The 56,083-nt window shown below is 67.5% G+C and carries 56 protein-coding genes (2 of these 56 cut by a window edge); 28 read left to right on the forward strand and 28 right to left on the reverse strand.

The window, feature by feature from the left end; all coding sequences use genetic code 11:
• From A6I89_RS18845 to A6I89_RS18875, 7 genes are all read left to right on the forward strand, one after another.
• Positions 1-2,128, forward strand: partial view of a DNA methyltransferase gene (locus A6I89_RS18845; protein WP_022595050.1) — the 3' portion only. 575 nt of this gene lie to the left of the window's left edge; 2,128 of the gene's 2,703 nt are visible here — the last part of the coding sequence; its start codon lies beyond the left edge, outside the window; its stop codon occupies positions 2,126-2,128.
• Between the two features lie 65 nt (positions 2,129-2,193).
• Positions 2,194-4,095 carry a DEAD/DEAH box helicase gene (locus A6I89_RS18850; RefSeq protein ID WP_232244924.1) on the forward strand — a complete coding sequence of 634 codons (1,902 nt, stop codon included), beginning with the start codon at positions 2,194-2,196 and terminating at the stop codon, positions 4,093-4,095.
• A complete protein-coding gene (locus tag A6I89_RS18855) occupies positions 4,092-5,297 on the forward strand; it encodes a GIY-YIG nuclease family protein (protein ID WP_022595048.1) in 1,206 nt (401 codons plus the stop codon). Before A6I89_RS18850 ends, A6I89_RS18855 begins: the two co-directional genes overlap by 4 nt.
• A gap of 867 nt (positions 5,298-6,164) precedes the next feature.
• A complete protein-coding gene (locus tag A6I89_RS18860) occupies positions 6,165-6,674 on the forward strand; it encodes a TIR domain-containing protein (protein ID WP_022595047.1) in 510 nt (169 codons plus the stop codon).
• Positions 6,671-7,528, forward strand: coding sequence for a macro domain-containing protein (locus A6I89_RS18865; RefSeq protein ID WP_022595046.1), 858 nt, complete (start codon positions 6,671-6,673; stop codon positions 7,526-7,528). Before A6I89_RS18860 ends, A6I89_RS18865 begins: the two co-directional genes overlap by 4 nt.
• Positions 7,525-7,974, forward strand: coding sequence for an HIT domain-containing protein (locus tag A6I89_RS18870; protein WP_022595045.1), 450 nt, complete (start codon positions 7,525-7,527; stop codon positions 7,972-7,974). Before A6I89_RS18865 ends, A6I89_RS18870 begins: the two co-directional genes overlap by 4 nt.
• A 443-nt stretch (positions 7,975-8,417) precedes the next feature.
• Positions 8,418-9,002, forward strand: a complete 585-nt coding sequence (locus A6I89_RS18875; RefSeq protein ID WP_044990786.1) for a T3SS (YopN, CesT) and YbjN peptide-binding chaperone 1 — start codon at positions 8,418-8,420, stop codon at positions 9,000-9,002.
• A gap of 6 nt (positions 9,003-9,008) precedes the next feature.
• Here the strand turns inward: A6I89_RS18875 and A6I89_RS18880 are convergent, their stop codons facing one another.
• Positions 9,009-9,878 carry a slipin family protein gene (locus tag A6I89_RS18880; protein ID WP_232244922.1) on the reverse strand — a complete coding sequence of 290 codons (870 nt, stop codon included), beginning with the start codon at positions 9,876-9,878 and terminating at the stop codon, positions 9,009-9,011.
• The gene (locus A6I89_RS18885; RefSeq protein WP_022595042.1) at positions 9,875-10,342 is read right to left on the reverse strand and encodes an NfeD family protein; all 468 of its coding nucleotides are present in this window, start codon (positions 10,340-10,342) and stop codon (positions 9,875-9,877) included. Before A6I89_RS18885 ends, A6I89_RS18880 begins: the two co-directional genes overlap by 4 nt.
• 263 nt (positions 10,343-10,605) lie before the next feature.
• Between A6I89_RS18885 and A6I89_RS24450 the strand changes: the two genes are divergently transcribed.
• Entirely contained in the window at positions 10,606-11,556 is a 951-nt protein-coding gene (locus A6I89_RS24450; RefSeq protein WP_139811873.1) for a hypothetical protein, read from the forward strand.
• Between the two features lie 146 nt (positions 11,557-11,702).
• The gene (locus A6I89_RS18890) at positions 11,703-12,386 is read left to right on the forward strand and encodes an SIMPL domain-containing protein (protein ID WP_022595041.1); all 684 of its coding nucleotides are present in this window, start codon (positions 11,703-11,705) and stop codon (positions 12,384-12,386) included.
• A gap of 43 nt (positions 12,387-12,429) precedes the next feature.
• Here the strand turns inward: A6I89_RS18890 and A6I89_RS18895 are convergent, their stop codons facing one another.
• Genes A6I89_RS18895 through recC form a run of 4 tightly spaced genes read right to left on the reverse strand, consistent with a single transcriptional unit; the run spans position 12,430 to position 21,824 of the window.
• Positions 12,430-13,365: a hypothetical protein gene (locus tag A6I89_RS18895; RefSeq protein ID WP_139811874.1), complete on the reverse strand. Its 936-nt coding sequence runs from the start codon at positions 13,363-13,365 to the stop codon at positions 12,430-12,432.
• A gap of 37 nt (positions 13,366-13,402) precedes the next feature.
• On the reverse strand, positions 13,403-15,247 hold the full coding sequence (gene recD / locus A6I89_RS18900) for an exodeoxyribonuclease V subunit alpha (protein ID WP_022595039.1): 1,845 nt from the start codon (positions 15,245-15,247) through the stop codon (positions 13,403-13,405).
• Positions 15,244-18,537, reverse strand: a complete 3,294-nt coding sequence (locus A6I89_RS18905; RefSeq protein ID WP_044990780.1) for a UvrD-helicase domain-containing protein — start codon at positions 18,535-18,537, stop codon at positions 15,244-15,246. Before A6I89_RS18905 ends, recD begins: the two co-directional genes overlap by 4 nt.
• Positions 18,538-18,566: 29 nt before the next feature.
• On the reverse strand, positions 18,567-21,824 hold the full coding sequence (recC, locus tag A6I89_RS18910) for an exodeoxyribonuclease V subunit gamma (protein WP_022595037.1): 3,258 nt from the start codon (positions 21,822-21,824) through the stop codon (positions 18,567-18,569).
• Positions 21,825-22,213: 389 nt separating this feature from the next.
• Here recC and A6I89_RS18915 point away from each other — a divergent pair, with 389 nt between their 5' ends.
• Positions 22,214-22,570, forward strand: coding sequence for a hypothetical protein (locus tag A6I89_RS18915; RefSeq protein WP_022595036.1), 357 nt, complete (start codon positions 22,214-22,216; stop codon positions 22,568-22,570).
• 26 nt (positions 22,571-22,596) lie between these two features.
• Here A6I89_RS18915 and A6I89_RS18920 read toward each other — a convergent pair whose 3' ends face one another.
• Positions 22,597-23,424, reverse strand: a complete 828-nt coding sequence (locus tag A6I89_RS18920; protein WP_022595035.1) for a hypothetical protein — start codon at positions 23,422-23,424, stop codon at positions 22,597-22,599.
• Positions 23,425-23,660: 236 nt separating this feature from the next.
• Here A6I89_RS18920 and A6I89_RS18925 point away from each other — a divergent pair, with 236 nt between their 5' ends.
• Positions 23,661-24,458: a helix-turn-helix domain-containing protein gene (locus tag A6I89_RS18925; RefSeq protein ID WP_013415543.1), complete on the forward strand. Its 798-nt coding sequence runs from the start codon at positions 23,661-23,663 to the stop codon at positions 24,456-24,458.
• An 11-nt stretch (positions 24,459-24,469) separates the two neighbouring features.
• Positions 24,470-24,856 carry a VOC family protein gene (locus A6I89_RS18930; protein ID WP_022595034.1) on the forward strand — a complete coding sequence of 129 codons (387 nt, stop codon included), beginning with the start codon at positions 24,470-24,472 and terminating at the stop codon, positions 24,854-24,856.
• Here A6I89_RS18930 and A6I89_RS18935 read toward each other — a convergent pair.
• Genes A6I89_RS18935 through A6I89_RS18945 form a run of 3 tightly spaced genes read right to left on the reverse strand, consistent with a single transcriptional unit; the run spans position 24,837 to position 27,741 of the window.
• Positions 24,837-25,478, reverse strand: coding sequence for a LutC/YkgG family protein (locus A6I89_RS18935; RefSeq protein ID WP_022595033.1), 642 nt, complete (start codon positions 25,476-25,478; stop codon positions 24,837-24,839). The two genes, A6I89_RS18930 and A6I89_RS18935, sit on opposite strands and share 20 nt — an antisense overlap.
• Positions 25,478-26,989, reverse strand: coding sequence for a LutB/LldF family L-lactate oxidation iron-sulfur protein (locus A6I89_RS18940; protein ID WP_022595032.1), 1,512 nt, complete (start codon positions 26,987-26,989; stop codon positions 25,478-25,480). The genes A6I89_RS18935 and A6I89_RS18940 overlap by 1 nt, the downstream gene beginning before the upstream one ends.
• Positions 26,986-27,741 carry a (Fe-S)-binding protein gene (locus tag A6I89_RS18945; protein ID WP_022595031.1) on the reverse strand — a complete coding sequence of 252 codons (756 nt, stop codon included), beginning with the start codon at positions 27,739-27,741 and terminating at the stop codon, positions 26,986-26,988. The genes A6I89_RS18940 and A6I89_RS18945 overlap by 4 nt, the downstream gene beginning before the upstream one ends.
• Before the next feature lie 214 nt (positions 27,742-27,955).
• On the opposite strand from A6I89_RS18945, the gene A6I89_RS18950 reads away from it, so the two are divergent.
• Together A6I89_RS18950 and A6I89_RS18955 are read left to right on the forward strand one after the other, a co-directional pair.
• Positions 27,956-29,623 (forward strand): L-lactate permease, encoded by a 1,668-nt coding sequence (locus A6I89_RS18950; protein WP_022595030.1) that lies wholly within the window; start codon positions 27,956-27,958, stop codon positions 29,621-29,623.
• Positions 29,624-29,744: 121 nt separating this feature from the next.
• A complete protein-coding gene (locus tag A6I89_RS18955; RefSeq protein ID WP_060934571.1) occupies positions 29,745-30,392 on the forward strand; it encodes a FadR/GntR family transcriptional regulator in 648 nt (215 codons plus the stop codon).
• A 1-nt stretch (position 30,393) separates the two neighbouring features.
• On the opposite strand, the gene A6I89_RS18960 is transcribed toward A6I89_RS18955, so the two are convergent.
• Positions 30,394-30,903, reverse strand: coding sequence for an O-acetyl-ADP-ribose deacetylase (locus A6I89_RS18960; RefSeq protein ID WP_013415537.1), 510 nt, complete (start codon positions 30,901-30,903; stop codon positions 30,394-30,396).
• A gap of 13 nt (positions 30,904-30,916) precedes the next feature.
• Positions 30,917-31,867 carry an ADP-ribosylglycohydrolase family protein gene (locus A6I89_RS18965; protein WP_022595029.1) on the reverse strand — a complete coding sequence of 317 codons (951 nt, stop codon included), beginning with the start codon at positions 31,865-31,867 and terminating at the stop codon, positions 30,917-30,919.
• 64 nt (positions 31,868-31,931) lie between these two features.
• Here A6I89_RS18965 and A6I89_RS18970 point away from each other — a divergent pair, with 64 nt between their 5' ends.
• The 4 genes from A6I89_RS18970 (at position 31,932) to A6I89_RS18985 (ending at position 35,715) form a co-directional block, all read left to right on the forward strand.
• On the forward strand, positions 31,932-32,588 hold the full coding sequence (locus A6I89_RS18970; protein WP_022595028.1) for an NUDIX hydrolase: 657 nt from the start codon (positions 31,932-31,934) through the stop codon (positions 32,586-32,588).
• A gap of 126 nt (positions 32,589-32,714) precedes the next feature.
• The gene (locus A6I89_RS18975) at positions 32,715-33,734 is read left to right on the forward strand and encodes a T3SS (YopN, CesT) and YbjN peptide-binding chaperone 1 (RefSeq protein WP_022595027.1); all 1,020 of its coding nucleotides are present in this window, start codon (positions 32,715-32,717) and stop codon (positions 33,732-33,734) included.
• A 131-nt stretch (positions 33,735-33,865) separates the two neighbouring features.
• The gene (locus A6I89_RS18980) at positions 33,866-34,315 is read left to right on the forward strand and encodes a DUF7144 family membrane protein (protein ID WP_005514211.1); all 450 of its coding nucleotides are present in this window, start codon (positions 33,866-33,868) and stop codon (positions 34,313-34,315) included.
• On the forward strand, positions 34,312-35,715 hold the full coding sequence (locus A6I89_RS18985) for a hypothetical protein (protein WP_022595026.1): 1,404 nt from the start codon (positions 34,312-34,314) through the stop codon (positions 35,713-35,715). The genes A6I89_RS18980 and A6I89_RS18985 overlap by 4 nt, the downstream gene beginning before the upstream one ends.
• Positions 35,716-35,727: 12 nt before the next feature.
• Here the strand turns inward: A6I89_RS18985 and A6I89_RS18990 are convergent, their stop codons facing one another.
• The 4 genes from A6I89_RS18990 to A6I89_RS19005 form a co-directional block, all read right to left on the reverse strand.
• Entirely contained in the window at positions 35,728-36,006 is a 279-nt protein-coding gene (locus tag A6I89_RS18990; RefSeq protein WP_022595025.1) for a cell division FtsX domain-containing protein, read from the reverse strand.
• A 74-nt stretch (positions 36,007-36,080) separates the two neighbouring features.
• Positions 36,081-36,458: an SHOCT domain-containing protein gene (locus A6I89_RS18995; RefSeq protein ID WP_005514215.1), complete on the reverse strand. Its 378-nt coding sequence runs from the start codon at positions 36,456-36,458 to the stop codon at positions 36,081-36,083.
• Between the two features lie 21 nt (positions 36,459-36,479).
• The gene (locus tag A6I89_RS19000) at positions 36,480-36,815 is read right to left on the reverse strand and encodes an SHOCT domain-containing protein (RefSeq protein WP_022595024.1); all 336 of its coding nucleotides are present in this window, start codon (positions 36,813-36,815) and stop codon (positions 36,480-36,482) included.
• A gap of 16 nt (positions 36,816-36,831) precedes the next feature.
• Entirely contained in the window at positions 36,832-37,281 is a 450-nt protein-coding gene (locus tag A6I89_RS19005; RefSeq protein ID WP_172504570.1) for a DUF6325 family protein, read from the reverse strand.
• Positions 37,282-37,486: 205 nt separating this feature from the next.
• On the opposite strand from A6I89_RS19005, the gene A6I89_RS19010 reads away from it, so the two are divergent.
• Complete coding sequence (locus A6I89_RS19010) at positions 37,487-37,765, forward strand: GNAT family N-acetyltransferase (RefSeq protein ID WP_013415528.1); 279 nt, start codon at positions 37,487-37,489, stop codon at positions 37,763-37,765.
• A gap of 106 nt (positions 37,766-37,871) precedes the next feature.
• Positions 37,872-38,870 carry an MBL fold metallo-hydrolase gene (locus A6I89_RS19015; protein ID WP_005514222.1) on the forward strand — a complete coding sequence of 333 codons (999 nt, stop codon included), beginning with the start codon at positions 37,872-37,874 and terminating at the stop codon, positions 38,868-38,870.
• A gap of 44 nt (positions 38,871-38,914) precedes the next feature.
• Here the strand turns inward: A6I89_RS19015 and A6I89_RS19020 are convergent, their stop codons facing one another.
• Positions 38,915-39,118, reverse strand: coding sequence for a type II toxin-antitoxin system antitoxin (locus tag A6I89_RS19020; protein ID WP_005514223.1), 204 nt, complete (start codon positions 39,116-39,118; stop codon positions 38,915-38,917).
• 11 nt (positions 39,119-39,129) lie between these two features.
• Positions 39,130-40,056: an SPFH domain-containing protein gene (locus tag A6I89_RS19025; RefSeq protein ID WP_005514225.1), complete on the reverse strand. Its 927-nt coding sequence runs from the start codon at positions 40,054-40,056 to the stop codon at positions 39,130-39,132.
• A 142-nt stretch (positions 40,057-40,198) separates the two neighbouring features.
• Between A6I89_RS19025 and A6I89_RS19030 the strand changes: the two genes are divergently transcribed.
• Complete coding sequence (locus A6I89_RS19030; protein ID WP_022595023.1) at positions 40,199-40,984, forward strand: enoyl-CoA hydratase/isomerase family protein; 786 nt, start codon at positions 40,199-40,201, stop codon at positions 40,982-40,984.
• On the opposite strand, the gene A6I89_RS19035 is transcribed toward A6I89_RS19030, so the two are convergent.
• The gene (locus A6I89_RS19035) at positions 40,985-41,608 is read right to left on the reverse strand and encodes a GntR family transcriptional regulator (protein WP_049910272.1); all 624 of its coding nucleotides are present in this window, start codon (positions 41,606-41,608) and stop codon (positions 40,985-40,987) included. It lies immediately after the preceding gene.
• A gap of 192 nt (positions 41,609-41,800) precedes the next feature.
• Between A6I89_RS19035 and A6I89_RS19040 the strand changes: the two genes are divergently transcribed.
• The 7 genes from A6I89_RS19040 (at position 41,801) to A6I89_RS19070 (ending at position 48,062) form a co-directional block, all read left to right on the forward strand.
• Positions 41,801-42,649 carry an ABC transporter permease gene (locus A6I89_RS19040; protein WP_080668386.1) on the forward strand — a complete coding sequence of 283 codons (849 nt, stop codon included), beginning with the start codon at positions 41,801-41,803 and terminating at the stop codon, positions 42,647-42,649.
• Positions 42,649-43,380: an ABC transporter ATP-binding protein gene (locus tag A6I89_RS19045; protein WP_022595020.1), complete on the forward strand. Its 732-nt coding sequence runs from the start codon at positions 42,649-42,651 to the stop codon at positions 43,378-43,380. Before A6I89_RS19040 ends, A6I89_RS19045 begins: the two co-directional genes overlap by 1 nt.
• Before the next feature lie 37 nt (positions 43,381-43,417).
• On the forward strand, positions 43,418-44,497 hold the full coding sequence (locus tag A6I89_RS19050; RefSeq protein WP_022595019.1) for an NrtA/SsuA/CpmA family ABC transporter substrate-binding protein: 1,080 nt from the start codon (positions 43,418-43,420) through the stop codon (positions 44,495-44,497).
• Between the two features lie 8 nt (positions 44,498-44,505).
• Positions 44,506-45,870 (forward strand): LLM class flavin-dependent oxidoreductase, encoded by a 1,365-nt coding sequence (locus A6I89_RS19055; RefSeq protein WP_022595018.1) that lies wholly within the window; start codon positions 44,506-44,508, stop codon positions 45,868-45,870.
• Positions 45,867-46,274 carry an OsmC family protein gene (locus A6I89_RS19060; RefSeq protein ID WP_044990778.1) on the forward strand — a complete coding sequence of 136 codons (408 nt, stop codon included), beginning with the start codon at positions 45,867-45,869 and terminating at the stop codon, positions 46,272-46,274. The genes A6I89_RS19055 and A6I89_RS19060 overlap by 4 nt, the downstream gene beginning before the upstream one ends.
• Before the next feature lie 62 nt (positions 46,275-46,336).
• Complete coding sequence (locus A6I89_RS19065) at positions 46,337-46,732, forward strand: SdpI family protein (protein ID WP_022595016.1); 396 nt, start codon at positions 46,337-46,339, stop codon at positions 46,730-46,732.
• A gap of 31 nt (positions 46,733-46,763) precedes the next feature.
• Positions 46,764-48,062, forward strand: coding sequence for an HNH endonuclease signature motif containing protein (locus tag A6I89_RS19070; RefSeq protein WP_084967911.1), 1,299 nt, complete (start codon positions 46,764-46,766; stop codon positions 48,060-48,062).
• Between the two features lie 361 nt (positions 48,063-48,423).
• Here the strand turns inward: A6I89_RS19070 and A6I89_RS19075 are convergent, their stop codons facing one another.
• The 9 genes from A6I89_RS19075 to A6I89_RS19115 all read right to left on the reverse strand — a co-directional run.
• Positions 48,424-49,311, reverse strand: a complete 888-nt coding sequence (locus A6I89_RS19075; protein ID WP_172504519.1) for a spermidine synthase — start codon at positions 49,309-49,311, stop codon at positions 48,424-48,426.
• Between the two features lie 102 nt (positions 49,312-49,413).
• On the reverse strand, positions 49,414-50,358 hold the full coding sequence (locus tag A6I89_RS19080; RefSeq protein ID WP_022595013.1) for an ABC transporter substrate-binding protein: 945 nt from the start codon (positions 50,356-50,358) through the stop codon (positions 49,414-49,416).
• Positions 50,359-50,382: 24 nt separating this feature from the next.
• Complete coding sequence (locus tag A6I89_RS19085) at positions 50,383-51,090, reverse strand: class II aldolase/adducin family protein (protein WP_022595012.1); 708 nt, start codon at positions 51,088-51,090, stop codon at positions 50,383-50,385.
• Positions 51,091-51,100: 10 nt separating this feature from the next.
• Positions 51,101-52,258 carry an LLM class flavin-dependent oxidoreductase gene (locus tag A6I89_RS19090; RefSeq protein ID WP_022595011.1) on the reverse strand — a complete coding sequence of 386 codons (1,158 nt, stop codon included), beginning with the start codon at positions 52,256-52,258 and terminating at the stop codon, positions 51,101-51,103.
• On the reverse strand, positions 52,255-53,301 hold the full coding sequence (locus tag A6I89_RS19095; protein WP_022595010.1) for an LLM class flavin-dependent oxidoreductase: 1,047 nt from the start codon (positions 53,299-53,301) through the stop codon (positions 52,255-52,257). The genes A6I89_RS19090 and A6I89_RS19095 overlap by 4 nt, the downstream gene beginning before the upstream one ends.
• Positions 53,298-54,335 carry an ABC transporter substrate-binding protein gene (locus A6I89_RS19100; protein WP_022595009.1) on the reverse strand — a complete coding sequence of 346 codons (1,038 nt, stop codon included), beginning with the start codon at positions 54,333-54,335 and terminating at the stop codon, positions 53,298-53,300. Before A6I89_RS19100 ends, A6I89_RS19095 begins: the two co-directional genes overlap by 4 nt.
• Positions 54,332-55,144: an ABC transporter ATP-binding protein gene (locus A6I89_RS19105; RefSeq protein WP_005514240.1), complete on the reverse strand. Its 813-nt coding sequence runs from the start codon at positions 55,142-55,144 to the stop codon at positions 54,332-54,334. Before A6I89_RS19105 ends, A6I89_RS19100 begins: the two co-directional genes overlap by 4 nt.
• Positions 55,141-55,995, reverse strand: coding sequence for an ABC transporter permease (locus tag A6I89_RS19110; RefSeq protein ID WP_022595008.1), 855 nt, complete (start codon positions 55,993-55,995; stop codon positions 55,141-55,143). The genes A6I89_RS19105 and A6I89_RS19110 overlap by 4 nt, the downstream gene beginning before the upstream one ends.
• 2 nt (positions 55,996-55,997) lie before the next feature.
• A protein-coding gene (locus A6I89_RS19115) for an NrtA/SsuA/CpmA family ABC transporter substrate-binding protein (RefSeq protein ID WP_022595007.1) crosses the window boundary here: on the reverse strand, positions 55,998-56,083 show its 3' portion. It continues 949 nt past the right edge of the window; only the last 86 of its 1,035 coding nucleotides appear in the window; the start codon falls outside the window, past its right edge — the gene reads right to left on this strand; its stop codon occupies positions 55,998-56,000.

Genomic DNA, 56,083 nt, shown 5'->3' on the forward strand with positions numbered 1-56,083 from the left:
CGGAATTTTCGCCGAGAATCAATTCACCAACGCAGTCGGCTCCCACACCCAAGCGGACGGGTCTGACGTTGCGGAGTTCCTCACCGATCTCTTCGCCGCGCTCGACACCGAAGAGGCCGCCGATAAACCGGCGCACCTAGCAGGGTTTCCATACGTAAACGGACGACTCTTCACCATGGCGCCCGAGCACGTGGTCCCAGAGTTCACGAAAAAGGCCCGCGACTTACTGATCGAGTCAGGCACCCTGATCTGGCGAGAAATCAACCCAGACATCTTCGGGTCGATGTTCCAAGCGATCGTCACGCCGGGCAAGCGTTCCGACCTCGGTCAGCACTACACCTCGGTGCCGAACATCCTCAAGACCATCGAACCGCTATTCCTCGATGCACTGAAGGAAGACTTCGACCGAGCCTTCGACTCGCCGAAGCAACTCGAAGCGCTACTTGAGCACATTGGTGCAATTAAGGTCTTCGACCCCGCATGTGGGTCTGGCAACTTTCTAGTGATCGCCTACAAGGAACTGCGGCGCCTCGAACACGCTATCCTCGAACGATCTCAAGAACTCTCAGGCCGACGGCAAATGGCGATGGGGGCAGCTTCTCGCATAAACATCGAGAACTTCTACGGCATCGAAATCGACGACTTCGCCGTCGAAGTAGCAATCCTTTCGCTATGGATCGCAAAGCACCAAATGAATGTCGAGTTCTTCGACAAGTTCGGCATTGACCTCCCACTGATTCCGTTGAAGGAGACCGGTCAGATTCGTCAAGGCAACGCCGCACGGGTTGACTGGCACCAGGTCTGCCCTAACGGTGGAGACGAAGCGATCTATCTGATAGGAAACCCGCCATACGCTGGAGCTAAGACTCAGACCCGGGACCAGAAGTCCGACTACGACTTCGTCTTCGGGGGCCGCTCGTACTCGAAGAACCTCGACTACATCGCGCTCTGGTTCATTAAGGGCGCCGACTACATCGACGGAACCCGTGCAGAGCTGGCGTTTGTTACCACTAATTCAGTCGCCCAAGGTGAGCATGTCGGTCTAATGTTCCCGATCATTTTCGACAAGGGTATCGAGATCGGCTTTGCGTACACGTCCTTCAAATGGCAGAACAACGCCAAACGCAACGCAGGCGTGACTGTTGCCGTTATCGGCCTTCGGAACGAAACTTCGAGCCCGAAGTATCTGTATGCAGATGATCTGCAGATCGCAGCCAAAAATATCAACGGGTACCTTGCCGATGGCTCCGACGTAGTAATGGAGCGGCGAAGGAAGCCGCTCGGCGCTTGCCTACCGGATATGGTGTTTGGATCTATGCCACGTGATGGTGGCGGACTTATCGTCTCGCCTGAGGAGCGAGCTCGGATGATCGCTGATGATCCGCGAAGCGAGCAGTTCATCAAGCGGTACATGGGTTCATCCGAAGCGATCAACGACGGTGAGCGGTACTGCCTGTGGATTCCCAAGGATTCTGTCGCAGCGGCTAAATCGATCACCGCAATCGCGGCCAGGCTGGAGCGCGTTGCGAAGGAGCGGAGCGAAAGTAAAGCGGGTAGCACGGCTGCCTACGCTGCTCAGCCGCACAGGTTCGTCCAGATCAGCTACAAACCGACGGATTCGATCATTGTGCCGAGCGTCTCTTCTGAGCGGCGCGAATACATTCCACTCGGATACCTTGACGAGAACACGGTCGTCTCGAACCTTGCGTTCGCCGTATACGACGCCGAGCCGTGGGTTTTCGCGATGTTGACTTCACGGATGCACATGGTCTGGACGCGAGCCGTCGGCGGCCGCATGAAGACTGACTATCGATACTCGAACACGATCGTCTACAACAATTTCCCAGTCCCACCGTTACGCGACCCTATGAGGGAACGCCTTGCAGCTACCGCGTTTCGCGTGCTCGATGTTCGCGAGTACCACTGTGAGAAGACGTTGGCTGAGCTGTACGACCCCGAGCTGATGCCGGCTGACCTACGCACAGCACACGCTGAGGTCGACGGGCTGGTCGATTCGATCTACTCCAAGCGGGAATACGAGACTGACGAACAGCGATTGTCGGACCTCTTCGCTATGTATGAAGCGATGACTGCGGACGAAGCAGCGAACGGGAGCAAGAAGAAGTGAACAAGCCGCTCAACGTCGTAGACGTGACCTACGCCCGCACAGGCGCGTCGGTGCACACCGACGCGATGGGCATGCGAGAGATGCAGCAACGCGTATTCGCCAAGCGCGACGCCCAGCATCTCCTGGTCAAGGCCCCACCCGCGTCCGGCAAGTCGCGCGCTCTCATGTTCGTGGCGCTGGACAAGCTCTACCACCAAGGCCGTAAGAAGGTCATCGTTGCGGTGCCGGAGCGCTCGATCGGTGCATCGTTCTCACCGACGAAGCTCACCGCGCACGGGTTCTTCGCGGACTGGGAGATCAAGCCCGAGCACAATCTGAGCCTGCCGGGCTCCTCGGTTGGCAAGGTCGATGCATTCGTCAAGTTCCTCGAAGGACCGGACGCGACCTTAGTCTGTACGCACGCCACCCTGCGGTTCGCGTTCGAGAAGGTGGCACCCGAGGCGTTCAACGGCGCGGTGCTCGCGATCGATGAGTTCCACCATGTTTCGGCTGATATTGAGGCCAATCGCCTCGGCGCTCTCTTGCGTGACGTAATGAACGGCTCGGACGTGCACATCGTCGCGATGACCGGCTCCTACTTCCGCGGCGACTCGGTCCCGGTGCTGTCAGCAGAGGACGAGGCAAAGTTCACCCCGGTGATGTTCAACTACTACGACCAGCTCAACGGGTACGAGCACCTCAAGTCACTCGGCATCGGTCACCACTTCTACCAGGGCCGCTACACCGATGCGATCGGCGAGGTTCTCGACCTCGGCAAGAAGACGATCGTTCATATCCCGAACGTGAACTCGGGTGAGTCCACGAAAGACAAGATCGAAGAGGTCGGTTTCATCATCGACTCGATCGGTCAGGTTGTCGCCGCTGAGGACACGGGGATCATCCTGATCCGTCGCCACGACACCGGCGAGATTGTCCGTGTCGCGGACCTGGTGGACGACGCGGACCAGAAGAAGCGGGGCGAGACTCTGCACTACCTGTCCACCGTCGCATCGAAAGACCGGAACGGTGTCGATGTCATCATCGCGCTGGGGATGGCGAAGGAGGGGTTCGACTGGCCATTCGCCGAGCATGCCCTCACTGTTGGCTACAGGGCTTCACTGACCGAGGTGATCCAGATTATCGGTCGGGTCACCCGCGACAGCCCCGGCAAGGAACACGCCCAGTTCACGAACCTCATCGCCCAGCCCGACGCGGCGACCGACGAGGTGAAGGTGTCGGTGAACAACATGCTTAAGGCCATCACCGCCTCCCTGTTGATGGAGCAGGTCCTCGCTCAGAACTTCACGTTCAAGTCCAAAACCGGCAACGATGACGCTACGAAACCGGGCGAGCTAAAGATCAAGGGCTTCAAGGAACCCACGACGGAACGGGTGAAGCAGATCGTGGAGACAGACCTCAACGATCTCAAGGCCACGATTCTGCAAGACGACACCTTCGCGAAAGCAGCAGCGGGCAGCCTCGATCCAGAGGTGACCAACAAGGTGTTGATCCCGAAGATCATCCGCGAGCGTTACCCAGATCTCGATGAGGCCCAGGTCGAGGAGCTGCGCCAGCAAGTTGTGGTGGACTCGGTGATCAAGAACGGTGAGGTCCGCAATGTCGGAGACAAGCGGTTCGTCCGAATGGCGGAGAAGTTCGTCAACATCGATGACCTCGACATCAACCTCATCGACTCGGTCAACCCGTTCCAGCGTGCATTCGAGGTTATGAGTAAGTCGGTCACTCCGAGTGTGCTGCGAATCATCTCGGATGCGATCACTGCGACTCGCATCGAGATCACCGAAGAGGAAGCCCTTCTGCTCTGGCCTAAGATTCAGGCCTGGGTCAAAGTCAACGGTCGCAAGCCCGACGTGCGCAGTGACGACACGACGGAAAAGCGGTATGCCGAGACGCTCCTGTTCCTCCAGAAGAAGAAGCAACAGCACCTCGCGGCGCAGCGAGCAGTACAGATGGATGATCAGCCATGAGCACTGGCGAGACCGATGTGACTACAGGCGAGGCAGCAGCGCCGCGACTGGACTTCCAGTCGATCCTTGACTCCGACATCGATGGGCTTCTTGATGTCGCAGAGAAGCCGAAGAAGGTCACCCCAAACGATCGGCTGGAGCGTGCCTTCTTGGAGGTCGTAGAGTTCCGCCGGACTCACAACAGGCTCCCCAGTTCGACCACTCGCGAAATCGCAGAACGCAAGCTCGGTGCTCGGCTCGACGGAATTCTCGCGGACGAGGGCAAGGTCGCCGCGCTGAAGCATTTGGACGAGTTCGGTCTACTGGACGCCTTGGAGCCTCCAGCCTCGATTGACGACCTTCTCGACAGCGACGACTTCGACCTGCTCGGGGACGAATCGGGGCTGTTGGACATCTCGGACCTGCCGCAGCGCAAGACTCCGGATGTGCCTGATTCGGTAGCGCAGCGAAAAAAAGCTGAAGGTTTCGAAGCGTTCGAGCCACTGTTCAAGGCCAAGCATGCTGAGTTGGCCGCCGGCACGTACCGGTTGATCCCGTTCCCCGGTGTCCGCACCATTGAATCTGGCAGATTCTTCGTTCTCAACGGCGTGATGCTCTTCGTCGCCGAGGTTGGCGAGACAACCATCGCGGTTGTCGGTGGCAAGCAAGAGCAGAAGCAGCGCCTGCGGGTGATTTTCGAGAACGGCACCGAGTCTTCGATGTACCGGCAGTCACTGTCGATCCGGCTCCACGAGGCGCACGGTCAGGCGTTGGCCCGTGTCGGACTCGAACTCCCGGAAGACGTAGGTGACGCGGACACCGAGAGCGGCCACATCTACGTGCTCCGTTCCCGTAGCGAAGATCCGCAGATCGCGTCGCTCCAAAACTTGTACAAGATCGGGTTCTCGACGACCAGCGTGGAGCAGCGGATTGCGAACGCAGCCAACGCGCCCACCTACTTGATGGCACCGGTCGAGATCGTGGCGGACTATCGCACCTACAACCTCAGGCCCTCCGCGTTGGAGCACCTCCTGCACCGGGTATTCGCCGAGGTGCGCCTCGACATCAGTCAGATCGATGCTAAGGGCCGCCGCTACGACCCGTCTGAATGGTTTGTTGTCCCGCTCAACGTCATAAATCAGGCGATCAACATGATCATGTCCGGTGAAATCGTCGACTACGTGTACGACGCTGCCGCGCAACGCCTCGTGGAACGTGAGTAATGTACGTCGGGACGGGGCCTGGCGGCCCAGGGAGGGCGGGAAGGTTGACCAGCTCGAACCGGCGGCAACGTCGTCGAGCGCGAACTCGACCATGATTTCGAGGACCTCAAAGAATGGCTCCCCGAGTCGCCGCTGAGGACAGATGAGCTATGTGGGCCGAAGGTCGACGGGGAACGCCGGTCGTCGAACCGCTCTTCCACGTAGTGCACGCGCGCGATCGCATGCTGAGCATCCTCGATGCCGTATTCGTGGGCACTGTCGGTCCACTTGATCGCCAACCGGAACCGCAACCGTCCGGCTCGAGGCGATATCTCCAGGGTAGGGGCGGCTTTCGCGCCTGATTCGTCGGCTGCGCTATGCCGGGAAGTACTTGACATAAGTGCGCCATATCGGCGCCTCCAAGACCATCTGTGCGACGGCGGGTAGAGAGACATGACCAATTCGGCTAATCCAAGATTTCCGTCCCGTGCAGACTCAGTCGCTCGATCACGGCGCCCGAAGCTGCCCACCGCTCCCATCCCCGACGAGGACTATGACGCGCTCCTTGGTGCGTTGGCAGACGACTGATCTCCGCCTACGTATGGCGTGATCACCCGATCAATTCTTCCATGTCTGAAATCTTTTTGACTGGAGGGTGTTCGGGACACCGAAGCTCAAGATCGCACCACCGCCAACGCGGCAACGTGGGGAGCGGCCCGGGTCGGTCGTTTTCGGGACCACTGTCAAAAGTGCTCGGGCGAGACCCGGGCCCCGAGTTCGGTTGATTCTCTGGTGTGGCGGTTCCAGCCAGCGGGTGAGCCTTGGTACATAATGTCCGCAACCTGCTCGGGCAGATACCGGGCGACGACCGAGGAATCCGGGCTGCTCATGAGCTACAGAAACAAGACCTACGTTGCCTTCGCCAGCGAAGACATCCATTGCTACAGGCTGATGGAAGCCTGGCGGGAAAACGACAAGATCGACTTCGACTTCTACAATGCCCACACACTCTTCATTTCTCGCGATGAGAGTAAGCCGGAGACGATCAAAAGGAATCTGCGGGAGCGTATGAAGAACGCCAAGCAGGTCGTTCTGCTTGGCAGCGCCACGGGGCGGCGGAAGGGAAGCGACGGTAAGTCGTTCCTCGCCCATGAGATCAAGGTGGCGATGGAGTTCAACCTTCCGATCGTCATCGCGAACCTCGACGGTGGTCGAATCGTCAACAGGGCAGTGATTCCTCAGCCATTGCTAGATGACGACTACTACACGCTGTCAGCGTCGTTTCAACCGAAAATCATCGACTTCGCGCTCAAGAACTACGCCGTTGAATACGCGACCGCGGACAAGGCCGGCCCCCACGAGTACAACAGCCAGGTCTACACAGGCCTCGGGCTGTGAGCTCCGCTCTCCGCAGCGATCTGTTCAGCAAACGGTTCCTGCTCTCGGCAGCCACATGGTTCTTCGCGTGGGCTGGCGTCATCGCGGCTCTTGGCCAACTACTGGACTGGACTTTCAAACTCGCTAAGTACGGGTGGTGGAGCCACGCGGTTCTGGGCGTGGCACTCGTCGGAATCCCACTTTCGATATGGCGATCATGGCCCCGCCCCGTCGAGGAGACCTACGAGTCCCCCAGAACTCGGATCCGAATCGTCAAGGGTGACCTCTTCGATGAGGAAGAACACCTGGTGATCGGCACTTGCGACACCTTCGATACAGCGATTCCGAATATTATCGAGCGGACCAGTCTTCAGGGCATCGCGTTGGACCGCCTATACGGTAACGATGTGGCTAGGTTGGACGCCGATCTCGACGCTGCACTAGTCAACACGGAGTTTCGCGAAAAAGTCTGCAAGGAAGGAAAGACGGTTCGCTACCCGTTGGGAACCGTCGCGGTTGTTGAACGGCCCCCTAGAAGACTTTTCTTCGTCGGTTACACGAAGATGGACGAGAACAACAATGCTCAGGGAACCCCTGATGGGCTGTGGGTCAGCCTCAACTCGCTGTGGAACGCCATCTCGCAGCACGGGAACGGACGTACGGTCTGCATGCCAGTTATCGGTGGTGGCATGTCACGCATGTCCAATATCGTCCCGACGCAAGATTCGATCCGATTCACAATCTTGTCGTTCATGTTCGCATCGAGGACCAACAAGATCTGCGACGAGCTGCGCATCGTTCTTCGACCACAGGACTACGACCGGCTGGATCGACTTGAGCTGCAAGCCTTTCTGACATCACTCAAGCCATCATGAATGACACAAGAGCCCTCGATGTACCAAGCAACGCCAGGTGTGCCTTCTGCGACTATCTCTCGGGGCGACGCCCGTTCACCGTGGCCGCCCGCACCGATGCGATCGCAGTGCTTGTTACACGTGAACAACGGGGCATCCCACACCTTCTAGTTGTTCCGATGGCGCATCGAGAAACGATCCTGGATCTCTCCGACGGTGAAAGCGCAGCGGTCGCGGTCGGCGTGCGCGCCGCAGCCCAAGCGATAAACGACGCGTACGAGCGCCCGGGCATCGCAGTGTGGCAGAACAACGGCACCCCAGCACACCAGACGATTGCACACGTTCACTTTCACGTGGCAGGCACTCTCCCGCAAGGTGGAACCGACTGGGGCGAGGTCGCCGAACAGCCATTGGAAGAAACGGACGCGATCGCGCAGACAATTCTGCCGTACCTGCACCTGGCTTGATCTGTCGAAATCTGTCACCGGCTCTCCCCAAGTAGGTGTGGGAGGATCAGCCGGTATCTCGACAGTAAGCCGCCGCCAGCCAGATAGGCGATTCAAGATCGGCTATGTACGGCAACGCACCTCACGCTGCCGATATTCGCTCTCCCTCGGGCACAGGTTGGCCTACTTCGACTCCAAATGAAGTTCGTTGCCCCTCATCGCCACAGCCCGCAAGTCCCCCGATTCGCGAAAGTAATTCGCAGGCTATACGCCCGGCATGGCAATGCTTCGCACGGTCGACAGCAACAAGTGATGCCCACAACACACCACCCGGTGAGTTACTGGTCAGTGCCGGGCATCCTCCCGCACAGGCCCGCCACCCGCCGCGATACCGTAGACACCCACCGAACACCGACTTTGCAGCGCCCGAACCGTAGATCCGGCCGGCGCCGGACAGGGGAATGATGACCGAGCACGACACCACCGAACAGCCGCTGCAGCTTGATGGCGCATTCGGGATCGCGACCGACAGCCGCGAGCAGCTCCACGCCCTGTCCCTCCGCACGCTGACCGAGCTCCTCGGCAGCGCGCCGGAGGTCGACGAGGACGGCGACATCGCGATCCCGGTCCACGGCTTCGGGCTCTACGTCACGGTCGCCGAGGACGGTCCGCAGCTGCACGTGTGGGCGTCGATCCTCTCGGAGCTCGGTGACGGCGCCGCGGCCGTGCAGAACCTGCCGGAGCTGTCCGCCGAGTGGCCTCGACTGCGCTTCACGATCGAGGACGGGCACCTGCTGGTCTCGACCCTGGTCGACGCCGACCCGTTCGCGCCGCAGCACCTGATCAACCTGGTCGACGAGATCCACGAGCTCACCCACGACCTCGACGACGACTTCGCTGCCAAGCTCGGTGGCGTCCTCGACTGCGACGCCGACGACGACTCCTACGCCGGCGGATGCGGCGGCTGCGGCGATGATTGCGCCTGCGGCGACGGACACGACGCCGGCGACCTCGGGGAGACCATCCCCGTCGGAAAGCCGTCGAACTGACGCCCGCTACTTAGTCGCCCGCTGGGCGTCGGCCCGCACCGACGTCCAGCCGGCGATGAGCGCGTCCATGTCGCTCCGACCCCGCAACGCGGGCCTCTCGCTACTCGTCGACGGCGCCGGAACCGAATCACCGGCCAGGAACGGCCGGATCAGGTCGATCGGCACCGGGAACACCACCGTCGACGTGCTCTCCCCGCCCAACTCCCCCAGCGTCTGTAGGTAACGCAGCTGCAGAGTGGTCGGGTTGCGGCTGATGATGTCCGCGGCCTCGGCGAGCTTCGCGGACGCCTGGAATTCTGCCTCCGCATTGATGATCTTGGCGCGCCGCTCGCGCTCGGCCTCCGCCTGCCGCGCAATGGCCCGCTGCATGTCCCGCGGGATCTCCACGTCTTTGATCTCCACGGTGGTGACCTTCACGCCCCACGGCTCGGTCTGCTGGTCGATCACCTTCTGCAGGTCCTCGTTGAGGCGTTCGCGCTCGGCCAGCAGGGCATCCAATTCCGCCTTACCGAGAATCGACCGCAGCGTCGTCTGCGCGATCTGCGACGTCGCCGCGAAGTAGTCCTCCACCCCGACGATCGCGCGGTCCGCGTCCACCACCCGGAAGTACGCGACGGCGGTGACCTTCACCGGCACGTTGTCCCGGGTGATCACCTCCTGCATCGGCACGTTCAGCGTCACCGTCCGCAGGCTCACCCGCACCATCCGATCCACCGCCGGGATCAACAGCACCAGCCCCGGACCGCGCAGGTCGACGAGCCGTCCGAGCCGGAACAACACACCCCGCTCGTACTCGCGCAGCACCCGAACGGCGGCCGACGCGACGATCACCGCGAGCAGCGCGACGACGATGACGGCCAGAATGATGGTGGTCAACATGGCAACTCCCACGGTTCGCGACGACGCACGCTCAGCGTGAGTCCACGCACCCCCTCGACGACGACGGACTCCCCCGCTCCCGGTGTGTCGGTGCAGCCGAACTCCATTCGGGCGCGCCACAATTCGCCGCCCAGCTCGACCTGCCCCTGGTGGCCGTCCCAGCTGCGGACCAGCGCCTCGGATCCGACGAGGGACTGCGCGCCGGTGCGCACGGGCTCGCGCCGCGCGCTGAGCACCTTCCGGCCGGTGACGGCGACCGCTCCGAGCCCGACGACCGCGACACCCAGCGTCACGGGCAGCGCCACCTCGAGCCCGAGTCCGCCGGACGTGAACAGCAGCCACGCCCCGGTTCCGGCGAGCAGGGTCCCGGCCACGCCGAGCGCACCGTAGGTCGGGACGTGCGCCTCGATCACGATCAGCAGCACGCCCACTACCAGTGCCAACACACCCAATGCAGCCATCAGCGGTCACCTGCGAGGGCCCGGTCGCCTCGCGTAGCCACTCGCGATCGAGCCCTCACCGTCAAAGGTATGCCCGCATCGTCCGGGGTGCCACCGTGTCGCACCCTGCCGTGGTCAACCGGTGAAGTGGGCGCCCAACTGCATCCGAGGGTGCTCCGGTGCACCTCCGCGCGAATGGATCGGACGTAATCCATCTACGCGGCTGTCAGACCGTGACCGCACAATCGCAGCGACAACACGGATTGCAACGAAGGACTGATCACGTGGCATACACGACGCGCTCAAAGACGAAGGTGAGCCTGCCGGCGTCCCTATTTGCTTGGCTCACGCTTGCATGGTTAGCCGCCTGGCTTGCCACGCTTGGTCTGTGGCTACTAGCTGCTTCGATGGTGTTTGGAAGTGCGGCAGCCGTTTTCCAAGGCTGGGCTTTGCTCCTCACACAGGTCGTGTACACCTCACTCTTTATAGAGTTCGTGGTCATCTTGAACTTCTACTGCCAGCCAACACTCGTGGCAGAGTCCAAACTCGGGCGGTTCTTCATTCGCGAGGTCCTGAAGTCGAAGTGGTTTCTCACATCCGCGGCGTGGTTAATCCTCGTGTCGGCTGCGCTCGTATGGACCAAAACGTTCCCGTCGAACACCATCGGAAAGATTTCATGGCTGATGTTGGTTGCCGTCGCTCCTGTCATGGGCTATCGCAGTACAAGCGAGCTTCGCCGCGTCTACCGCGGCAGCATCACCACACCGCTTTTCGCCGATGGCCTAATCCCTGCTCCAAGTCACGACGGCGAAGCCAAACCTCTCTGGCGTTCCCTTGGGCCGGACTGGGCCGCACCGCAACGCATAAGACTGCTCGCCACAGCCCGGAAGTATCACGACGCAGCGAAGTCACGTGCGACCATCTTGAATTTCACGGGAAAGACGATCTCGACGGTGTTCTCCGCCTTCGCTATTGCGGCATTGCCTAGAGCATTCGCCTCCTCCACTCCGTCAGCTCTCGGAATACCGGTCGCGCTCGGGTGCGTCGCAATCTTCGGCTGGTGGCTTGACCGACGCGCCGCGGACGTCGACAAGCTCGCCGACATGTACGGAGCACAGGCATACGCGCTCATCGACACTTCAAAGTTCCCAAGCAGGACGCACCGCTCAAGGCCGAATCGCCTCGATCACATACCTCGGCGCGCACGGCGGCCTCGAGTCGCCGGACGGCGGTGAAGTACGTCCTTGCGCCTTGCTTCGAGACTGCATTGGACCATGCATGACGCGCCGTGAGGGATGGCTCCACCAGGCCTGCAGCGGCGCCCGCGCCGAGCCGACGCTGTTCTGAGCGAAACACCAGCATTCTCGGGGACACTGGCCTCATGCCGACCAATCCCGTCACGATCACCGTCACCGGCCACGCCGAACGCTCGGTCCCGCCCAATCTCGGTGTAGTCCATCTGAACATCGAGTTCGACGCCGCCACCCGCGCGGAGGCGGCCGATGCCGCGATCTCGTCAGCCTCCGCGCTCACGCAACTCGTCGGTTCGCTCAAGAAGGATGCTGGCCGGCCGCTGCGCCGCCGGTCCCTCAATCAGATGCAGCACACCCGCTACCGCCCGTATCACCCGCAGGGCAAGAAGCTGCCCTGGAACTACCGGTCGACGGCCACCGCAGCCGTGACGTTCCGCGATCTCGACGCCGTCGCCTCGTTCCTCGACCGGGCATCGGCGATCGAGGGCGTCAACGTCACGCACCTGGAGTGGAAACTCACCCGCACGGCCCACGCGAAAGCGCTCTCGCGCGTGCGGGATCTCGCCGTCCGCGACGCCCTCGCCAAAGCCAAGGGCTACACTCGAAGCCTGGGCTGCAAGCGGATCGAGGCCGTCGCCCTCGCCGACCCAGGCATGTTGAACGCCGGCACGCGCCCCGACGTCGGCCCACCGGTCATGCGCGCGATGGCCGCGTCGACTCCGGTGCACGACGCGGACCGCCCGACCGTCGAACTCCGTCCCGAGCCGCTGCGCATCCGGGCTGACGTGGAAGCCAGGTTCGAGGCGTCGTGACTACCGGAAGCCCCAACCTCCGCCCTGGCGCCTTGGGTATGACCTAGTCGATGACAAACTCTCTGTCCGAATTCGGGTACACACACCGCACCTTGTGTTCGGCGAGCAAGTCAACCAGGTCGTCTGCCGGACGCTCGGGCAGCAGTATCCGCAACTCCGGCGGGACGTCGAATGCTCGCCGGTAGTCGAGCAACTGCCCGAGAGCCATGCGAACTGCCTCCCTGCCGCTGGACGCCTTGGCCTCGTACAGCACGTGCTCGGTCTGGTCGTATAGATCGACGCGCAAAGGCCGGACGGGGCCAGTATGCTGGATCCGATAGCCAGTGACCGTGTGTCCTTCTTCGCGCAGGACACCTACATACGCGCTGACCAACTCCGCTTCTTCTTTGACAGCCTGTGCTGACGCGAATGCCGGCACCTCGTAGACGCGCGTCACATGCACTTCGAGTTCACACGGTCCCGACTTGCGCTGAAGCCAACCGACCGGGCGGCCGCCAAGCCAGGGATTACCGGACTTACTGGACAATCTAGCGATGCGCTTCTCCCACGCAGCCGCAAGCACTCCGTCCGACGGGAATGGCACCTCTCGGCCGGACTCCCGCACCGGTAGCGCGAACTGCGTCAGCAACGACTTCATCTCCGCATAAGGAAGCCGATCATCCTTCTCGACAAGACAATCCCATTCGAGATCGACGTAGTAGGCGGTGTCTCCGGGCGCCTTCCAATGCGGCCCCGGCTCGACCCCGTCGGCTGTCAGGTACCCGCTGGCGACGATGCCGTTTTCTTTCCCTGTGCGCAGCAGGTACACCCGGTCACCTGCTCGCGGATCACCGAAACCGCGTCCAAAACTCCACCGGGTGGGAGCCGAGAATCCCCGCTTCGTCAACGCCAGGTGCTTCGCTAGCTCTTTATGCGAGTAGCCCTCATCGCTTCCATCCCAAAGCAACAGAAACGTCCGCTGCCGGTTCGTCGTCGTCATCCGTCCCCCATTCTTCAAGCTCCAACGGTCAATTTCGTCAACCCCGCCGCAGCCCACTCGCCCGCAGGACGCGTCGCCCCACAGCGGCCCGCACGGCCGCCTCGATCCCGACGATCCGCACGTGAGTCCGCGCACGAGTGATCGCCGTGTACAGCAATTCTCGCGTCAGCAACGACGACTCCTCCCCCGGCAGGATCACCGAGACCAAGTCGTACTGGCTGCCCTGGCTGCGGTGAATCGTCATGGCGTACACCGTCTGCACCGACGCCAGGTGGCTCAGGTGCACCAGATAGGGCTCCTCGCCGCGCGCGAAGGCGGCGACCAAGTCACCATCCGAGCCCTCGACCACAACCCCGGTGTCACCGTTGTAGATCCGCATCTCGTGGTCGTTCGCGGTCACCATCAGCGGCTGCCCGGCGTACCAGCGCTCGGGATCGAGCCGGCTGCCGGTCGTCTCCCCGATCCACGTCATCGCGTTGCGCGCCCACCACGACGCCCCGAACGGGCCCTCCCGGTGCGCACACAGCAGCCGATGCTTCTCCGACGCCCGTACTGCGCCCGCCGCGTCCCCGGCGAGCGCGGCCGCCGTCACTTCCGCCGACGTCGACACCACATCGGCGCGCAGCCCCGCCAGGTCCTCGGGGTCGACGAACGACACGTCCGCCGCCCCGCTGCGCAGGATCTCGAGCGTGCGGTCCTCGTCACCGTCCCGCACTGCCACCGCCAGCTGCGCGATCGCGCCACCGAACCGGCGTCCGCGGCTCAGCCGAATCACCCCGCCCCGCAGCCGGTCCCGCTCCAACGCGCTCAGCGCCGCCTCGGCCGGATCGTCCGACGCCGAGAGGTCCGCACCCACCACCCGTGCCAGCACCGGGTTCTCCACCCCGGTCACCGGCCGGGCGACGAGGTCGGCGAGCACCGCGCCGGCATCCACCGACGTCAACTGGTCGGGGTCGCCCACCAGCACCAGCCGCGACTCCGGGCGCACCGCCTCGAGCAGCCGGCACATCATCGTCAGCGACACCATCGACGTCTCGTCCACCACGATCACGTCGTACGGCAGATGGTTGGTCTCGTTGAACCGGAACCGGCTGGTCCCCCGCTGCCAGCCGAGCATCCGGTGCAGCGTCATCGCCGGCAATTCCGACCGCAGACCGACGAGCCCGGCCTGCTCGCGCACCGATTCCTGCAGCCGCGCCGCCGCCTTGCCGGTGGGCGCCGCCAGCCCGATGCGTAGCCCCGACTGCTGCCGCTCGAGCAGCGCCAGCACCCGCGCCACCGTGTGCGTCTTGCCGGTACCCGGGCCGCCCGCGATCACCGACGTCCAGTGTGTGGCCGCGACAGCCGCCGCGATGCGCTGCCGGTCCGGGGCGTCCGACGGCCGCGACGGGTCGGCGAAGTCGCGGAACAACTCGTCCAGCCCGGCCCGAAGCAGGTCCTCGTCGACGACGGGATGCCCGTGCGCCCGCTCGTCCAGGATCCGGCGCACGGTCTGTTCCTGCCGGTAGTACCGGTCCAGGTAGAGCAGCCCGTCCACCAGCCGCAGCGGCCGTAGCGGTCCGGCCTCGCCACCGACCACCAGAGGGCTCGACGCCAGCCCCTCGGCCACGACGGCGTCGTCCGGCCACGGCAACGCCGCCGGATCGACCTGGAACTCCTCGTCGACCGTCACCTCGCGAATCCGGCTCAGGTCCAGGCACACCGAGCCCGATCGCACCGCCCGCACCGCGAGCGCCGTCGCGAGGTGCACGGGCTCGCGGGTTTCCCCGCCGAGCATCGCGAGCCGCAGCGCGACGTGCACGTCGGCGGCCTCGAGCACCCCGGCCTCGTTGAACTCGCGCAGCATCCCCTTGCCGCGCTGCGCGACGCGTGCCTCGATCATGCGTTCTCCTCGGCACTCGCCGCCAGCAGATCCGACAGCTCCACCACCAGCGCGGCGGGCGGATCCCAGTCGAACACCCCGACCCCGTCCGGGGTGTCGGGGCCGACCATGCCGCGCACGAACAGGTACTGCACCCCACCCAGGTGCGTCGCCGGGTCGTAGCCGGGCAGCCGCCACCGCAGATACCGGTGCAGCGCAACGGCATACAGCAGCGCCTGCAGCGGGTAGTGCGAGCGCATCATCTCCCCGGCCATCGCCTCGCGGGTGAAGTCGGCGGTGGTGACCTCGCCGGGCGCGATGCGGTTGGTCTTGTAGTCGACGATCACGAACCGGGGACCCTCGCGCCGCAGCACGGCGTCGATGCTGCCGGTGAGGTAGCCGCGCAGCGGCGTCGGCTCCAGGGTGGCGAGCCGGTCCGCGTACGGCGCGAGGACGTCGTCGGACGGCAGATGCATCCGCAGCAGGTCCACGATCCGGTGCAGCGTCACCGTGAGCACCGCCGGGTCGTCACCGCCGGCGAGCGGCAGCTCGAAGTCCAACTCCGGCAGCCGGTCCCGCGGGGTGATGTCGGCGAGGGTGCCACCGCCCGCGAGCGGGGTCCGCAGCACCGGCAGCAGCGCGTCGGCCAGCGCCACCGGATCGACCTGCGACATCCGCGCGGCCACGGCCTCGCGGCAGTGCCGCACCAGCTCGGCCTCGAGGTCCGCGGCGGCGGTGTCGACGTGCTCGAGGATCTCGTGCACCAAGGTGCCGAACACCGCGCCGTAGGGCATGTCGTTCATGGTCGACGGGATGCCCAGGGTGGGCGCGGCCGCGATGAGCGCAGGCTCCTCCGGCTCGTCCTCGATCTCCGGTTCCTCGGCCTCGCTGGTGACACCGGGATGCTCGTGCGCCGACGCGGTGAGCGCCGTGTACGACGTGCGCCGCCACCCGGCGTCGAGCTCGCGCCGGAAGACGGCGGCCGCCAGCTCGCCCGTCTCCTCCTGCGGCGGTGTCCACGACGGCTGCGGGATCGGGTCGGCGCCCACGGCCTGCACCTCCACGGTCACCGGCGCGGCCTCGGCCCAGCGGGTGAGCTGCTCGGCGACCATCGGGTCCTCGGGCACGCCCACCTTCTGCGGGACGTCCGACTCCCCCGGTTCGCGCCCGAACAGCATCCGGTGCAGCGGCGCCTCGTTGGTGGAGTACGCCGGCGCCCACCACAGCACCAGCTGGCACTGGGCGCGGGTGAGCGCGACGTACAGCAGCCGCAGATCCTCGCCCGCGGCCTCGGCGTCGCGCTGCCGGCGGCGTTCGCCGTAGCCGGGGCTGCCCTCGCCGCCGATGTCGAGGATGCGGCGACCGTGCTCGTCGTGCAGCAGCAACCGGTTGGGGTCGGCGTAGCGGCCGGTGCTCCACCCGAACGGCACGTACACGATCGGGTACTCGAGGCCCTTGCTGGCGTGCACGGTCGCGATCTGCACCGCGGCCGCGTCGCTGTCGAGGCGCCGGCTGCGATCGCCGCCACCGGATTTCGGGTCCTTGATGCGGTCGGTCAGCCAGCCGGTGAGCGCAGTCAGACCCAGAGACTCGTCGACCGCAACCGCGCCGAGCAGCTGCCCGATGTGCCGCAGGTCGGTGAGCGTGCGCTCGCCGGCGGCCACGGTCAGCAGCCGCGCCTCGAGGCCGGACTCGGCGGCGAGCCGCTCGAACAGCGCCGCGAAGCCGGACTGCGCGAACACCGTCGCCAGCTCCCGCAGCTGCCCGCCGACCCGGGCTACCACCTCGTCGCTGCGGGCATCGACGTCGGCAGCGGTCCAGCCGATGAGCGGGGTGAGCGCCGCGAGCCGGACCCGGTCGGGGCGGTGCGGCTGTTCGAGCGCCTGCAGCACCTGCAGCCAGTGCGTGGCGGCGGGCGTCTCGAAGACGCTGGTGCCGCCGGCCAGCACGGACGGCACTCCGACGCGGTCCAGGGCCTCCCGCACCAGCGCGATCTGGGCGTTGGTGCCGGCGAGGATCGCGACATCCCCGGGCTCGACGGGCCGCGTGACGCCGTTCAGTTCCAGAGTGGCGCCGCTGCCGAGCAGTTCGACGATGTCCGCGGCCACGTCCGCCGCGACCCGCGAACGCAGCGCCCCGACGGCCGGGTAGCCGGAGTTGTTGAGCCGTCCGGCGCCCGCCCGGCATAGGTAGCGCAGCCGCAGCGGCGCCGCTCCCTGCAGCCGCGACCCCGGCTTGGCCGCCGACACCGGGTGCACGACGATGTCGCGGTGACCCAGGGCGGCGCCGCCGTGCAGATGCCCCAGGGCGGCAACGAGATCGGCGTCGCTGCGCCAGTTGGTGGTGAGCTCCTGGTGGCTGTGCGCGGACCCGACGGCGTCGAGGTAGCTGAGCACCTCGGCGCCGCGGAACGCGTAGATGGCCTGCTTGGGGTCGCCGACCAGCACCAGTGTGGAGTGCCCGTGGAACGCGGCGCGCAGGATCCCCCACTGCTGCGGGTCGGTGTCCTGGAACTCGTCCACCAGCACCACCCGGTAGCGGTCCCGCACCCGCCGGCACGCCGCCTGTCCGTGTTCGGGATCGGTGAGCACGCCGTGCAGCAGCGCGGGCAGGTCGTCGAAGTCGCGGATGCCGGCGAGCCGCTTGCGGCGCTGGGTCTCCTGCCGGACGGCGGTGGCGAACGCGACGGCGTCCCCGGCGCGGGTGCCCTCGGCGTCCTCGGGGGCGAGCACCGACTGCGGGTCGAAGATCGCGGCCCGGGCGGCGGCGCGCGCATCGGCGGGCCGCAGGGTGCGGGAGTCGGCGCGGGCGAAGCGGTGCAGGAACAGGTCGGCGATCACTTCGGCGACCAGGTCCTCGGCCTCCTCGACCAGCACCGCGTCCGGGTCGCGCTCGCCGGCGATGCCGAGGCCGTCGAGCATGCGCTGACAGAAGCTGTGGGTGGTAACGATGGTGCCGGCGTCGAAGTCCGACAGCGCCTGCATCAACCGTCGGCGCCGCAGCGCGATCTCGGTGTCGTCGGTGTCGGCGAGGTGTGCCACCAGGGGGTCGTCGCTGGCGCGGGCGGCGGCCGGGTCTGCCAATCCGGCTGCGGCGGAGGCGAACCGCTCGCGGGTGCGTTCGCGCAGCTCCTTGGTGGCGGCGCGACTGAACGTGACCAGCAGCAGCTGCGAGACGTCGATGTCCTCCTCGGCGACGAACCGGGCGGCGAGCCCGACGATCGCGTACGTCTTGCCGGTGCCGGCGCTGGCCTCGAGCACGGTAGTGCCCTGCGGCAGCGGCGCGAACAGGTCGAAGGCGGTGTCGCTCATGGTCACGGTGTCCAGGCCTACTGTGTCCGTCACGGTTCCCCCAGGGTCTCGGCCGGGAGCAGCGACCCCCACAGCACGGCGGCCTCGGTACCGAAGCAGCTCGATTCGTACGCCCCGGGCGGTGCGGGCTTCTTGGTGAGCACGGACAGCTCCGCGTCGGGCCCGTGCACGTACCGGACGTGCCGGTCCTTGCCGTCACCGAAGTCGCCGGTCCACGCGCGCTCGGCAGCCACCAGCGCCAGTTCGATCGACCGGCCCCGGAACCGCTGGTCCGCGTACGCCGCCGACGACGCCGTCGTCATCGGCAGCGGCTCCACCAGCCCGCGGTCCCGCATCTCGACCAGGCGGGTGAGGATCTCGGCCGCGTTCTCCGGTGCCACGAGCGTCGACCGCATCACCGGGGTGCGCCCGCTGCCGCGGCCGGTGGTGACCGCCGTGAGGTTCCCGGACCGTCCGGTCGCGGTGACCGCGAGCAAGCGCACCCACGCCCCGATCCGGTGCTTGGGCGCCAACCGGGAGAACGTGGTGCGCGCGATGACCTCCCCGTGCACGCCGTCGACGGTGCCGACCAGGCGTCGTCCCCCGAGGTCCACATCGATGTCGACCGCCTCGGACGGTCCGGCGTGCACCGGCGCGGACGCGCGGGCCAGCGAATCCACCGTCCACTCGATGTCCGAGAGCGCGGCGTCACCCAGCCGCGCGGGCGGCAGCGTGCCGCGCCGCCACTCCGCTGCCCGGAACGCCGCCGGATCGGCGCCCGCGAGCCGGGCACCGAGCATCCGCTCCCCGATCCCCCACCGCGCCAACGGGTCGAGCTCCAGATCGAGGGTGTCGGCGACGTCCTCGTCAAGGTCGGGCACCCGGAAACCCAGCCGCTGCCGCAGGAAACCCTGGATCGGGTTCTCCAGGAACGAGATCAGCTCGGCGAGATCGACGTCGCCGGGCTCGATCGGCGGCAGCGGTTCCGGCAGGAACGCGGGCGCCGGCACCGACGGCTGCTGCGCCGCGCGGGCACCGCCCAGCGCGGCGTGGTCAAAGCTACGCGGACCCACCGGATCGAAGTTGCGGGGATCGAAGGGCTGCAACGGATGCCGCTGCACCACGTCCGCGCCCGCCATCGCCGCGAGCACGTCACGCAGCTCCGCGAGCGGCACCGCAGGTGGGCGGGGTGTGCCGTTGACCGGGTCGGCGCCGGTGTAGAACAGCAGCAGCCGCTCGCTCGCCGACATGATCGCGTCGAGCAACAGTTGTCGGTCCTCGCTACGCGGATCCCGTTCCCCCAGTAGCGGATCGCGGGCCAGCACGTCGTCGCCGTCGATACCGGTGCCGCGCGGGAAGACGTCGTCGTCGAGCCCGAGAAGCACCACCACCCGGTGCGGCACCGAACGCATCGGCACCATCGTGCACACCGTCAGCTCGCCGGTGCGGAAGTTGGCGCGGGTAGGCCGGCCGGCGAGGCGCGAGCGCAGCATCGCCCGCACGTCCGCGAGTCGCAGCAGCGTGTCGCCGCCGTGCTCGACGGCCGCGGCCAGCTCGCGCCGCGCCTGCCCCAACTGCCACGCGTCGGACTCGGCGACGTCGACCAGCAGATCCAGCGCCCGGGCCAGCGCCGCCAACCACTGCTCCGCAGACTGCGGTCCGGTGAGGCCGCGCAGCGACACGTCGAGCCGGTCGACGTACTCGGCGAGGCGCCCGGTGAGGTCGATGTCGTTGCTCTCGACGTCGTCGAGCGGCAGTGCGAGCGAGAGCCATTCGCCGTCCGCGTCGTCGGCTGCGGCGCCGAGCAGGATGCGGTCGAGCGCGGCCTTGAGGGTGTTCTGTTCGAAGTCGCCGAGCCCGAACGCGCCCCGTTCACGACGGCCGATCCCCCACCGCGCGCCCGCGGCCACCGTCCACTCCCGCATGCGTTCGAGGTTGTCGTCGTCGAAGCGGAAGCGGCGCCGCACCGGCGCGGTCGCGGCCAGATCGAGGACCTGGCTGACGGTGACCCGGGAGTCCGCGAGGTCGAGCAGCGCCGCGACCACTCCCAATACCGGATTGGTCTGGTGCAGCGCACGATCCGCGAGCCGCACCCGCAGCCGATGGCCGGGATGGGTGAGCGGCCCCTGGACGCCCTGCCCGAACGCGGCCCGGACCAGCGGCGCGTACGTCTCGACGTCCGGGCACATGACGACGACGTCGCGCGGCTCGAGCGTCGGATCGTTCTGGAACAGGTGCAGCAGCCGCTCCCGCAAGGCTTCCACCTGCCGGGCCGGGCCGTGGCAGGAGTGGATCTCGACGGTGTCGTCCACCGGCCACGACGACGGCTGCCGGTCCGCGGCGATGTCGGACTGCAGCTGCCCGAGCAGCGTCGCCGGGCGCGACGGCCCCGGATGGTGGACGTCGACCATCCCGATGGCGCCGAGCCGCGACTGCAACTCGCGCACGTCGCGGGCGAGGCTGGCGAGCAGCGGGTGCGCGACGTCGAGCGCGCGCACGTCGTCGGCGCGGCGACGCGGCGGTTCACTGTCGGCAAGCTCCCCCCACATCTCGATACTCGGATGCGGAATCCATACGTGCACATCGCGGTTGGCACCGAGTGCGGACAGCACCGCGATCTGGTCGGCGCCCAGCCGGGTGGGCCCGAACAGCGACAGCCGTTCGGGCAGCTCGAGCAACCCCGGCTCGTCGCGCAGCCGCGCGCATGCGGCGTCGAGGCGCTCGGCGGGGCTGGGGCTGCCGATCCGGTCGCGCAGCCTTCGCCACAGCTGGGCCTGCCAGCACAGATCGGCGTCGAGCGGCGATGTGCCGTCGGTGTCGCGGCCGGCCGCCCAGTCGACGAGCATCGCCGGGCGCTGCGAGCCGTAGGCGCGGAACAGTTCCGCCAGGTGCGCGGTGGTGCCGTAGCGGCGGCCGGCGCGGTGGTCGTCGGCGCCGTGACCGAGATGGCGGGCGAGGACGGTGCACCACGGCTCGGCCAGGCAGTCGTCGATCACCTGCAGCAGCGTCCACAGCATCCGCGACGGGTGCCAGGGGTCGTCGTCGACCTCGTAGCCGGTGGCGGCCGCGAGGGCCTGGTCGATCAGCCGATTCGGCGACGGGAAGTCGATGTTGGCGGCGACCCCGTCGTGGCCGGAATCACCCGCACCCAGCACGTGCGACAGCCGCTGCGTCAGCCAGCGTTCGACACCCTTCGCCGGGACCGCGATCACCTCACGCTCGAACGGGTCCGCAAGGGGCGTGACCAGCACCTGAGCGAGCGCAGACGCGAGCGTGCCGGCGCTCTCGGCGCGGTGCAACGTCAGCAAGTGCGGATCTCCCTACGGTGTCGGCGACTGTGCGGCATCGGCCAAGCATTATCACACCGATCCGACGAGTCCGATGGCTCGGGAAGCGGTGCGAACCGGTTGCTAGGCTGCCCCGCGACAGTAGTAGCCAGGGGGGCGAGTTGTCAGAATTATCCGCGGGGGCGGACTCCATACCGACCGACCGGACAGCCATCAAGCTGGCGACTCGTAAATCGGACACCGAACCGCGGCTCACGCTCGCCGCACCGCTGCCCGCGGTATGTGCGGTTCACGGGCGCGCGGCCGCCACCACTCGGGCAGTGTGGATCCGGCCACCCCACACGGCGACAGTGGATCTTCCGCGCGGCATCGGGTCATACCTTCCGGGTGGATCCGTCTTCTGGCAGGCGATGGAGAACTTGGTCAAGCGCCTCGCCGAGGAGCCTGCGGTGCGCGCCGACTGGCCCCTGTGCGCCCGCTGCACGTCCATCTTGCGGCTGCGACGCCTCACAGCTGCGACGCTGGCCATCGCTGGTGCGCTCGCCTTCATGGGAGCGGTGGTCCTGGGGTCCGTCGATATCCGAGGCTCCGGCGTCACAGCAGCCTTCGTCGGCGGCCTGTGTGCGATCGCACTGTCCGTTCCCGTCGTCTACACGACGCGGGCCGAGCGGATCCTGCGCGCCACTGCGACCCCGGACGGCTCGGCCGTGATCGTCGCCGACCCACATTCGAAGTTTGCCGCGGCCGTCCGGGCCGAACGGAGCTGATTCGTCCGCTCCACAACGTATGGCCGTCAGCTCATGTCGACGTGCCCCGCCGGCGTCGATGCGGGATCCGACCGCCGCCGGCGCACCCGGAGAGGAGTCGGGGTCAACAGCGCCGGCGCCTCCGCCTCTGCGAGGGACGCGCGTAGGGGCCGCGACTCCCGCATCCTGGACAGCAACGCGAGCAGGACGTTCGGCTCCGCCACGAGCAGATGTGCGTCGAGCCTCGCCCGGTTGGGGGCGTCGAATCGTCGCCGACTCCCCTCCGGAATCGCGGTCCGGCTCACCAACCAGATGACGGGATTACGGACTTCGACAGTTCCACCCACCACTTGCTCGTCCGCTACGAACTCGTCGATGTCGTCCCACGAGACGAACGTCTCGATCGTCCGGGTCGACCACAGCCGGTGCAGCGTGACGATTCGCCGGACCCCGCTCGGGTACAACCGGATCGACGTGCTGGAACGGAAGCCGAGGACGACCACGAACAAGACTCCGGCGAAGATGGCGCCTGCGGTCAGGAAATGCGCTTGTCCGCGGTCCTGAGCCGCGAGTGTTCCCACGTCTGCACCCAGGAACCATCCCGCCGCGACGACGAAGCCGATCACCGACGTCGATCCCAGGCCCACCAGGAGCGAAATCAGGTGCCTTCGGGTCGGTATCGAGAGTCCCGATCCAATGTCGTCCCGGGCAGAGACGATCCGCTTCGACAGCCTCAGATGGCGAAAGCCCGCAACACTCGAGAACCACACCGTCCCGAACACGCACATCGCCGTCATGGCAACCGCGACGACGAGCATCGCGGGCTCATGCCGGACCACACTCTGCACGGCACCCCAGGCCATCAGAATGGTCATCGCCCCGAGCCCCACGGCAGCCGCCAATGGACCCCACCGAAGTTGTTGTGGCCAAGCCTGTATCGAACCGCCGGCTTTCATCGGAACATCCCCCCAAGATTTCTTCCCCGGAGAGGGACGCTATCAAGGGTGGCGACCGGGTCCCCGCCGCGGCAACGCGGGACCTCCAGCGGTAAGCCCCGCCGGGCGCGCTCGAACTCCTGGGCCGAGCGCCCGGCAAGTGTGACAATGCAGGAGTGGATCTCCGTCAGGCCGGTCATGCCGCGGGCATCGGTGTGGTGTCCGTCAGTACTCACTCCGGCCCGGAGCGGGTGCACCGCGCCGTTCCGACCCTGACCACCCGCCTCGTCGTCAGCTTGGACGCGCCCATCGAGGTTCGCTACGACGGCCGCACCACACATGACCACGCCGTGCTGACGGGGCTGATGCGCCCCGGAGTCCCGACCTCGGCCACCGTGCTGCGACCACAGCAGCCGACGGTCTACGTCGAGTTGACGGCGTCCGCCCTGCAACGGCTCACCGGGATGCCGCCGAGCGAGCTGGACGCGGGCGGCGTCAGCGCAGATGCGGTGCTGCCGTGGCTGGAGCCGCTGCGCCAGGAGTTGGCCAACCGGCCGGCCCACCAGCGCGAAGCGGTGCTGCGTGGGCGCCTCCTGGAGCGGCTGTCGGGGGGTCGCGGCCCGGGCAGCGAGGACGCCTTCCGAACCCTTGCGCTGATCGACGCCCACAACGGGACGATGTCGGCCGACGAGCTGGCGCGCGCCGCGCACCTGAGCCCTCGACGACTGCGGGACGTCATGGGGCAGGCGCTGGGCGTCACCCCCAAGTTCGCGTCCCGGGTGGCACGTCTGGGAGCGGCCGTGAACCGCGCCGGCGCGGGCGCCGCATCCTGGGCCGACGTGGCCACCGCCTCCGGCTATCACGACCAGAGTCACCTGGTCCGCGACTTTCGCGACCTCATGGACACGACCCCGACCGCCTGGCTCGACGAAGAGGGCCGAAATTTACAAGGCTGGCGCCGCCCTCAGCCGTGACGATGGAGCACATGAACAGTCAACTGCTCCCCAAACTGCTGGTATCCGACGCCGATGCGGCGATCACCTTCTACCGGGACGCGCTGGGCGCTGAACTCGTCATGCGGGTGGCCGACGACGACGGCATCGTCAACCATGCCGAACTCGAGGCTGACTCGGCCGCGTTCGCCCTCGCCCAGAGCGTCCCGGAATGGGGATGGAACGATCCGGTCGCGACCGGCGGATCACCCGTCCTGCTGATGATCACCGTCCCGGACCCGGACGCGACGGCAGACCGTATGGTGACCCGCGGCGCCGAGTTGGTCATCCCGGTCGAGAATCGTCCGTACGGCAAACGCCAAGGCCGAGTGAAGGATCCGTTCGGTCACGTGTGGATCGTCAGTGGAGAGCCTCGGTAGGTCCCACGATCACCACGTGCAGATTCCGCGGACCGTGCACGCCCTCGACGCGTTCGAGTTCGATGTCCGACGTCGCCGACGGCCCACTGATCATCGTGGTGGGCCGCTCGGGCACCAGCCGCGCCATCGCCTCGGGCACCCCCACCTCGATCCTGTCGACGGTCACCACGCACACGTGCAGGTCCGGCACCAGCGTCAGGGCGCGACGGCCCTGGTCGGGGCTGCCGTCGAGGAAGATGGTGCCGGTCTCGGCGCACGACACCGCGGACGCGGTGACGACACCGTCCAGGTCACCCAGCTGGGGCGCCGGCACGGTCGGCGAGTCCACCACGACCTCACCGTCGAACCGGGACAACCACGAATTATCCAGTCCGGCAGGCACACCGACGCGGCGCGCGCCGACCTCGGTCAAGACGCGAACGAGCACGTCGGGCAGCTCCGCGACAGTGCTGCGATGCACCACGGCCTTGTAGTCCACCAGCCGATCGACCAGCAACTCCACGCGGTCGGCGTCGGGCATCGTGCGACCCGTCCGGTACTCGCGCGGAGCCTCGACGGTCTTCGGCGGCGCCAGCGTCAGCGCGTCGCGGATGCGCCCCATGATCACGTCACGCGAACTCATCACTGACCGTCCTTCCGTGCGTCGGCGATGGCCGCGCGGCCCTCGGCGGAGTCCCACCACTGCCGGAACGTCTGCTTCGGCGGCGCCGGGATGTCGCGGGCGTCGGTCCACCCGCTCAGCGGCGGCGGCAGTGTCGAGATCTTGCCCTTCTTGCCGGCCACGACACGTCCGAGCCCGGCGGCCTTCTGCGCCACCGTGAACCGCTTCGCCGACGACATCGCGATCGACGCCGCCTTCATCGCGGCGGCCTCGGCGCCGAAGCCGGACTTCTCCACCTTCTGGTGGCGCAGCTCGACCAGCAGCGACGGGATGTCGATCTTCACCGGGCACGCCTCGAAGCACGCACCGCACAGGCTGGAGGCGAACGGCAGCGTCGAGTTGGGGTCGTCCTTGCCGTCCATGCCCGCAAGCTGCGGGGTGAGCACGGCACCGATCGGGCCCGGATACGTCGATCCGTAGGCATGACCGCCGGTGCGCTCGTAGACCGGGCACACGTTGAGGCAGGCCGAGCAGCGGATGCAGTTGAGCGCCTCGCGCCCGACACTGTCGGCGAGGGCGGCGGTGCGGCCGTTGTCGAGCAGCACCAGGTGGAAATTCTGCGGGCCGTCGTCGGGCGTGACGCCGGTCCACATCGACGTGTAGGGGTTCATCCGCTCACCGGTGGACGAGCGCGGCAGCAACTGCAGGAACACCTCGAGATCCCGGTACGTGGGGATCACCTTCTCGATGCCCATCACGGTGATCAGCGTCTGCGGCAGCGTCAGGCACATCCGGCCGTTGCCCTCGGACTCGACGACGCCGAGCGTCCCCGTCTCGGCGACACCGAAGTTCGCGCCGGAGATCGCGACGGGCACCGTCATGAACTTGTGCCGCAGGAACTTCCGTGCGGCGGCCGCGAGGTGCTTGGGGTTGTCGTCGAGCGCGGGGTCGACGCCGTCCATCTCCTTCAGGAAGATCTCCCGGATCTCCGAGCGGTTGCGGTGGATCGCGGGCACCAGGATGTGCGACGGCTTGTCGTGACCGAGCTGCACGATGAGCTCCGCGAGATCCGTCTCGTAGGCGTGGATGCCGTTGGCCTCGAGGTGCTCGTTGAGCTCGATCTCCTGGGTGGCCATCGACTTGACCTTGATGACCTCGTCGGAGCCGGTCTCCCGCACGAGCCGGGTGACGATCTCGTTGGCCTCGTTGGCATCGGCCGCCCAGTGCACGACGCCGCCGCGCGCGACGACGGCGGCCTCGAGCTGTTCGAGCAGCTCCGGCAGCCGGTTCATCACATCGGTCTTGATCGCCGCTCCGGCGTCGCGCAGGTCCTCCCAGTCGGGCAACTCGCCGGTGACGGCGAGGCGCTTGGCCCGGATCGTGTGGGTGGCCTTGCCGATGTTGCTGCGCAGCTGCGTGTTCGCGAGTTCGTGGTGCGCGGCGGCCGGGAACTTCTCGGTGCCGCGCAGGAAGCCCACGCCCTTCGGGGCGCGCGGCGGGAAGGCCGGCAGGCCGAGTGCGACGTCGCTCATGCGCTCACCTCCACGCTGGACTCGACCGAGGCCAGGATCTCGGCGAGATGCACCGTCCGGGTGCCCATCTGCAGCCGCGACATCCCGCCGCCGATGTGCATCAGACACGACGAGTCGCTGGCGCAACAGTATTCGGCACCGGTGTCGCCGATGTTGCGGATCTTGTCGGCCAGCATCGCCGTCGACGTCTCCGCGTTCTTGATCGCGAACGTGCCTCCGAAGCCGCAGCACGCGTCGGCCTCGGGTAGCTCGACGAGGTCGATCTCGCGGACCGCGCGCAGCAGTTGCAGCGGCTTGTCGCCCACACCGAGCATCCGCAGCGAGTGGCACGTGGGGTGGTAGGTGACGCGGTGCGGGTAGTACGCGCCCACGTCGGTGACCCCGAGGACGTCGACGAGCAGTTCCGACAGCTCGTACGTCTTCGCCTTCACGGTCTCGACCTGCCCGCACAGGGCCGCGGTGCCGTAGCGGGAGGCGACGATCTCGTGCTGGTGCCGCACCGACCCGACGCACGACCCCGACGGCGCGACGACGGCGTCGATCGAGGCGTCGCCGAAGTTGTCGGCGTAGTTCGCCACGAGCGGCAGCGCGTCGGGCTGGTAGCCGGTGTTGACGTGCATCTGGCCGCAGCACGTCTGCCCCGGTGGGAACACGACCTCGTGTCCCAACCGGGTCAACAGCAGTGCGGTGGACTTGGCGGCATTCGGGAACATCGTGTCCCCCATGCACGTCGCGAACAGCGCGATTCGCATGCGATTCTCCAGGCGATCGTCGGTGTGGTCTGACCACAGTAACGCATGGTCACAGCCTTGACGCAACAACTGACGCGGTTCTGCCCCAACTTTCGTGCAGCGCTCGAATGTGATCGGGGTCATGGTGTACGGTCCTGTGGTCTGACCACACAGCGGTCATATCCGGCCCGCCCCCGAACGCCGTCATCCCCGCGGCGCAATCCAGGAGTTTCATGTGGAAACCGAGACCCTCGCGGTGACCTTCACCCCCGCGACCGACGCCGTCGGCGGCAGCCTCACCGCCTCGGCGCTGGTCGGCCTCGTCCCGCTGGCCACGTTCTTCGTGCTGCTGGCCGGCTTCAAGCTCAAGGCCTGGTACGCCGGGCTGGGCGCGCTCGCCGCCGCGGCCCTGGTCGCGATCATCGGCTTCGACATGCCGGCGTCGCTCACCGGACTGTCCGCGCTGCAGGGCATCGCGTTCGGCCTGTTCCCGGTGATGTGGATCGTGGTGACCGCGATCTGGTTCTACGAACTGACCGTGGTGAGCGGACGCTTCGAGGACCTGCGGCGGGTGTTCAACTCGATCGGCCGCGGCGACATGCGCGTGCAGGCCATGCTGATCGCCTTCTGCTTCGGCGGCATGCTCGAGGCCCTCGCCGGCTTCGGCGCACCGGTCGCGATCACCGGCGCGATGCTGATCGCCCTCGGCATGCCGCCCATCCGTGCCGCGGTCACCGTCCTGGTGGCCAACACGGCACCGGTTGCCTTCGGCGCCATGGCGATTCCGATCACCACCGCCGGCAACCTCACCGACATCCCGGCCACCGAGATCGCCGCCGTCGTCGGACGGCAGACCCCGATCCTGGCCCTGTTCGTCCCGCTGCTCCTGCTGTTCCTGGTCGACGGCCGTCGCGGCATGAAGCAGGTGTGGCCGATCGCCCTGGTCACCGGCGCGGTCTTCGCCCTCGCCCAGTTCTGGTGCTCGGCGCACTTCTCGTACGAGCTGACCGACGTCGTCGCGTCCCTCGCCGGCCTGGCCGCCGCGGTGATCATGCTCCGCTTCTGGGCACCGAAGACCCCGGACGACCAGCGTTCGAAGGTCGAGGCCGAAGCGCTGAGCCCGTCGCGCGTGTTCATGGCGCTGTTCCCGTACCTGCTGGTGGTCGTCGTATTCGGCATCGCGAAGCTGTGGACCGTCGGCGTCGACATCCCGAAGTGGCTGTCCGGCACCGACCGGAAGATCGAGTGGCCGGGCCTGTTCGGCAACCTGCTGACCGGAACCGGCGCTCCCGCTTCGAGCGCGATCTACACCTTCTCGTGGTTGTCGAATCCCGGCACACTGCTGCTGATCTGCGGCGTCATCGTGACGATCGTGTACGCGCTGTGGACGGACGGCGGCCGCTTCCCACTCACGCCGCGCATGTCGGTGGTGACGCTCGGCGTGACGCTGGTGAAGATGCGGCTCGCGATCGCCACCGTCGCCACCGTCCTCGGGCTGAGCTACGTGATGAACCAGTCCGGTCAGACCGTCGCGATCGGCACGTGGCTGGCCGCGACCGGCTCGATCTTCGCGTTCTTCTCACCGATGCTGGGTTGGCTCGGTACCGCCGTCACCGGCTCCGACACCTCCGCCAACGCCCTGTTCGCGAAGCTGCAGCAGACCGCCGGACAGACCGCCGGCATCGACCCGACACTGCTGGTGGCCGCCAACACCTCCGGCGGCGTCGTCGGAAAGCTGGTGAGCCCGCAGAACCTCACCATCGCGGCCACGGCCGTGGGGCAGGCGGGCAGCGAGCCGATCCTGCTGCGAAAGGTCATCGGCTACAGCCTCGGCATGCTGGTGATCCTGTGCACGCTGGTCTACCTGCAGTCCACCCCGGTCCTCAGCTGGATGCTGCCGTGACCACGCCCGATCGACACCGCCTAGGCTGACGTGTCATGTCGTCCGAACCCACTCCGTCCGACCTGCTGGTCACGGCGCACCCGCGCGCCTGGGAGCACGTGCTCAGCACAAGGTCGAGGAGATGATGGTGTCGGGCGAGCTCGCTCCGGGACAGCGCCTCCCGGGCGAACGCACCCTCGCCGCCGATCTCGGCGTCGGGCGGTCGTCCGTCCGGGAGGCGCTGCGCGTCATGGAGGCGCTCGGTCTCCTCAAGGCACAGACCGGGTCCGGCCCCAACGCGGGCGCCATGATCGTCTCCCGCCCCACCGGCGGCATGACGATGCTGATGCGCATGCAGGTCGCGGCGCACGGCTTCCCGGTCTCCGACGTCGTGCAGACCCGTCTCGTGCTCGAGTCCGAGGTGATGCGCACCCTCGCCGCCCAGCCGACGGTCGATCTGAGCACCGCCGTCGAACTGCTCGATTCGATGGACGAGCCGTCGCTGAGCTCGGACGAGTTCCTCGTGCTCGACGCCCAGTTCCACGTCGCGATGGCCGACGCCGCCGGCAACCAGGTGATCGCCGCGATGATGGCCGGGCTGCGCGCGTCGATCGAGTCGTACGTCGTGGGCGGGGTGGACCGGATCGCGTGGCCCACGACGTGCACCCGGTTGCGGCACGAGCACCGTGGCCTGGTCGAGGCGGTCCGCAACGGCGACGCGTCCCTCGCGCAGCAACGGATCGTCGCCCACATCCGCGGCTACTACGAGGGCCTGCGCCACGACGCCTGAGTCACCCCGCGGCGCGCCGCATCAGGTTCGCGACGTGCGACTCGAACGCGACCAGCGTGACCACGTCGACGGCGGTGCGCGACGCCCGGATCGCCGAGACCGCCTGCTTCACAGCGTCTTCAGTGGGCCACCCGAACGCACCCGCCGAGATCAGCGGGAACGCCACGGTCCGCGCGCCGAGCCCGTCCGCGACCGCGAGGCTGCGGGTGTAGCAGGAGCGCAGCACGCCCGACCGGTCCTCGTGGCGGGAGAACCGCGGGCCGACGGTGTGGATCACCCACGACGCGGCGAGGTTTCCGGCGGTCGTGGCGACCGCCGCACCCTCGGCGAGCCCGTCGGGCAGCGTGGTCGACCGGAGCGTGCGGCACTCGGCGAGAATCGCCGGTCCACCGCGGCGGTGGATGGCGCCGTCCACCCCGCCGCCGCCGAGCAGCGTCGAGTTGGCGGCGTTGACGATCGCATCCGTCCGGAACGTGGTGATGTCGCCCTCGGCGACGTCGATGACGGTCATTTCGGTTCTCCGTTCAGGTGTTGGTCACGGCCGTTCGTGACGCGATGTCGAGGCCGATCCGGACCAGGTCGTCCCCGCGGTAGCCCGGCCAGCCGTGCAGCATTGCGCGCCAGCGGTCCGGCACCGCCGACGCGCCCCACCGGGCACCGAGCAGACCGCCCGCGATGGCAGCGGTGGTGTCGGTGTCGTGGCCGGCGCGCACGGCACGCTCGAGCGCAGCGGGCAGCTGCTCCGGCCCCTGCGGCGTCCCGGCGATCGCCCACCACGCCGTGAGCAGTGCGTCGACGACCCAACCGTTGTTCGGGAAGTCCGCGGGCGTGCCGGTCTCGGCGGTGTCGAGCAACGGCGACCAGTACGCGCGGGTGCCGCTGTCGGCGACCTCGAGGTAGCCGCGCACGCCGTCGAAGGTGCCGTGCAGCACGGCGTGCCGGATGGCGTACGTCCACATCTCGCACGCCTCGACGGCCCGCTCGTCGTGATGGGTGAGCAGGCCGATCGCCCGCGCTGCGCGCACGCAGCGACCCTCGTCGTCGAGGAACGCGAGCGCCACCGGCGCGGTCCGCATCAGCGAGCCGTTGCCCCCCTTGCGCCCCGGCACCGCCCACGCGCGCTCCCGCATCGCGGCAGCGTCGGCGGGGCGCGTGGACAGCACCGCGCGCGTCTGGTTCCCGATGTCCGCAGGGTCGGAGTCGTACCAGCGCACGAACTGGGCGGCGATCGCATCCAGTCCGGCATCGGTGGAGATGTCGACGCCGGTGGCGGCCGCCTCGGCGATGGCGAGCGCCATCGACGTGTCGTCGGTCCACTCCCCCGGTGCGAACGCTCCGATCCCGCCGCCGATCATGTCGATGACCGTGTCCGGACGCGGGGTGGTGAATTCGTATCCGGCACCGAGCGCGTCACCTGCGGCGGTGGCCAGCAGCACGCCCCCGACGCGATCGGCCCGAGTTTCGTTCAGCTCCATGAAGAACCCCTTTTAGATCAATGTTGCGCTAAAGATTAGATCATGGGTGCGCTAATCTGCAACCGTGAACGAGAAGTCCCTCACCGACTATCCCCGTCCATCGGTCGCCGTGGACGTCGCGGTACTCACCGTCGACGATCGCGGACTCGCCGTCGTGGTGGTCGACGGGCCGCGCGGCCTCGCACTGCCGGGCACCTTCCTGCATCCGGGCGAACGCCTGTCCGATGCGGCCGAGCGGGCCCTGAGCACGAAGGCCGACCTCACCGGCACCGACTTCCATCAGCTCGCGATGTTCGACGCGCCGGACCGCGACGACCGCGGCTGGGTGCTGTCGATGGCCCACGGCGCGGCGCTGCCGGTCGACCGACTGCCCCACGACGTGCGACTGGTGCGGATCGACGACCGCAGCCCCGGCGAACCCCTGGCATTCGACCACGCCGAGATGGTGTCGCACGCGGTCGACGATCTACGGGCCCGCTACTCCCGGCACGTCGATCCGTCGGGGCTGCTGCCCGAGGAGTTCACGGTGCTCGAACTGCGCCGGCTCTACGAGGCGATCTACGACCGCACCCTCCCCAAGGACACGTTCCGGCGACTGGTCGTGGAGGCACTCGAGACGACCGGGCGGACCAGCAGTGGTGGCGCCGGACGTCCCGCCGAGATCTTCCGCCGCACCGGGGCCGAGCTCCCCGCCGGCGCGACGGCGCTGCTCGCGGGCTGAACGGCCACACGCCGGGGTCGCCGTCCACGATCCTGTCGGGGGTCCGCGCTACCTTGATCACCACATCACCGGGCGCCCGATTCCAGGTCTGCCCGGTGAGGCTCCATCCGGAATGACAGGGGGCTCATGATCGATTCCGACACCTTCGACGCAGCAATCGACCGGTCCTGGAACCGCTTCCAGCGCCGCCTCGCCGACCACCTCGCTGCCATGCGCAACGACGACGTCCTCGTCCTCGAGTGGGCCGAGGAATCCACGGTGGAGGGTTTCGCCCCGTGGGTGCAGTTCCTCGTATGGGACGAGGTCATGCTGCGTGGGGAGGTGTCGTCCAACGCGTACCTCGCACCCCGCCACCAGCTGGCCCCGGCAGCCGAGAACATCCTCCGCAACCTGGGCTGGTCCGCACCCACCCACGGACCCGACGACGACCCAGACGAGGGCTCGTCCGCGTTCTTCGTCGATCGCGAACAACGTTGGGCCGACCAGTGTGCCGCAATGACCGTGACGACGTTGCGCGAGGTGTGGAGCGTCCCGCATCCGAGTTTCCTGCGACCCGAGATCGTCGGCACCCTCGCCGGCTCCGACCTGCTGGGGATCCCGGACGTCGAGACCGGTGACGAGTTCGCCGTCCCGTACGTGGACGACACTGTCGCGACGGTGCCCGACGATCCGCAGGAGCTACGCGAACTCATCGCGCGGGCAGTCGAACAGTCGCTCGGGTTCATGCCCCGCCTCGACCAGGACGGCGACGTCGTGCTCACGCTCGACGACCATCCGGTGTTCGTGATCGCGCACCCCGATCAACCACTGGTGCGGGCGTGGATGCCGTTGTTGCACTCGATCACCGGCCGGACCCGCGCCGCGGAGATGATCTGCGACCTCACCCGCCGCTGGCCGGCGATCCGGTTCACTCTCGACGAGGACCGGCTGAACGCGTCCGTCGACGTCTCGGCCAATCCGTTCGTGCCGCGCCACCTCGCGGACGCCCTCGACCAGCTGGGCCGGTTCGCGGCCTCCGTCGACACGGCGTTCGCGGCGCGGTTCGGCGGCGCCCGCATCGTCGACGACCCGCCGGACGACGAGATCGACGGCGAGGCACCAAATTCCCTCGGTCCTTCCGGCCACGAACCGAAAGGTGCCGAGTGACGGACGCCGTCGCGCTCGCCGATCGCGGCTCCTGACGGACTGAGGAACCTGGACGAACTCGGTCCCGGAATCGCGGGAGCGGAGCACAATCAGGTTCCGTGCACGATTCTGCGCCGACGGAAGGGGCACCCATGTCCGACCGCACGCCCGAGAACCACGGTCACGACGGGCTCTTCGCCGGCGACACGGTGGTCGAGCAGGCCGTTGCGAAGGGAACAGCACTGGGCGGCGCGGTCCTACTCGTCACGGTCGGCCTGCTCGAAGCCCTCCAGGGCCTGTCCGCCGTCGACGGTGACAAGGTGCTGGACCTGGACGCCGACTACCGATTCCAGCTGGGCGAGACCGGGTGGGGCTGGATTCACGTGGTACTGGGCATTGTCGTCGCCGCCGCCGGTGCGGCACTGTTCACCGGCCGCGCGTGGGCCCGGGTGGCCGCGATGGTGATCTGCGGCGTGTCGATTCTCGTCAACTTTCTGTGGTTGCCGAACTACCCGATGTGGGCGATCTCGATCATCGCGCTCAACGCGGTGGTCATCTGGGCGGTTGCCACCTGGAACCCCGAGGAGACGTCGCGGCCATGACGAACGACGCCGGAAACGGTCTGCTCGACAACGACGAACGGGCGGAGCTGCGACGCCTTCGCGCCGAGGTTGCGACGCTGCGCACCCAGGTCGCCGAAGCGGGTTCGGCCACCGCGGCGCCCGCCCGCCCGCCACGGCACACCCTGCGGTGGATCGGCGTTACGGTGCTCCTGGTCCTCGTTGCCGTGCTGGCGATCGTGTCGGTGACGTCCCGCTTCGTGCGCAGCCAGATCCTCGACACCGACCGGTACATCACCACCGTCGCACCGCTCGGCGAGGATCCTGCGATCCAGGCCGAGGTCACCAACCAGATCACCGACGAGATCTTCAGCCGCGTCGACATCGACGCGCTCACCGCGGAAGCGCTGGGCGCGATCACCGAAGCCTCGAACGTCGCGTCCAACGCTCCGCGCGTCAATCAGCTCCTGACCGGGTTGTCGCCCGTGATCGCGGGTCAGACGAAGAGCTTCGTCCACGACACGGTGTCGACGTTCGTGCAATCCCAACAGTTCGAGGATCTGTGGATCCAGGCCAACCGCCGCGCCCACAGCGCCCTCGTGTCGGTCGTCACCGGCAACTACGGGATCAGTTCCGTCGAGGTCGATCAGAGCGGCACCGTGAGCATCTCGCTGGCAACGATCATCGAGAATGTGAAGACCGCATTGACCGACCGCGGTTTCACGATCGCGCAGAACATTCCGTCGGTCGACAAGCAGTTCGTGCTGTTCCAGTCCCCGAATCTGGTGAAGGCCCAACGCGCGGTCAACGCACTCGACAAGGCGTCCTCAGTACTGCCGTGGCTCGGCATAGCCTGCATCGCCGGTGCGGTCGCGCTCGCTCCACGTGGTCGTCGCCTGCGCACCCTGTCACTCGCCGGGCTGTCGGTGGCACTCGGGATGCTCGTCCTCGCGATCGCGATACTCGTGGCCCGCGCGATCTACATCGACGACATCCCGGCCGACGTCTTGTCCGCCGATGCCGCGGCCGCGGTGGTCGACACGGTGCTCGTGCCGCTGCGCACCAGCCTGCGTGCAGTGGCGGTGGCGGCGCTGGTGGTCGCGGTCGGCGCCTATCTGGTCGGCGGATCCTCCTCGGCCATGGCCGTGCGGCGGGGGTTCGGTCGTGCCGTCACCGTGGTCAACCGTCCCGTGCACGGCCACACCCCGAGCAGCATCGAACGATGGGCATTCCAGCTTCGGGTTCCGCTGCGCTGCACGATCATCGGGATCGCAGCGTTGCTCCTGGTCTTCTGGCGCTACCCCACCGGTCTCGTCGTGTTCTGGATCGTCGTCGGCGCCCTCCTCGCGCTCCTGGTGCTCGAGATCCTGGCGCGGCCGACCCGCGGCTACGTCGAGTCCGGGGACGAGCGGGAGGCCGACGAGGTATCTCCGACACCGTGATTCACACGTCGGTCACGAGTCGCCACGCGTGAGCTTCCAACCGAACCGGATCGCGGCGACGGCCGACAGCCACCCGAGCACTGCGCCCGCCACGGGATACACGAGCGCCACCAGCAGTGACGAGGGCTGGATCGCCACCGAGACGCTGCCGTACGAGTAGTCGCCGACGTACGCGAAGTTGGTCCGGACGGGTTCGGACAGCCAGACCCACTCGACGAGAGTGACGACCGCGAGGGTGAGCAGACCGAGCACCAACCCGAAACAGGTCGCTAGCACCTTCAGCGCACGCATCGTGGCTCCCCGACAGATTCCATGACTGTGCACTATTCCAGGCCGGACGTCCGGAATGGGGTAAGCGCGGCGGCTCAGCTCAGCGCCCGCTGCTTCCGTTCCTGGAATTCGGCGTCGTCGATGAGGCCGGCGTCGAGCATCTGCTTCGCCTCGTGGATCTGGTGCGCGCGCGAACCCCGAGATATGCGCTCGACGTATTCGTGCTCGGCGTGCTCGACCCGCTCGAAGTCGGAGTGCGCCCGGCGCGCCATGTCGTCACCTTTGAGAATGACGTAGACCAGCGTCGACGCGAACGGCAAGAAGATCAGGAAAACGATCCACAACGCCTTCGCAACCCCCGACATCTTGTGGTCTCGGAACAGATCGGCGAACACCGCGAACAGGACGATGAGGTATGCGCCGAAGATGAAGCAGGCGAGGATCACTGCGACGACGTTCCAGAAGCTGTCCATCTTCGGCTCCTCCTCGGTGGGTCACGACGCCAGAATTCTGGCCTTCTCCGCGGCGAACTCCTCCTCCGTGAGGACTCCCTGCGCCTTGAGTTCGCCGAGTTGTTTGAGCGCGCTGATCCGGTCGACGGTTCCCGCGGCGGCCGGCGCCTGCGCCGCAGGGGGCGGCGGTGCGGCCTCGTACTGCGGCGCCGACTGGTACTGCGGTGCGGGCTCGTACTGGGACGCGGACTCGTACTGGGGCGGAGCCTGCTGTGCTGCCCAGCGCTGGCCCTGCCTGCGCGACACCCGATTGGACACCGCAGTGGCGGTTCCTGCGACCACGGCGGTGCGGGCTACGCCTCGGAGAAGACCCGGCATGATTGCTCCTCGATTCTCAGGTGGAGGCGTCGAGCGCGTCGAGCGCCGACAGAACGCCCTGGACCGGAATGCGCCCGGACGCCACCAGTTGCGCGCCCTGACGTCGCAGCGCCGTCGCGAACGGTGCCGCCCAACAGTTCTCGTAGACGAGGATCGCTCCGGACCTGCCCGGCTCGAGCGCGACGGCCGCCTCGTCGAGGTCGGTGCGGTCGAGCAACCCCGACGACGCCTCCGCGAACAGCGTGACGTCGACTTCGCTGCCGAACCCGAAATCCTCGATCGCGAGACCGACCACCGAGCCGTCGTCGTCCTTCCGGACGAACACCAGGTCGAGGACCCGGATGATGCCGCGTTCGACCAGGTCGACCAGGATCGGCAGCGCGGAGCCGTCGGGATTCCGCCCGGCCGGGAATTCCACGACCGCGTAATCGATGGGACCGAGTTCGTCGAACTCGGAATCGTCCAACTGCTTGTCGTCCACCGCACGACCTCTGTTCCTCGAAGGGCTGAGTCTGAAACGGAAGAGCCTCGATGCTGCGTCATCAGTATCTCATCGGGGCGCGCGACCGAAGCGGTGTTCGGCAAAGCCGGTCCGCGGGAATAGACCGATCCGGGCCGGGCCTTGTACCGAGGTAACGTGCGATCGTAAGCAACACGAAAGGAGCCCGACCGTGGCGAACAGGATCGAGCACAACGCGGATCAGAGCCGCTTCGAGATCTACGTCGACGACGCCCTCGCCGGCTACGCCGACTACGTCGAGGCGCACGGGGTCCGCGACTTCGGGCACACCGTGACCGAGCCCGACTTCCGTGGTCAGGGCATCGCCGGTCAGGTCGTCAAGGCAGCACTCGACGCGACGCGCGAACAGGGCCTCAAGATCGTGCCGTCGTGCTCGTACGTCGCGAAGTACGTCCAGTCCCATCCCGAGTACGCCGACCTGGTCGCCTAGCCCGGTTTTCCGTCGAGTGGGACCTGCCTCACCGCGGCCTCGCGCCACGGGGTAACTATGGAGACATAGTTAGAACGGGTTTCAACTAGTCAACGAGGTTGCGCGCATGAGTGATGCTTCGGCCATCGGAGATGGCATCTTCCAGATCACGGTTCCTATGTCCCACAATCCGTTGGGCAGCACGCTCGTCTACGCCATGGAGTCGCCAGGCGGACTCATACTGGTCGACGCCGGATGGGACGGTGACGAGGGCTGGGAGGGGCTGACCGCGGGCCTCGAGTCGGTCGGGCACTCGGTGTCCGAGGTCGAAGGGGTCGTGCTCACTCACTTCCACCCCGACCACACCGGCCTCTGCGGACGCGTCCGGGAGGCGTCGGGGGCGTGGATCGCGATGCACGAGGCCGACCACGACATGTTCGAGAAGATGTCGTCGGGCCGGGACCAGGAGTGGATGGACTTCCAGCTGTCCAACCTCGAGCGGGCCGGCGCGCCGGTCGCCGATCGGGAGGCCTTCCAGAAGTCCGCACAGGGTGATCCGCCGGTCGGGCCGGAATCGGCCCCCGACCGGATCCTCGTCGACGACGAACTGATCGCCCTGGCGGGTCGAAGCCTGCGGGCCGTCTACACACCGGGCCACACGCCCGGCCACGTGTGCTTCTACCTCGAGGACGCCGACGTGATGTTCACCGGCGACCACGTGCTGCAGAAAACCACCCCGCACGTCGGCAACTTCGTGTACCCGCTCGAGGAGCGTGACGCGCTCGCCGAGTTCATGGACTCGCTGCGACGGGTGCAGAAGATGGACATCACCCGCGGGCTGGGGGCGCACGGCGTTCCCATCACCGACGTCGCGGGCCGGGCCGGGGAACTGCTCGATCACCACGAGGAGCGGCTCGACCACCTCTACGGCGCGTTCGCCGACGACGAGATCACGGTGTGGCAGGTGGCCGAACGGATGAAGTGGTACCGGCCGTGGGACAAGTTCCACCCCATGGCGAAGGGCATGGCGCTGTCCGAGGCCGCAGCCCACCTGCGCCACCTCGTCGCTCGCGGCCAGGTGGCGGAAGTACCGGGCAGCGATCCCGCCCGCTTCACTCGCAGCTGAACGAATCGAGAAGGGGCCCGGCGGTTTTCACCGCCGGGCCCCTTCTACTGTTCCTCGTCCTTACGTGGACGCCCCGGCCGCCGCATGCGCTCCGCACCGGCCGGAGCCCGTCCGGCGTCGTCGAGCGCGCGGCGCAGCAGGAACTCGATCTGGGCGTTGGTGCTTCGCAGCTCGTCCGCAGCCCACCGTGCGAGCGCGTCGTGCACCGCGGGGTCGAGGCGCAACAGCACCTTCTTGCGTTCGACCATGACGACGCAGCCTACTGGTAGAGCGTGCCGGTGTTGACGATCGGCTGGGCGCTCTGGTCTCCGCACAGGACCACCAGCAGATTGGAGACCATCGCGGCCTTGCGTTCCTCGTCGAGTTCGACGGTGTGCTCACGTTCGAGCCGGTCCAGCGCCGACGCGACCATCCCGACCGCGCCGTGGACGATCTGCTCACGGGCGGCGATGACGGCACCGGCCTGCTGCCGCCGCAGCATCGCCTGCGCGATCTCCGGCGCGTAGGCCAGTTGGTTGATGCGCGACTCGATCACCTGCACGCCCGCCGACCGCACCCGCTCCCCGACCTCCTCGGACAACCGGGAGGTGATCTCGTCGGCGTTCTGCCGCAACGAGATCGACGTGCCGTCACCGTCGTACGGGTAACTGCCGGCGATGTGGCGCACCGCGGCCTCGGTCTGGACGGCCACGAACTCTTCGAAGTCGTCGACGTCGAACGTCGCGCGGGCGGTGTCGCGCACCTGCCAGACGATGACGGCGGAGATCTCGATTGGATTGCCGTCGGCGTCGTTCACCTTCGCTTTGCCGGTGTCGTGGTTACGGATTCGGGTGGAGATGGCCCGCCGGGTGTTGAGCGGATTGATCCAGCGCAGCCCGTCCTCGCGCAGCGTCCCGGCGTACGAACCCTGCAGCAACTGGAGGACTCGAGCCTGGCCGGGTTCGACGAGGACGAGTCCGACCAGCGCGATCAGCGCCGCGACGACCACCAGGGAGCCGGCCACGATCAGCGGGATGTTTACGTCCGACCACAGCAGAACCCCGGCCGTGATCACCCCGGCGCCCGCGAGCACCGCGAGCAGTCCGCCGACCGCGACGGGCCACCCGTTGGCGGACCAGCCGAGACGCTCCACCACCCCGGTCGCTTCCACCACACCCCTACCGGCGACTTCGGTTTCGGATGCCATCGCGTGCCCTCCTCGTCCGCACGGCCCGCTCGGCCGCGCTCGTTCGAAACAGATATTAAAGTGATATCAGTTTTTAAGCAAAGCGCGGACCGGGCCCGAGAAAGACCTACCCGGCCCCTGAAATTCGTTCTAGTCTTCGAGTATGAGCATCCTGGTAGAGGACAACGCCCGCGTCCGAACCCTCACACTCGACCGCCCCGAGGCACTCAACGCGTTCAGTGAAGTCCTGTACGACGCCACCACCGAAGCGCTCCTGGACGCGGCAGACGACCCGACCGTCGCCGTCGTGCTGTTCACCGGGAACGGTCGCGCCTTCAGCGCCGGCACCGATCTCCGAGAGATGCAGGCGCTCAACACCGACCCGGACTATCAGCGCGGCAAGCACGGCTTCAACGGACTCGTCGACGCACTGGCCGCCTTCCCGAAGCCGCTGATCTGCGCCGTCAACGGACTCGCACTCGGCGCCGGTGCGACGATCCTGGGGTTCGCCGACCTCACGTTCATGGCCGACACCGCACGTCTCCGCTATCCGTTCACCAACCTCGGCGTCGTCCCCGAGGCGGGATCGAGCTACCTGATGCCGACGCTGATCGGGCGACAGAACGCGGCGTGGGCCCTGCTGAGTTCGGAGTGGATCGACGCCTCACAGGCGAAGGAGATGGGTCTGGCATGGCGCGTGTGCACGCCGGACGAGCTCTTGACAGTCGCCCGCGAACACGCGGAAATCCTTGCTTCCAAACCGATCTCCAGCCTCGTCGCGGTCAAACGCACGATGACCGAACCGCTGCGGACCGCGATCGCAGAGGCACGGGAACGCGAGAATGCTCACTTCCGCGAGATGCTGGGCGGACCGGCGAACGAGGAAGCCCTGGCGGCGTTCGCGGAAGGCCGACCCGCCGACTTCACGAAACTGCCGGCGGGAGCCTGATCAGCGTGCGGCCATCGCCGCGAGCCGGATGTCGCGGGTGCGCTCCTGATGCGTGATCATCAGAGCACGCGCCCGCTCCCCGTCGCCGGCACGCACCGCAGCGAGAATCGCCTCGTGCTCGGCCTCGATCTGCTCGAGATTCGATGGCGCCCGCGACTCCTCCGCGTCATACACCGCGAGTTGCGCGTCCAGACGCTCCATCAGTTCGGTGATGGTCGCGTTATGGGCGGCGTCCCGTAACGCCCCGTGCCACGCGTTGTGCAGACGTAGGGCGTCGGCCGGGTCGGCAGCCGCACCGGCCTCGTCGAACAACCGCGTGAGCCGGGCCAGGTCGAGATCGGTGCGTTTGACCGCCGCGGATCGGGCGACCGCCGATTCCAGGGCGATGCGCGCATCGCAGATCTCGAGCACCTCCTCCGCGGTTCGCTCCCGCACGCGGTAACCCCGCGACACCTGGACCACCAGACCGTCGAACTCGAGTCGGTGCAGCGCCTCCCGCACGGGAGTTCGGGACAATCCCAACTCCGCGCCCACCGCAGTGGGCACGAGCGTCGAACCCGGGCGGTACCTGCCGCCGGTGATACGCCCCCGTAGTTCGATGTACGGGTTCGACCCATTCGCCACCACCACTGTCCCCCTCTGTTCGCAGTCTTCCGTCCGGCAACGCTTACCAGAGGTCGTGAGCCACTGTAAAGACTTCAAATCCATGTGTATACAGATGTCGTCATTTGCATCCCCTTGCATCTACTCTCCTGAAATCCCCTTCCTCTCAGGAGAATCCGATGTTGTCATCCGTGCACGCAGTGATACGCCCCCATGTCTGAGACCACGCTCACCCGGCCGACGGCGCCCACAGGGTCGCCCGCCTCCGCCCGCCGACGCCGCGTGCGGCCGCTCCCGTCGGCCTCGGCGGTACTGCCGTGGATCGTGCCTCTGCTCGTGCTGATCGGCTGGCAGTGGGCCTCGTCGACGGGAGCCATCTCGGCCACGATCCTTCCGCCGCCCAGCAAGGTGTTCGACACCGCCGTCCGGCTGTGGAGCGACGGCGAACTCCAACGACATCTGTCGGTGAGCGTGCGTCGCATCGTGATCGGCTTCGGCATCGGCGCGGCGATCGGTCTCGCACTCGGCTTCGCTGTCGGTCTGTCCCGGATCGCCGAGGGCGTCGTCGACCGCACCCTGCAGATGCTGCGGGCACTGCCCCACCTAGCGCTGGTGCCGCTGCTCATCGCAGCGTTCGGAATCGGCGAACTACCCAAGATTGTGCTCGTCACGCTCGGTGTGATCTTTCCCGTGTATCTCAACACGGTCGCCGGGATCCGCACCGTTGATCCCAAACTCGTCCAGCTCGGGCGCTCGTACGGACTCCGCCGAGGTGCGCTGATCCGTCAGATCGTCGTCCCCGGTGCAATGCCGATGATCCTCACCGGAATCCGCTATGCGCTCGGCGTGGCCTGGCTGACGCTCGTCGTGGCCGAAACCATCGCGACGAGCGAGGGCATCGGCTATCTCGCGCAGAACGGACGCGATCTCCTACGCAACGACCGCATCGTGCTGGCGATCGTGCTGTATGCCCTCGCCGGACTTGTCGCCGACCAGATCATCCGACTCGTCGAGGCCCGCGTCCTGCGTTGGAACCCCAACTATCGGAGAGGAAATCGATGATGACGGCGATGGAGCTGATCGGTCTCGAACTGACGGGCATCGGGCACCGCTACCGCGACAAACACGTTCTCGCCGATCTGGACCTGTCCATCGCCCCCGGCGAGTTCGTCACCTTCCTCGGGCCGAGCGGCGTCGGCAAGTCCACGTTGCTGCGGATCGTCGCCGGACTCGAGGAACCCACTTCCGGCCGGATCGACACCACCGGCGGTGGAAAAACCGTGTCGCGGATGATGTTCCAGGAAGATCGCCTTCTGCCCTGGCGGAGTGTCCTCGACAACGTCCAGCTCGGGACGCGCGGCAGACGCGACGAGGCGGCCGCGCTGTTGACCGAAGTGGGTCTGGCCGGACGCGAGAACGACTGGCCCTCGGAGCTGTCGGGTGGTCAGAGGCAACGCGTGGCGCTCGCCCGCGCCCTGCTGCACCACCCCGATGTCCTGCTGCTCGACGAGCCGTTCGGCGCGCTCGACGCGATCACCCGCGTCCAGATGCAACAACTTCTCGAGCGAGTCCTGGCCGAGTACCCCCGTACCGTTCTACTCGTCACCCACGACGTCGAGGAAGCACTCACGCTGTCCGATCGAGTCCTGCTCCTCACCGATCGCGGAATCACTCGTGAACTTCGAATCGATCTCCCCCGCCCCCGCGCCCGCGGCAACCCAGATCTCGCGGCCTGGAAGGAGGAGTTCCTCGACGGGCTCCTCGAAGCCGACGCGGCACCATCCGGCGTCTGATCTACACCCAGCGCAATCGACAGAAGGATCCCCTCTCATGCCCCCCTCCTCCTCGACCCTGGATCGACGCGGGTTCCTGCGCGCGACCGGTGCCGGTCTGCTCGGTCTGTCAGCCCTCGCACTGACCGGATGCGGCACCGGTAACTCCTCGACTACCGACACCGGTCCGCTGACCCAGGTGCGGTACGCACTGATCGGCGACGGCAACGCCGAGCCCGGTACCGTGCTGCGCCACGGCCTCGGTGGCTTCGACGTCTCGGCCGACCTCGGCGGGGTCCCGATCCAATGGCCCACAGGGTTCCCGGCGTCGCTGCCTGTCATGGAGGCGATCAAGTCCGGCAGCGTCGACTTCTCCTTCGCGACCGCGACCGCGGTGATCTACGCGATCGGCGGCGGCGTGCCGATCGTTCCGCTCGTCGCGTATCCCCTCCCGTCCGACGAGGTCGACATCCTGGTCCCGCAGGGGTCCACTATCCGATCCGTCACCGATCTGAAGGGCCGCAAAGTCGCCGATCATCGCGGGACCACCGGCACCTACAGTCTGGTGAAGTACCTCGAGTCCGCCGGTCTCACGATCGACGACATCGAGTACGTCAACCTCACCGCCGCGGATGCGGAAGCCGCGTTCGCACAGGGCAAGGTGGACGCGTGGATCACCTGGCAGCCGATGGCGGAACTGGCCCAGCGCAAGCACAACGCCGTCACGCTGCCCGGTGTGCGCACCTACGATTACGCGTTCTTCGTCGCGAGCGAGTCGTTCGCGAACAACCACCCGCAGCAAACCGCCACCCTGGTCCGCAGCGTTCGTGACGCTCAGCGCTGGATCGACGCCAACCCGGAGGCGGCTGTCTCCGAGTTCACCCGCCTCGGAGGGTTCGCCGGCAGCGAGCTCGAAGCCCAGGTCTACCTCGATCTGGTGCGCGCCGGCCGCCTGTCCTATTCCGGGGCCGGAGATTTCACCACGATCGGAGCGGACGCGATAGCGGGCACGCAGGATCTCGCAGACAACTTCCATCGACTCGGCGTGTATCCGGACCGGGTCGATGTGTCCACGTGGCTGCAGGATCCGCGATTCGACTCGATCAAGTCCGTCATCGACCAGGAACTTGCGAAGTAGGTAACGACATGTCCGACAACAAGATGCACCTTGCCGCCTTCGTCACGGCCGGCCCCGGACGCCCTGGTGGCTGGCGATATCCAGGCTCGGTTCCCGGGTGGCTGGACGCTCGGTACTACCAGGACATCGCCCGCACGCTCGAAGACGGCCGCTTCGACCTCGCCTTCTTTGCCGACATCCTCTCGGTGCCGGACCGTTTCGGTTCCAGCACCGACACCCAGTTGCGCAACGGCGCGCTGGGATCCCTGCGCCTCGACCCGCTACACGTGCTGACATCGATGAGCGCAGTCACCGACCGTCTGGGCCTGGCAGCGACCGTCTCGACCACCTATGCACAGCCGTTCACCGTCGCCAGATCGTTCGCGACGCTGGACCACCTGACCGATGGCCGCGCTGCCTGGAACGTCGTCACATCGTTCCAGGAGTCGGAGGCACGAAACTTCGACCGCGACGCACAGTTCCCCCGGGACAAGCGATACGAGCGTGCCGACGAGTTCCTCGAGGTCGCGGGCAAGCTATGGGATTCGTGGGAGGAGGACGCCCTGGTAGTCGACACCGCGACGCCGCTGTTCGCCGATCCCGCAAAGGTGCATGCCATCGAGCACAAGGGCGAGTGGTTCACGGTCCAGGGCCCGCTCAACGTCCCGCGGCCACCCCAGGGGTACCCAGTCGTGATCCAGGCCGGCGCGTCGGCGAAGGGCAAGGACTTCGCAGCGCGTTGGTCGGACGTGATCTTCTGCAGCCATGCATCGTTGGAGTCCGCACAGGACTTCTACGCCGAGATCAAGGGCCGAGCGGCCGCCCACGGCCGGGACCCCGAGCAGGTGAAGATCCTGCCGTCGATTGCGCCGATCATCGGTCCCACCAACGCCATTGCGCACCAGATGTTCGACGAGTTGTTCGAGCTCGTCCCTCCTCTCGGTGGCCTCTCCACACTCGCCTACCACTTGGACGTCGATCTATCGACCTTTCCACTCGACGAGAGGTTGCCCGAGGTCGAGGTACCCGGCGTAGAGGGCCACTACCGCGAGGTCCGAGAGATCACCGAGCGCGAGGGTCTGACGCTGCGCGAACTGGGTAAACAGTACGGAGGTCGCGTCGAGGGCGGCTTCATCGGCACCGCGCCGGAGGTCGCGGACGGTCTCGAGCAGTGGTTCACCGGGGGCGCATGCGACGGCTTCATGGTCCAGGCTCCGTACCAGCCTGGCGGCTTCGAAGACTTCACGAGACTCGTCGTACCGGAGTTGCAGCGGCGGGGCCTCTTCCGCACCGACTACGAGGGCGCCACCCTTCGCGAGAATCTCGGCCTGGCGCGCCCGGATCGCGGCGAGTGGACCAACCGCGTCCCCCGTGCCGCGGCCGGGATCCGATGAGCAACGTCGCTGTCGTCACCGGACACACGATCGCGGGCCGCCCCGGGCGGTACGTGCTCGACGCCCGCGCCAACCACCTTGTCAGCGATTCTCGTCTCGGGCCCGGCGAGTCGATCCAGGCGGGTGAGTTGCTGCTGTCGGCGTTGGCTTCGTGTGCCATGGCGAATTTCGAAGCCAACGCCGCAGCCGAGGGCCTCGGCATGACGAACATCGAGGTGGTCGCCTCGCACGGCCGCGGAACCATCGACCCCACCCGCTACGACTTCACACACGTGACGATCACCGTCGACGGTGTCGAGCAGGCCGACGCGGACACGCTTGCTGCCCGCTTCGTCGCATCCTGTCCGATCTACAACACGATCAGACGTGGCGGCAACATCGAACTGATGGTGATCGCACGCTGACGGCGCTAGGCCATCGACGTCTGGAAAGGCCGATTCCGGACTCGATGGCCTAGCGTGGCGGCATGGACTCGATCGGCTTGCGGATAACCCTGTGTCTGACGTTCGTGATCGCCGGTATCGCGATCACCTGGACCTCACGCGCGGCCGCCACCGGACGCCTTGGGAGGAACTCCCTCGCGGGCATCCGCACCCCGACGACCATGCACAGCGACGAGACCTGGTCCGCTGCACACGGCGCGAGCAGGCCGTGGACCGATATCGGCGGCGGACTCGCGATCGTCGCCGGCCTGAGCGCACTGATCCCGATGCCCGAAGCGATGCTCACCGCTCTCGGCTTCGCCGGCGCCGCGTGCCTGTTGGGGTTCACCCTCGGCGGAGCCTGGGTCGGAGTACGAGCAGCGCGCGAGGTGGCTTCGGACGAGGACACCTCAGAGGCAAGTCGCACCATGGAGCATTGACTCGCACATCAGTTCGAACTAAACTCGTGTCATGAATCCGGGGGGACTCAATTCGTTGGTAACGGTCACCGCACCGCGACCAGAAGACGTGCACACGCTGCCAGAAATCCTGCTGGTGCAGACCGGCCTCGACATCTGCCACGCGATCGAACAACTCGAAGCACTACGTGCAGCCACCGTCGCCGAGATCGACGAGCGCGCAGTCTCGTTCGACACCCTCAGCTTTCGTAGCGTCAAGCAGTGGTTGGCCGCGAACACGTTGCTGGAAGTGCCGGCCGCCGCCCGGATCCTCGCGTTGGGCCGGATGCTGAGCCGGCAGCCCGAGATCGCCGACGCCTTCAACGCCGGCGATATTTCCGCCGAGCACGCGGCGTTGATCGGGAAGTTCTGCGAGACCCCGCCGCGCGGCATGCCGAACGAAGCGCTTGGTTCGTGCCGGAAAGTGTTGCTGGACGCCGCGTCCGGTCCCACCGCGACCACCACGACCGTCCGCACCTGCATCTCCCGGTTGGAGCGGATCTTCGAATCCGACGAACTCCCACCCAGCGAAGACGCCGAGCGCAACGAGTTCCACGCCTCGAAAACGTTGAACGGCCGCGTCGCGGTCAAAGGTGATCTCGACGCCGTCACCGGTGAAATGCTCCTGACCGCACTGTCGGCGCTGACCAAGCCGAGGAATCCGGTCGACGACCCGGCCGAGAAACTCGCCCCGGCGCGGCAGCGGGCGGACGCGTTCGCGGAGATTCTGCGCCGCTACCTCGACTCCGGCGACGCGCCGATCGAGGGCGGGGAGCGGCCGCACCTGTCGCTGCATGTGAACGCCGCCGATCTCGCCCGCAGCGAGTCGGCCCACGAGTGGACGCCCACCGATGACGGGTCGGATCTGTTCGGCGACCAGGACATCGCACGCGTGCCCCACATGGGACCGCTCTCCATTGCAACCGCCCGCAGGCTCGCCTGCGACTGTCACCTCACCCCCATCGTCATGGACGACGGCGTCCCCCTGAATCTGGGGCGCACCAGCAGGACCGTGTCGAGGAAACAGCGCCGCGCCCTGATCGCCCGCGACCACGGCTGCGCCTTCCCCGGCTGCGGCACACCACCCGCCCACTGCGAAGGCCACCACGTAAAGCATTGGGCAGACGGTGGACCCACCGACCTCGACAACCTCGTCCTACTCTGCCGCTACCACCACACCTTGCTGCACCACAGCCACTGGGAAGTCCACATAGGCCCGGACAGAAAGCCGTGGTTCACCCCACCCAGCACCGTCGACCCGCACAAAAAGCCCATCCCCGCACACGGCCGAGCCGGACCCCGCGCGGCCTGATCGACGCCTGCGCGCGGACGTGCACAGGCGCGTGACCACGCAGCGCCGAATCGGGTATACCCCCTCAGGGTATTCTATGTGGGGTTCCGCGAGTACCGAGTTCGAAGAGAAGGGCAGCTTCCATGTCATCGACGGTCGGCATGATCCGCGCTATCGCCTCACATCCCGGTGTCCGAGCAGCCGCGCGATGCGTGGCATTGTGCGCGCTGAGCGCCGCGCAGCAAGGTGTCGTGAGTGAGAAGTCCACCCGGCGAACGCGATCGGTGAACGGCTGCGGCAGCAACGGCTGACGGAGCAGGGCGCTTGCAGAGAACCTGCGGTGGCGTCGACGGCTGCCACCGCAAAGATGGCGCTCGCCGCCTCAGCCCTGCGGTGGTTGCGATTCCACAGCGGCAGCTGCATCGTCCCGGAGCACCCTGGCCGACTCGGCGAACTTCCGAACCTGGGCGTCCTGCCATACGTGTGCCTGAGTACCTCCGCCCAGGACGCGGCTCGCGAGGGCCGACGACGTCGCGATCGGGACGTCGCTGCCGGCGATCACGATGTTGCCGTCGCGTTTGCCCTTCAGCATCGCCGGATCCGCGATGATCGCGGTGTGCTCGAACACCTCGCCGATGGTCGCCGCCTCGGCCCGGGCGCCACGCAGGTCCGGGGTATCACCGCAGTTGACGACGTAGATTCCGCCCGGCGCGAGCACGCGGCGTGCCTGGCGGGTGAACTCGAGGGTGGTCAACGGATGCGGCGTGCTGTTGCCCGCGAACACGTCCCGGACGATCACATCGCGGCTGTCCTCGGTAAGCGTCTCGGTCACCGCCCGCGCCTCCCCCACCCGCACCCGCAGGAGCGGCGCGCGGGGCAGGTCGAACCACTCCCGCACCAGCACGGCGAGTCGGCCGTCCAGCTCGACGACCACCTGCCGCGCATCGGGGTACAGGGACGCGAACGCCCGCGCGAGCGTGCAGGCCCCACCGCCCAGGTGGAGCACACGCAGTTTCGACGACGAATCCCACTGGGAAAGAATCAGTTCCGAGATCCACCGCATGTAGTCGAACGCCAGCGTTCGCGGATCGGCGAGGTCGATGTGGGAACTCGGTTCACCGTTGATCCGCAGGATCCAGCTCTGCTGGTCGAACGGATCCTCCTCGAGCTCGCAGTTTCCCGTATCAATCTCGTAGGTGCCGGCGACAGGCCCGCCGTCGCCACGAGGATCGCGGCCCTCGCTCCTGCGGCCGCCCCGCTGCCTGCCCATCGACGCCATCCCTGCTGCTCACCAGCGCCGCAACCTCAGCAGACGCTCGGATACCAGGGTAGCGGTGGGCGGCAGCGGGACGGCCGCCGGATTCCCCTCCCCTCAAACCGTCGCCGGACGGCTCGCCTCGACGACCTCCCCGATCCACGGCAGCACCGCGTCGCGCACGGTGACGGCACGCGGCAGCAGACCGTTGGCGTGCAACAGGTCGGCCGCACGCTGCTGCTCGTCGAGGAACTCATCGGTCACCGCGCCGATCCCGAAGGGTCGTCCGCGCAGCGCCTGTTCCCATCGGTCCAGGTCGGCCGTACCGCCACGACGCTCCGCGTCCTCGACGAAGAAGCGCGCCGCTTCGCGCGGATTCGCCACGATCCAGGCGTCCGACTCCTGCAGCGCCGCGATCACCGCCTCGAGCTCCGGGCGGCGGGTCTCGGCGAACTCCCGCCGCACGAACCACAGCGACGGGTGGCTGAACAGTCCGTCAGTGTCGACGAGGGTCCGCACCTTCGTCTGCGCCTCCACTTCGGCCAGGCCCGGGTAGGCGCCGACCCACGCATCGATCTCCCCGGCGAGGAGCGCGGCTCCGCCGCGGTCGACGTCGACGTCCACCGGGACGATGTCCGACCACGTGAGGCCGTCGCGGTCCAGTGCCAGCAACACCAGGGTGGTCTGCCACGAGCCGTGCGCGACACCGACCCGCTTGCCGCGCAGGTCCGAAACCGTCCGGATCCCGGACTCCGACAGCGCGACCAGCCGGCCGTTCTCGACCCGCGGTCCCGAGATGCCGACGTACACGAGGTCGCGGCCCTGACCGAGACCGGTGATCGGCGGAGTGAAGCCGGTGCCGATGACGTCGTAACCGCCGGCCTCGAAGAGCCAGTCCGAGTGCAGCGTCGGCAACCCGTGCCGCGGATCGACCCGCTGCGGCGCGGGCAGCTCACGCAGATCGACCCACTCGACGTCCGGCAGGCGGAGTTCGAGCAGTCCGTTGTGGCGCAGCGCGAACAGGGAGTTGTTGTTCGGGAAGTACCCGACTCGAATCGTCATGGGAATGCTCCTGACTGTCCGGGCTCAGACGAGTCCGCGGCGGCGGGCCTCGTCGAGCAGGCCGCTGCGGCCCCACTGGGCGACCAGGTTGGTGGCATCGAAATCGACGGTGCCGCCGACCAGTTCGCCGAGCGCCTGGTACTGCGCACCCTCCTCGAGCAGCACCACGAACTTGGCGAGCTCGAGCAGTCCGGCGCGGCCGATGACGTTGACGCCGCCGTTGGCCTCGAAGATGGCGACGAGATCCGGGTCGTCGACGAGGCGGTCGAGGATGAAATCGCCCGGCGACTGGCTGCGGTCGATGTGCGGTGGGATGTCCCGCGAGAGCGTCAGGCGCTGCGAGGCTGCGTACTTGATGCGCAGCGTGCGGTGGGTCTGCGCCCACCCGCCCAGCCACGGGGTGTGGACGTGCACGATCGACGTGATCTCGGGGTGCTCCCGGAACACCTTGGCGTAGCCGGTGACGAAGCCTGCGGGTCCGTCTCCGGACAGCACCTCGCCGTCGAAGGTCGCGAGAATCGGCTTCGCGCTACGGTCCTCGGCCCACGGTCCGGGCTCGTTGAGCGCGACCGCCAGTTCCTCGCCGGGCACGCGCTCGACGAAGTTGACGGTGCCGTTGGCGGAGACGGTGCCGGTCTCCCGAAACACCCGGAACGCGGTGTCGGCGGCGCGGCGGGCGTCGTCGACGAACGCCTCGATCGCGGGAGTGATTCGGACTTCGGTGCTGGTCATGGAACTGCTCCTATCGGACGAAAAGACTGCGGACCGGGGTGGGCGTGGTGCGGCGCAACAGCGGCAGCACCTCCTCGCCCACGCGGTAGGCCTCTTCGAGGTGGGGGTTGCCGGCGAGGATGAAGGCGTCCACACCGAGATCGATCAGCTGGTCGAGGCGCTCGGCGACCTGCTCGTAGCTGCCTACGAGCCCGAACGCCGGTCCCCCGCGGATGAGACTGAAGCCGCACCACACGTTGGGTTGGACCTCGAGGTCGCGATAACCGGTGATGTTCTCCGGCACCCAGCCCGCGATGCGGGCAGCTCCCACCGAATCACCCTGCGCGGCGCGATTGGCGGCCTCACGATCGACGAACGCCCACCCCTTCTCGATCTCGGCCCACGCCGCTTCCTCGGTGTGCCGCGCGACGACGTCGATGCGCACCGCGAACTTCGGAGTTCGTCCGAGCTTCGCGGAATGCTCGCGGACACCGTCGAACTTGGCGCGCAGGTCCGCGAACGGCTCGAGCCAGGACAGGTAGTAGTCGGCGTGCGCGCCCGCCGCCGCGACCGCCGCACCGGACGACCCCGAGAAGAACACCTCAGGGAAAGGCTGACCCGCCAGCAGCGGTGGCAGTGCGGCACCTTCGGTGCGGAAGAAGCGTCCGTCGTAGTCGAACGGCGCCCCGTCCCACACCCCGCGCAGCACGTCGAGGAACTCGGTGGTGCGCGCGTAGCGGTCGTCGTGCGCGACCTTGTCACCCCACCACAGCTGCGGTGCTCCCCCGCCGCCGCTGATGATGTTGTAGACGAGCCGGCCGCCGGTGGCACGCTGCAGGCTCGCCGACATCCGTGCCGCCTGCACGGGATGCAGGAACCCGGGCTGGAACGCCACCATGAACCGGTACGTGTCGCTCTCCCGCGCCAGCGCCGACGCCGCCGCCCACGGGTCCTCGGTGATCGGGAACGACGGGAGCAAACCCCCGACGAATCCGGCCGACTCCGACGCCTTCACCACCGCCGCCATGTGGTCGATGTAGCTGTACCCGTCGAGTTCACCGCCGCGGATCGCCGGGGCGATGTTGCCGGGACCGTGCCCGCCCGCGTGTCCACGGTTGTAGCGGCGCGGAGTGCGCAGCGACGCGTGGTCGCCCTCCATCCCGATGCGCCAGTAGAAGTCGGTGCTCATGCGGAGATCTCCTGTCCAGCGAGCGTGCGGCCGGCGGGGTCGACGAGGTGCAGCAGGTGTTCCCCGACGCGGTGCAGTTCCTCGAGGTGCGGGTGTCCGGTGAGGACGAAGACCTCGACACCGTCTTCCCGGTAACGCGACAGGGCCTGCGCCACGTCCTCGTAACTGCCGACCAGTCCGATCTGCTGCCGGTAGCCGATGCGGTCGAAGCCGGCCCAACGGGATCCGTCCAACGCGAGCGCGCGCACGTCGGCCGCCGTCGCTTCGGGATGCACCTCACGCCACTGCCGGAGGACCCGGGCCCAGGCCTCGTCGGCGTCCTCGCGGGCGACGATCGGGAGTTCGAGCCCGACGCGAACCTCGCGTCCGAATTCGGCTGCGGTGCCGCGTAGTTCGGAGGCCACGGCGGCGATGCCGTGCGACTGCTCGTCCAACAGGTGCACGTCGCCGTGCTCGGCCGCCAGTGCGATCGCCTCGGGGGACGTCCCGGACAGATACACCGTGGGGGCAGGCAATCCGGAGAGGATTCCGCGGAAGCCGCCGTCGATCACGTCGTAGAACTCGCCCGCGAACTCGAAGCCGGTGCCCCCGAAACGCCCCGGAAGCACCTGCTGCTCGTTCCACACACCGCGTGCGACGGTAAGGAACTCGCGGGCCCGACGGTAGCGGTCGGTCCCGCTGACACCGTCGCCGCGCGAACGCGCATCATCGTCGTCGACGTCCACCCGCACCCGCCAGTCGAGGCGCCCCGCGGACAGCCGCTGCAGCGTCGCCGACAGCTTGGCCGCGTACACCGGGGTGCCGAACGCCGGATGGAACTCGACGGTGACGCGGGCGTGCCGGGTCTGGCGCAGAGCGGTGCCGGCCACCACCCACGAGTCGTCCCCCTCGGGGTCGTACGGAACCACGACGCCGTCGAGACCGGACAGCTCGGCAGCAAGGATCGCCTGGTCGAGGAAGTCGAAACCGTCCCGACGTTCGGACACGGCGCCGACGTGCCGGCCGTCGCCGCGTACCGGCAGCTCCCACAGGAACTCGGTCACGATGCCACCTTCCGTTCGGATGCGAGCAGCTCACGGGCCTGGGCCAGCGGCTCGGGTGCCGCCCACGATGCGAGATCGAAGTCGGTGGCCAGGAAGCCGTGCGTGTAGAGGAACTGCTTCTGGATGTCGAGCAGCTCGAGCCGGTCGGCGTCGAGCGTCGGGTGCAGGTCGCGGTGGAACGTGTCGCCGTACGCGGCCTCGACGCCGGCTGCCCCCGAGTTCGTCTCCCGGGCCAGGACGTCGCGGACCTCGTCGAGGTTGCCGGCGGCCCAGTCGGCGGCCCGCAGCGTCTGCGCGAGGAACGCGGTGACCAGCTCGGGCCGGGACTCGAGCAGGTCGGCGTGCACCGTGATCGGCCGCGGGGTGCCGTTGTTGACGCGCAGCCGCTTCGATGCGGTGGCGTCGAGGTCGACGGCGACCTGCAGACCGTGTTCGCGGGCCACCTCCTGCGCCCGCGCGCCCTTGACGTAGATCGCATCGACATCGCCCTGCAGCAGGGCCTCGACGCCCCACGTGGTGGTGCGTGACCGGGATCCGGTGCGTACCTGCGGGTTCGGCTCGGTCGGCACCTCGACAGTGATGACGTCGGCGAACGTGAGACCGCCCAGGCGCAGCGCCGACGCGAAGCCGTGCAGTGCCATCGCCCGCGGGAAGCTGCGGGCCCGGTCGTCCGCCCACGCGGGGATACCGATGCGCAGACCCGCCAGTTCCGCGGGGGAATCCAGGGATGCGGCCGGTCCGGCCAGGATCGCCTGGGATTCGTCGATCCACGTCAGTCCGACGAGCCGGGTCGGTGCACTCTCGGCCCGCGCCGCGAGCGCGGGCACGTTGCCGCCCTCCCGGATCAAACTCGGCAGCCCGTGGTCGAAATGCCTGCCGGCCAGTTCGGCGTCGGCGTCCTGCAGGATGCCGAACCGCAGCCCGGCGTCGTCGGCCGTCTCGGACAACCAGCCCAGCGAATTCGCGAGCCCACTCGCGGTCGGGACGGGGCACCGTGTGTACCAGAGGGTGTCGAGGGGTGATGCGATGGTCACGGGGTACTCCTTCCGGGGTGGTGAGTGGCGTCTCTGCCGACGCCGAGCTCAGCGAGGAACGCCGCGCGGTAGCGCAGGGCCTCGGGGTCGTTGCGATCGCGGGGACGTGCGAGGTCGATGTCGACATCGACCGCGAACGACCCCTCGTTGAGGATCAGCACGCGATCGGCGAGACGGACGGCCTCGTCGACGTCGTGGGTGACGAGCAGGACAGCAGGCCGGTGCCGAGCGACCAGATCGCCGACCAGGTCCTGCATCTGCAGGCGGGTGAGGGCGTCCAGCGCGGCGAACGGCTCGTCGAGCAGCAGCAGTTCCGGCTCGCGGACCAGTGCCCGAGCCAGCGCGACGCGCTGCGCCTCACCACCGGACAGCGTTGCCGGCCAGTCCCGCTGCTTGCCGGCCAGACCGACCTCGCCGAGCGCCTTGGTCCCGGCCTGCTTCACCGCCGCGCCGCGGCGCTGCCCCACGACGACGTTGCCGAGAACCCGCTTCGACGGGATCAGCCGCGGTTCCTGGTAGACGACGGTGCGCTGGTGCGGGACGAGGATCTCGCCGCCGTCGGGCCGTTCGAGTCCGGTGAGCAGGCGCAACAATGTGGTCTTGCCGGTGCCGCTGGGACCGAGCAGCACGACGAACTCGCCGCGATGAATGGTGAGGTCGACGCCGCCGAGGATCGTCTTGTCGCCGAAGCTCTTCCGGACTCCCTGCAGCCGCACTGCGACCGGTTCCCCGGCGCGGCGGGCGGCAGCGGTCGTCGCCGTCCGCTCCCGCTCCGCGAGCGGAGGCAGGGGGGCCTGCGCCGCGCTCATCGGACTACCGCCAGGCGACGCCAGGGCATCGCGAAGCGTTCGACGACCCGCACGATCGCGTCGAAGACCAGACCGAGGGCCGCGTACAACACCACGCACAGCACCATGTAGTCGGTGCGGTTGTACTCCTGCGCCAGCGTGACCAGGTAGCCGATGCCCTCGCGGGTGCCGACCTGTTCGGCGGCGATGAGTCCGGTGATGCTGAGCGACAGGCAGATCCGCAGTCCCATCAGCACGCCGGGCAGTGCGGCCGGGAGGATGGCCTCGGCGACCAGGCGCCAGCCGGTGAGTCCGAATCCGCGGGCGGCCTCGACCATCTTGCGATCGACGTTGCGGACGCCGAGGTACGTGTAGGCGTACATCGGTGCCACCGTCGCGACCGCGATGAGGACGACCTTGAACGTCTCGTCGATCCCGAACCACGCGATGAACAGCGGCACCAGCGCGAGGAAGGGGACGGCCCGGTTGATCTGCATCGTCGAATCGATGAGCTCCTCACCGAGCGTCGACAGCCCCGACAGAACCCCGAGCACCAAGCCGATGACGGTGCCGAAGAAGACACCGATCGCGGCCCGCTGCAACGACGCGAGCGAGAAGTCGACCAGCTGGCCGGTGGAGTACAGCTCGGCGAACGCGTCCCACACCTTGACCGGCGAGGCCAGCACGGCCTCGGAGATCAGGCCGGTGGCGGATCCGATCCACCACCCTGCGACCAGCACCGCGGGCACCAGCAGACGCAACGGCAGCGACAGCCACGCGGGTCGGCTGCGCTGCCGGCGGTACACGGGGGTCTCGAGCTCGAGCCCCGCCGCCGCGCTCGGGCGTCCCGCGTCCTTCAACGTCGCGGTCACCGTCAGGCTCCCGGCTTCGACGCGGCCGCACCCTGCAGGTCGAACGTCAGATCGGCGGCGGTGAGCTGCCGCTGGATGACGCCGTTTC

The organism is Prescottella equi (assembly GCF_002094305.1).
Classification (GTDB): domain Bacteria; phylum Actinomycetota; class Actinomycetes; order Mycobacteriales; family Mycobacteriaceae; genus Prescottella; species Prescottella equi.

What these genes read in the sequence shown, in the direction of transcription:
- A6I89_RS18850 (WP_232244924.1), top strand. Translation starts at nt 2,194, where the DNA reads ATGGGCATGCGAGAGATGCAGCAACGCGTATTCGCCAAGCGCGACGCC.
- A6I89_RS18855 (WP_022595048.1), top strand. Translation starts at nt 4,092, where the DNA reads ATGAGCACTGGCGAGACCGATGTGACTACAGGCGAGGCAGCAGCGCCG.
- A6I89_RS18860 (WP_022595047.1), top strand. Translation starts at nt 6,165, where the DNA reads ATGAGCTACAGAAACAAGACCTACGTTGCCTTCGCCAGCGAAGACATC.
- A6I89_RS18870 (WP_022595045.1), top strand. Translation starts at nt 7,525, where the DNA reads ATGAATGACACAAGAGCCCTCGATGTACCAAGCAACGCCAGGTGTGCC.
- A6I89_RS18875 (WP_044990786.1), top strand. Translation starts at nt 8,418, where the DNA reads ATGACCGAGCACGACACCACCGAACAGCCGCTGCAGCTTGATGGCGCA.
- A6I89_RS18885 (WP_022595042.1), bottom strand. Translation starts at nt 10,342, where the DNA reads ATGGCTGCATTGGGTGTGTTGGCACTGGTAGTGGGCGTGCTGCTGATC.
- A6I89_RS18890 (WP_022595041.1), top strand. Translation starts at nt 11,703, where the DNA reads ATGCCGACCAATCCCGTCACGATCACCGTCACCGGCCACGCCGAACGC.
- A6I89_RS18895 (WP_139811874.1), bottom strand. Translation starts at nt 13,365, where the DNA reads ATGACGACGACGAACCGGCAGCGGACGTTTCTGTTGCTTTGGGATGGA.
- recD (WP_022595039.1), bottom strand. Translation starts at nt 15,247, where the DNA reads ATGATCGAGGCACGCGTCGCGCAGCGCGGCAAGGGGATGCTGCGCGAG.
- A6I89_RS18905 (WP_044990780.1), bottom strand. Translation starts at nt 18,537, where the DNA reads ATGAGCGACACCGCCTTCGACCTGTTCGCGCCGCTGCCGCAGGGCACT.
- A6I89_RS18915 (WP_022595036.1), top strand. Translation starts at nt 22,214, where the DNA reads ATGGAGAACTTGGTCAAGCGCCTCGCCGAGGAGCCTGCGGTGCGCGCC.
- A6I89_RS18920 (WP_022595035.1), bottom strand. Translation starts at nt 23,424, where the DNA reads ATGACCATTCTGATGGCCTGGGGTGCCGTGCAGAGTGTGGTCCGGCAT.
- A6I89_RS18930 (WP_022595034.1), top strand. Translation starts at nt 24,470, where the DNA reads ATGAACAGTCAACTGCTCCCCAAACTGCTGGTATCCGACGCCGATGCG.
- A6I89_RS18935 (WP_022595033.1), bottom strand. Translation starts at nt 25,478, where the DNA reads ATGAGTTCGCGTGACGTGATCATGGGGCGCATCCGCGACGCGCTGACG.
- A6I89_RS18940 (WP_022595032.1), bottom strand. Translation starts at nt 26,989, where the DNA reads ATGAGCGACGTCGCACTCGGCCTGCCGGCCTTCCCGCCGCGCGCCCCG.
- A6I89_RS18945 (WP_022595031.1), bottom strand. Translation starts at nt 27,741, where the DNA reads ATGCGAATCGCGCTGTTCGCGACGTGCATGGGGGACACGATGTTCCCG.
- A6I89_RS18955 (WP_060934571.1), top strand. Translation starts at nt 29,745, where the DNA reads ATGATGGTGTCGGGCGAGCTCGCTCCGGGACAGCGCCTCCCGGGCGAA.
- A6I89_RS18960 (WP_013415537.1), bottom strand. Translation starts at nt 30,903, where the DNA reads ATGACCGTCATCGACGTCGCCGAGGGCGACATCACCACGTTCCGGACG.
- A6I89_RS18965 (WP_022595029.1), bottom strand. Translation starts at nt 31,867, where the DNA reads ATGGAGCTGAACGAAACTCGGGCCGATCGCGTCGGGGGCGTGCTGCTG.
- A6I89_RS18975 (WP_022595027.1), top strand. Translation starts at nt 32,715, where the DNA reads ATGATCGATTCCGACACCTTCGACGCAGCAATCGACCGGTCCTGGAAC.
- A6I89_RS18980 (WP_005514211.1), top strand. Translation starts at nt 33,866, where the DNA reads ATGTCCGACCGCACGCCCGAGAACCACGGTCACGACGGGCTCTTCGCC.
- A6I89_RS18985 (WP_022595026.1), top strand. Translation starts at nt 34,312, where the DNA reads ATGACGAACGACGCCGGAAACGGTCTGCTCGACAACGACGAACGGGCG.
- A6I89_RS18990 (WP_022595025.1), bottom strand. Translation starts at nt 36,006, where the DNA reads ATGCGTGCGCTGAAGGTGCTAGCGACCTGTTTCGGGTTGGTGCTCGGT.
- A6I89_RS18995 (WP_005514215.1), bottom strand. Translation starts at nt 36,458, where the DNA reads ATGGACAGCTTCTGGAACGTCGTCGCAGTGATCCTCGCCTGCTTCATC.
- A6I89_RS19000 (WP_022595024.1), bottom strand. Translation starts at nt 36,815, where the DNA reads ATGCCGGGTCTTCTCCGAGGCGTAGCCCGCACCGCCGTGGTCGCAGGA.
- A6I89_RS19015 (WP_005514222.1), top strand. Translation starts at nt 37,872, where the DNA reads ATGAGTGATGCTTCGGCCATCGGAGATGGCATCTTCCAGATCACGGTT.
- A6I89_RS19020 (WP_005514223.1), bottom strand. Translation starts at nt 39,118, where the DNA reads ATGGTCGAACGCAAGAAGGTGCTGTTGCGCCTCGACCCCGCGGTGCAC.
- A6I89_RS19025 (WP_005514225.1), bottom strand. Translation starts at nt 40,056, where the DNA reads ATGGCATCCGAAACCGAAGTCGCCGGTAGGGGTGTGGTGGAAGCGACC.
- A6I89_RS19030 (WP_022595023.1), top strand. Translation starts at nt 40,199, where the DNA reads ATGAGCATCCTGGTAGAGGACAACGCCCGCGTCCGAACCCTCACACTC.
- A6I89_RS19040 (WP_080668386.1), top strand. Translation starts at nt 41,801, where the DNA reads ATGTCTGAGACCACGCTCACCCGGCCGACGGCGCCCACAGGGTCGCCC.
- A6I89_RS19045 (WP_022595020.1), top strand. Translation starts at nt 42,649, where the DNA reads ATGACGGCGATGGAGCTGATCGGTCTCGAACTGACGGGCATCGGGCAC.
- A6I89_RS19050 (WP_022595019.1), top strand. Translation starts at nt 43,418, where the DNA reads ATGCCCCCCTCCTCCTCGACCCTGGATCGACGCGGGTTCCTGCGCGCG.
- A6I89_RS19055 (WP_022595018.1), top strand. Translation starts at nt 44,506, where the DNA reads ATGTCCGACAACAAGATGCACCTTGCCGCCTTCGTCACGGCCGGCCCC.
- A6I89_RS19060 (WP_044990778.1), top strand. Translation starts at nt 45,867, where the DNA reads ATGAGCAACGTCGCTGTCGTCACCGGACACACGATCGCGGGCCGCCCC.
- A6I89_RS19065 (WP_022595016.1), top strand. Translation starts at nt 46,337, where the DNA reads ATGGACTCGATCGGCTTGCGGATAACCCTGTGTCTGACGTTCGTGATC.
- A6I89_RS19070 (WP_084967911.1), top strand. Translation starts at nt 46,764, where the DNA reads ATGAATCCGGGGGGACTCAATTCGTTGGTAACGGTCACCGCACCGCGA.
- A6I89_RS19075 (WP_172504519.1), bottom strand. Translation starts at nt 49,311, where the DNA reads ATGGGCAGGCAGCGGGGCGGCCGCAGGAGCGAGGGCCGCGATCCTCGT.
- A6I89_RS19080 (WP_022595013.1), bottom strand. Translation starts at nt 50,358, where the DNA reads ATGACGATTCGAGTCGGGTACTTCCCGAACAACAACTCCCTGTTCGCG.
- A6I89_RS19085 (WP_022595012.1), bottom strand. Translation starts at nt 51,090, where the DNA reads ATGACCAGCACCGAAGTCCGAATCACTCCCGCGATCGAGGCGTTCGTC.
- A6I89_RS19090 (WP_022595011.1), bottom strand. Translation starts at nt 52,258, where the DNA reads ATGAGCACCGACTTCTACTGGCGCATCGGGATGGAGGGCGACCACGCG.
- A6I89_RS19105 (WP_005514240.1), bottom strand. Translation starts at nt 55,144, where the DNA reads ATGAGCGCGGCGCAGGCCCCCCTGCCTCCGCTCGCGGAGCGGGAGCGG.